The following is a 40910-nucleotide window of genomic DNA, read 5'->3' on the forward strand; positions in this document are numbered from 1 at the left end:
CCCCCCCCCCCCCCCCCCCCCGGCCCGCCTCCCCCCTTTCTCTTCTCCCCGTGGAGCAGGGGGGAGGCGGCAGCCCTTGCCTGATCACCCACCCGGGCCGTGGCCCGGAGATCTGACTCCCCGTTCTGCTGCCGGCCACGAGCCTGGCAGAGCGGGAAGGCCCGGCCGTGCCATGGGGATGGCGCCGCCCCACCAGGTGGCGACGGCGGTCCGGGCAGCCGTGTCCCGCCGACGGCGGTCGGCGGGACACGGCACCCACACGCACACGAATTGGAGACACCGATCCGATGGACCACCAGGCGTTCAGCCTTTTACGCACCCCCCGCGGAGTGCTACTCGTCTGCGATCCCGCCAACGGGGGGCTATGGCGGCTACCCGGCGGGAGCGTCCTCCCGGGTGAGGCGCCGCACGTGGCCCAGCGGCGCACGCTGGTGGAACAGACCGGATTGACGAACGCCCACGCCGTTGACGTGCTGGTGTGCGACTACACCCCGCCGGTGGCGGACTTCCTGCCCGCAACGCTGGCGATGGTGTGGGACGTCGGCATGATCCCCGACGTACCGCCCGTGCTGGTGGCGCGGCTGGACGTACAGGTCATCCATCCCGACCAGCTCGCCGAGTACGCGCACCAGCAGGAGACCCGGCGCATCCGGTCCGCTCTCGCGGTCCTCCGTGCCCCCTACACCGCACCCCGATACCGCTACCGCGGCGCAGACCCGGAGCCCGAGTCATGATCGTCTACACGGTCACCCTCAGGGTGACAGCGCCTAAGCAGGCCCGTACCGAGCAGATCGTGACCGCAGCCGCGGACGCTGAGGAGGCCCGCCGCCGTGCCGTCCGCGCTATCACCGATCGGTACCCCGAAACGCGAGTTCAGGTCCAGACCGTACGCCAGCGCCCCTACGAACCCCCCACAGAGGCGCGCGACTCCGCCGCGCCACAGCTCGTAGTGCGCCGTCCCCTGTCTGCGCTCCAGCGCGGGCAGTGGGTACAGGTGCACGGCCGTCCGCTGCGGATCGCGGACATGCGCAGGGGCGGCGAGGGGTGGGGCGAGCGGATCATCCATCTCGCCGGGCACGGCCCCGACGAGGCCCCGCCCCCACCGCTCCGTCTCAAACCCAATGAACTCCTGCTCGTCTACATTGCCAGGCCGCCCCACGCCGCCCGCGGCTGACCTCCCTTGAACTCCGCCCGGCCGACGGCCGGGCGGTCACACCCGACCGGAAGGCCCCGCACGACATGACCGTGATACTCGACCGCCCCGCCGAAACCGCTGCCGACGCCGGAGCCGACCCGTTGCAGCGCCTCGCGCTGGATATCACCCGTTCCTGCCAAGCCGCGTGCACCCACTGCTACAACGGCAGCAGCCCGCAGGGCACGCACGGCGAGATGACCCGGGAGACCTGGCTGTCCCTCCTGGACCAGGCCGCCGCCGCCGGAGTCCATCAAGTGCAGCTCATTGGCGGTGAACCCACCCTCCACCCCGACATCGCGGACCTGATCAACCGCGCCGTCGACCACGGGATGCAGGTCGAGGTGTTCTCCAATCTGATCCACATCCGCGCGGTGCTGTGGCCGGTGCTGCGGCAACGCGGCGTCACGCTGGCCACCTCGTACTACTCGGACACCGCCGAGGAACACGAGCAGATCACCAAGCACCGCGCCAGCTACGCGAAGACGAAGGCGAACATCACCAAGGCCCTCGCGTACCGCATCCCGCTGCGAGCCGGCATCGTGCACGTGCGCCCCGGTCAGCGTGTCGCCGAGGCCATGGCCGAGCTGCGCGCGCTCGGCGTGCAGCACATCCGCACCGACCGGCTGCGGGAGATCGGCCGCGGCGCCGGCGGTGAGGAGGACACCCACCAGATCACCGAGCTGTGCGGACACTGCGCCAACGGCCGCGCCGCCGTCCTGCCCGACGGGTCGGTGGCCGGCTGCGTGATGTCCGGCGGCATGATGACCGTCGGCAACGTCCTCACCACCCCGCTCGCGGAGCTCGTCTCCAGCCCGGCATGGGCCACCCTCGCCGCCGCGATCCCGCGGCCGCGCCGCGCTGCCGCCCACCGGGGCGACGAGTGCCACCCGGTGGGTGAGTGCAACCCGGGGGACGACTGCTCGCCGATGCACGAGTGCACGCCCGATCTTGACGGGTGCGGACCCCACATGGTTGGAGAGGCGTGCGTGCCCGACTCCTGTACCCCGCGCGAGGACTCGTGCCAGCCCTCGCCCGGGGTCGGGGCCATCCGTCCGCCCCTCCAACTCGCCTACACGGCGATCGCCTGCAACCCGGGGTCCGACTGTGCGCCGGCCGAGTCCGAGGCATGCGCCCCGGCCTACGACGACTGAGAGGCTGACCTTATGACCTGGAAATTCCACGCGGCCGCGTTGTCCGGGCGCGTCGTCCACCCGTCCTCACGCTGGTCCCGACCGATCGCGACCACCCCGCGGCACCTGCTCGTGCCCCACTGGTGGCGCTACCTGCCCGCGTTCGGCTGGACGCTCCGGGACGGCGGCAGTGACCCGGCGCGCTGGATGAGCGCCGCGTACACGGACCGTACGCTGGTGACCCGCGCCGGCCCGCTGCACGCCGACCGGGCCACCGCCGGCGACCACCCCGAGGGCCTGCCCACCTCCAGCAGCACTCTGCCCACGCTCGTGGTGTCCATGTACCAGCACGCCATGATCACGGACACGTCCGACGTGCTGTGCGTCACCGGCACCGGATACGGAACCGCCCTACTCGCCGCTCGACTCGGCGACGAGCGGGTGACGTCCGTCGACGTCGACCCGTACCTGGTCGACACGGCCCGCACGCGGCTGGACGCGATCGGCCACCGCCCCACCCTGGCCGTGTGCGACATCACCGGGCCCCTGCCCGGCACGTACGACCGCATCGTCTCCACCGTCGGCCTCCCCGGCATCCCCGCGTCGTGGCTGTCTGCGCTTCGCCCCGGCGGCCGGCTAGTCACCAACCTCGCTGGCACCGGTCTGGTGGTCGCCGCCGACGTACAGCCGGACGGCGGCGCCCGCGGGCAGGTCACCCCGGAGCGTGCCGGGTTCATGCGGACCCGGCACGCCGAGGACTACCCGCCCCCGCCCAGCACCCGGCACGCCTGGACCGCCGAGGGCGAGACGGTCACCACCGGCCGCTACCCCGTGGTGCAGGTGAAAGAGGCATGGGAGCTGATGACCGCCTACGCCCTCGCCGTGCCGGGCGTCCACCAGGGCTATGACGAAGACGAAAAAGGCATTCGAACCGCCGTCATGGTGCACGCAGATGGATCGTGGGCCCGCGCCACCGGCCGACGAGGCGAACCCCCGACCGTGCACCAGACCGGTCCCCGCCAGCTCTGGGACCAGCTCGACGCCATCCGGCACGACTGGCTCTCCGACGGCCAACTTCCAGCCCACAGCGCCAGCGTAGAAATCGACCCGGGCGGCACACTCCACCTGCGCCGCGGGACCTGGAGCACCACTATCCCTGCCCCCTGAGCGGTCTCCACACCAGGTGAGGGCCCTGGACCCGTCAAAGGGCCCTCACCGCTCCGGGCAACAGGATGCCCCCGGCGTCAACGCCGGGGGCATCCTGCGGTCGAGGCCCTGCCGGAGCTACGGCGCGACCCACTTCCAGGGGCGTTCGCCGTGTTCGCCCATCAGGCAGGCCAACCGGTAGTCCGCCTGTGATCGGGCGTGCTCGCTGGCGTCCGCATGCCGCAGCGCGAACAGCGCGAGTCCCAGGCTACGTATGTCCCTGATCAGGGCGTACCCGTCCCAAGCCGTCACGTCCGTGCCGTAGGCGTCGCGGAACTCCTCCCAATAGGACGGCGGTTCGGCCAAGGTGTCGCTCTGGAATGCGATGGTCGCTTGATCCCACTGCCGCGGCCCGACCGCGACCCCTTCCAGGTCCACCAGGTAGGTGCCCTCAGCGGTGCGCATCGTGTTGTGCGGACTCGGGTCCGCGTGGATCACGCACCACTCATCCGGCCACTGCACCGCCTCCCAGCGGCTGACGAGCTGTTCGGCATGCCGGGTGAGCCAGCGCCGCGCGCTGTCGGAGGTCTGCGCCTCCCGAATGCGCTTGGGGTAGTCCGGCAGAGTGAAGCGGGGCAGGTCGAGGTGTCCCGGGACGCGGGCGGAGTGCAGCCGCAGCAGCGCACGGGCGGTGTGCGCCGACTCGGCCGGCACCTGCTCGCCCAGGTCCTCCCAGAAGGTCACCGGCCGGCCACCGGCCATCACCGGATCGGGCACCAGGGGTTCGGCCGTGGGGATGCGGTGCGAGCGCATCCAGTCCGCCGCCCGCAGCTCGCGCACGGCAACCCCGTACGTGCCGGGCGGGTGAACGCGGATCACGGTCCCGCCGGCGGCGCGCAACATCAGGTTGTCACGCAGCCGGATCGGCTCGATACCGGCGGCCGGTAACCGGGCCTGCCGGCACGCCTGTTCGGCCAGGGCGACGACTTCCGAAGTCTCCACGGCGTCACTCCCGGGTGGCGAGGGTCGAGGCGATCTCGTCCAGGGCGAGGGAGTGCGCGCCCTTTACCAGGACCACGGCCTTGGGGGGCAAAGGGCCGTCGAGGAGCGGCAGCACGTCCGCCCGGTCGGCGACGTTGTCCACCGCGCTCACGCCCGCCTCGCCAGCCGCGGCCGCCATGGCCGCCGCGTTCGGGCCGCCCACGGTGATCAGCCGGCCGACGCTGCGGGCCGCGGCGAGCGCGCCCACCTCCCGGTGAATCTCCTCGGCCCGGTCGCCCAGCTCCATCATCTCGCCCAGGACCGCGACGACGGGCCGCCCGCCGGCGAGGTGCGCGAGGCTGTCGAGCGCGGCCCGCGTCGCCTCCGGGGAGGCGTTGAACGCGTCGTTGACGACGGTCACCCCGTCGGGTCGGTCGGTGACCTCCATCCGGGCGCCGGAGACGATCCGGGCCCCGTCCAGACCCCGGGCCACCGTCTCGAAGGGCACGCCGGCCGCCAGGGCGAGCGCGGCGGCCGCCAACGCGTTGGTGACGTGGTGGTGGCCGAATACGTCGGGACTGACCGGCGCGGCGTGCCCGTCGGCGTGCAGGGTGAAGGAGAGCCGCCCGGCGCCGCTCAGGGTGATGTCCTCGGCGCGTACGTCGCAGTCCGGCCCGGTGCCGAAGAACACCACCTTGGCCGCCGTCTTGTCGGCCATGGCCCGCACCAACTCGTCATCACCGTTGAGGACCGCCACACCGCCCTCACTGGCCGGCGGGAGCGCGGCCACGATCTCCGCTTTCGCCTCGGCGATGCCCTCGCGGCTGCCGAACTCGCCCAGGTGGGCCGTGCCCACGTTCAGTACCGCGCTGATCTTGGGCCGGGCGATGCCGGTCAGGTAGGTGATGTGCCCCTTTCCACGCGCGCCCATTTCGAGGACCAGGTACCGCGTGCTCTCCTCGGTGCGCAGCACGGTCGAGGGGAACCCGATCTCGTTGTTGAAGCTGCGGACGTTGGCGACCGTGGGCCCGGCGAGTTGGAGGACCGACAGCAGCAGGTCTTTCGTGCTGGTCTTCCCGGCCGAGCCGGTCAGCGCCAGCACGAGGCCGCGGTACCGGTCGGCGACTGCGCGGGCGATGTCGCCGAGCGCGGCGGTCACGTCCTGGACGTAGACGGCCGGCACCGTCACCGGCGAGGACGCGAGCACGGCAACCGCGCCGTCCGACACGGCGGCCGCGGCGAAGTCGTGCCCGTCCGTACGGGTGCCGGGCAGGCAGGCGAACAGGCCGCCCGGGTGGACGTTCCGGGAGTCGAAGGACAGCGGGCCGGATACGAGCGCGCCAGGGTCTACGCCGGCCACACGGCCGCCGGTCGCGTCGGCGATCTCCTGCAAGGTCAGGGGAATCAACGGATCTCCTCAGAGGGTGAAAGGGGCGGACGAGGCGGGAGAGGGCAAGGGGGTGCCGTACGGCCAGGCCGCAGGAGGCCCGGCCGTTCAGCGGGGGCGGATCACGGGTGCAGGGCGGGGAAGGTGATGGCCCGGCCGGTGTAGGAGGCCGTCAGCCGGTCCAGGGGCACGCGATCGTGTTCCTGGCCCCACGCGGACGGGTCACGGATGAAGACCGCCGGCCCGGCCGGGCCGGCGCCCGGGTCGGTGAAGCCGCGGAGGACGACGAGGTGACCACCGCGGCGCCCGTCCTGCGGGAACTTCTCGGTCACGGAGACGATCAGCGGCGCCACGGTCAGCCGGTCGAGGAGTTCGCCGGCCGGCACCGGCTCCGCGCGGCCGGGCACGCCGAGCTGTTCGGCGACCTCCGCCAGGCCGGCATGCAGCCAGCCCCGTTCGGTGAGCGCTCCGCGGTCGACGCCGAGCCGCACCAGCTCCGTCACAGTCGGCGCCGGCTTGCCGTAGGCCAGCAGGATCATCCGCAGGTCCGCCATGCCGCACGCCCGGTTGGACCACTCGATCCGGTCGCCGAGTTCGGCGCCCCCGTCGCGCTCCCACTCCTGCGGGGCGATGAGCTGACGGCACATCGGGACGGGGTGCAGACACGGCACGAGGCAGACTCCTAGCGCTCGCTCACCGCGGCGGTGAGCAGCGGATCGGGGCTCAGAGGCACATCGTATGTGCGCCGGGTGACCGCCTCGCGCAGGACGGCGCGGACCGCGTCGGCGTGGCTGACCCCGACTAGTTCGGCGCCGGCGGCGAAGTTCGAGCCCACCGACATGCCCGGCGTCGGGTTGACCTCCAGCGCGAACGCGTTCCCGTCCGGCTCCACCATGAAGTCAACCCGCGCCATACCGCGGCAGTCCAGCCGCTCCCACATCGTGCGCGCGTGCTCGGTCAGCGTGCTGACCGTCTGCGCCGGTAGCTCCGCCGCGGACACGGACACGGTGCCCTCGCCGGCCGCGTCGAGCTTGGATTCCGCGTCGTACCACGTCCCGGCGTGAACCTCGGTCGCCAGCGGCGGGAAGACGACCACCCCGCCGGGCAGCTCCAGCATGCCGACCGTCACCGGCGTGCCCGTGACGATCTGTTCCACCAGGACCCGGGGGGAGGGGGACGGGTCGGTTCCCGCAGCTTCCGCGAGCGCGCGGGCGAAGTCGCCGGGGCTGTCCACCAGGCTCATGCCGACGCTGGACCCGCCGAGCGGCGGCTTGACCATCACCGGGCCGTCCCAGGCGAGGGGCGGCCCGCCCGTCCACTCCCGCCATGCCGGGGTGGGCACCCCGAGCCCGCGCATGTACTCCTTGCACAGGATCTTGTCCGCGGCCAGCGAGCACGCCGCCACGCTGCTGCCGCAGTACGGCACCCGCAGGAAGTCGAGGAGCCCTTGAAGCCGGCCGTCCTCGCCGAACGGGCCGTGCAGGTTGGACAGCACCACCCCGGCCCCCGCCAGACGCTTGATGAACCCGGGCGCGCACGGGTCCACCACCTCCACCTCAGCGCCCAGGCCGGCCAGGGACTCGCGCAGCGCCGTCACGGACAACTGCTCTACGGGGCTCTTGTCGAGGTACAACCGGTCCTCGGCCGACAGGCCGCCGTACGCCACCACCACCCGCAGGCCCCGGGTGTCCCACTTGCGCAGGGTCGTGATCTGCCGGTTGACCGTCTCGCGGTCGCCGGCGTCGATGAACGTCGTGGTCACAGCAACTCCAGTTCTCCGCGGAACGACGGGGCGACCGGGCCAGCCACCCAGTACGACCCGGGCCGCTCGCCGTTGGGGGTGACGGTCAGAGGCGTGCCGGCCCGGTTGTGCACGGTCACCGGGCCCGGGGCGACCACTCCGCGGCGGGACGCGATCACCGCCGCAGCCACCGCCCCCGAGCCGCACGACAGCGTCTCGGCCTCCACCCCGCGCTCATAGGTGCGGATGCGCAACGCGTGCGCGTCCACCGGGTGAACGAAGTTCACGTTCGTCCCCACCGGGGCGAGCGCGTCGTGATGGCGCACCAGCGGGCCGAGCCGGTCGACGTCGACGGCGTCCACGTCGTCCACCAGGGCGACCACGTGTTCGGTGCCGGTGTTCACGGCGTCGAAGCGCAGCCGCGTTTCCTGCCACCAGGTCTCGACCCGTTCCGGCTCGACCTCGCCGGCCTCCGCGGTGACCGAGACGTGGTTCCCGCTCACGGTCGCCTCATGGGAGACGCCGGCCATCATCAGCGTCATGGCGGTGAACCCGTGGTCGGCCGCCGCCGCCCAGGCGACGCAGCGCAGCGCGTTGCCGCACATGGACGCCAACGAGCCGTCCGCGTTGATGCAGATCACTTCCAGCACGGGGGCCGGGTCCTTGTCGACCAGCGTGCTCAACACCAGGCCGTCAGCGCCGACGCCGGTACGCCGCTCGCACAGCCGCGGCGCCTCCGTCCGCCAGGCGTGGGACAGTCCGGCGTCGGTGAGTAACACGAAGTCGTTGCCGGCTCCGTGGAGTTTTCGGAACTGCACGTCAGGGCCTCACTTCCGGGGGCGGGTGCAGGGTCAGGGCACGCCGAGCCGTACGGACGGACAGCCCGTGAAGGGTGCCGGGCGCGGCGGCCGGGGGATCAACGTTGGACGCCCGCCGCACGCTGCCGTAAGTGATGGCGGCGTTGCTCTCTGTTTCTACGAGGAGAAACAAAGAGCAACACCGAAGCCGCTACCGCCCCGGCTGCCACCCGCCGTAGAGTGCGGCCACCGCCCGTGTCCAGGCGTGCGCAAAGCGGAGGTGCCAATGGCGTCACGACACCGCCCCCCGGCCGGGAATCACCTCGGCCACCTGCTGACACGCGCCCGGAAGGTACGCGGCTGGACCCTCGAAGAGGCGGCCGACCGCCTACGTGTCCGCAGCCGCGAATGTGGCCACCCGCTCCAGACCCGCCGCGAAGGGGTCTGGCACTGGGAACACGGCCGCGAGCCGGACCGGCCCACTCAACGGGTGATCGCCGATCTGCTTGGTATTCCGCCTACGGCGGTCGATGAGCGACCATGGCCAGAGTGGTTGTCCGAGGACCCTGCCCAGAGGCCAACTCCCCGGCCCTGGACGCTTCTCGGCGCCTCCCAGTCCCTCACCGAACTCACAAGGGGTGCCATGGGCGTCACGCGACGGGAACTCGTACTGATCTCCGGCGGCACCCTGACCGCCGCCCTGTTGAACTGGCTCACGGCCGATCCGGTGGCCGCCGGGCAGCTCACCACCGGTCAGCGCATCGGAGAGACCGGCGTTGCCAAGCTGGAGGCCCGCGCCCAGGAGCTCCGGGAGCGGGACGACGAAGACGGGGGCGGTACCGTCCTCGCGGAGGCGTCCAGCGCCCTTGCCCTGGTCAATGGGATCATCAACCAGCGCACCTACACCGACGCGCACGGCGCCCGCCTGTACGCGGCGGCCGCCGACCTCGCCCGCCAGCGTGCCGCCGCCCTGTTCGACACCCGGGGCGACTGCGCCGACGGCACGTTTCTGACCGCGTTGCGCGCGGCCCGCGTCGCCGGAGACGACGCCCTCGGCGCCAATGTCCTGGCGTTCTGGTGCGTCTCCGCCTACAACACTGGCAGGTTGCACGACGCCGACGACATGGCCACCGCAGCACTCGCCGCCGTCCGCGGCCGCACCAGTCCCCGCGTCGAAGCGATGATGCACAGTCGGCGCGGCCGCGCCCGCGCCCACCTCGGCGACGCCCGGTGCTGGGACGATTTCGACGCCGCGGAAACCCTCCTCGCCCGCGCCGACGAGCAGGGCGACGAAGCGCCCCAGTGGGCGTACTGGTTCGACCGCGCCGAAATCCTCGGCGCCCGCGCGTCCAGCCACCGCGACATGGGCCAGCACGACCGCGCCGAAACCGCGTTCACGGCCGCTGACGAACTGTTCGGCCCGACCACCGTCCGCACCCACGCCGTCTACCTGTCCCGTATGGCAGACGCCCAGTACGCACAGGGCGAGCTAGAGCGCGCGTGCGCCACCGCCGGCACCGCGCTGGACCTCACCGAGGTGATCAGCTCGCACCGCACCACCGCGCCCCTGCTCTCCCTCGCCGAACGCCTCAGTAAGCACCGCACCACCCCGGCCGCCCGGGACTTCATCGACCGCGTACATACCGTGCTCGCCGCTTGAACCTCCGCTGCCACACAGGAGCACCCCCCCGTGCACACCAGCCGATATTTGTGCGTTCTGACAGCGTGTGGCGCTGCCGCGGCCGCGGTCGCCCTGACGGTGGCCGGCCTGCTATCCACGCTCGTGGATGGCCACACGGCACGCTGCACGGTATGGCTCATCACCATGGCCGCCATGACCGCCGCCGAGGCCCTGGCGGCAGCCATCGGACACGAGCTGTACGACCGGCACAGGAACCCCGCGCGCCGCCCACTACCGCGGAGGTAGCGCCCGCCTCCCCCCGGGCCCATCCCGACCCGCCGGCGAACTGCCCACACCATCCTCCCGATCGACCCGCACCGCATACGCCGTAGTGTCCGGCTGGACGTCGAGGACCAGGCGGAGCCCGCCGCCGCGGTGGCGGAGCCGGGTAGGCTCGCCGACGCGCAACGCGGTGCACGACCGCAGCAACGGCAACAGCACCTCCACCACCTCCTCGCCGCGTTCCCGGTCATCGGTCATGACCCTGATCTGCACCACAGTGGTCGCCCCTTCCGTCAGCTGACCGGCGCGGCGACGTCCGCACCCATCTCAGCAAGCCGTCGAAGTACCGCCCGGCAGTCGCCGAGCGCGCGATGGTCTCCGTCGAGCGGCTGCCACCGGTTGGTGCCCCAGTAGTCGTCCCACTTCCCCGCCCAGTCGCTGTACGGGACCATCACGTCGTCCACGTCGAGCCCGGCGAGCCAGGCCGCTGCGGACTCCGCCGGCGCCGGGTCGCCGAGCGCTTCGTAATGCCGGGTCAGCTCCCAGCGCAGCACGCCCTTGTCATACGGGGCGTTGTAGATCAGCACCCGCCGCCCGGCCAGCGCCGCCGTCAACGCGGGCAGCACCTCAGCGAAACGCGGCGCATCGCGCACCATCGCATCGGTGATGCCGTGCACGTCGGTCGCCGCCGCCGGGACGGACACGCCGGGATTCACCAGGGTGTCCAGCACCACTTCGCCCGCAGCCGTCAGTACGGCCAGCTCGACCACGCACGCGGTGTCGTGCAGTCCCGTCGTCTCGGTGTCGAGCACCACCACCGCAGGGTCTGCCAGCGCATCCGCCGCCCACTGCACCCGAGCACGGGCCGCCTCCCTCTCCGCCGCCCGGCGCTCTTCCCGCTCGCGCTCGCGCTGGGCCTGGTTCTCCGCGCGCCGCCGTTCGCTCTCGCGCTCGTGCGCCTCGGCGTGCGGCGGGCACCGCCGCGGACTCGGCGCCCACAAGCCCGCGTCCGGCAGGTCCGGACGCTCCGGCCGCAGCAGGAAGGCGCGCTCCGCCAGGTAGGCCCGCGCCGCTTTCAGCGTCACCACCCGCACCACACAGCCGTCCTCACGACACACCGTCACCTCGTCCAGCCACGCCGCGACCCGTTCCCGCTTGGTCTGCACCTGCGCGCTACGGCAGTCCCGGCACCGCCTGTGCTCCGCCGGGTACGGCCGCTCACGCACCGCACCGCAGCCCGCACAAGTCCGCGCCGTCAACCGCTCCCGCTCCCGCCTCGCCCGGTCCAGGCACACCTGGCAGGGCCGCCCATGCAGGATCACCGCCCGCACCTGACCACACTCCGTGCAGGTCCGCCGCCGCTCCATCTTCGCCTTGGCCGATGCCGGCAGCGCGCGCATCTTCACCGCCGCGGCAGGGTCATAGAGGGGCACTTCGCCGAGCTTGCGCGTCCACAGGTACGCCAACGGCGCCTGCCCGTCCGCCAGTTTCAGCCGCTGCTGCCCCAGCTGCGTCTTGGTCCGCAAGTACGCCGGCGCCCCGCCCCAGCCATACACCGGCACCCCGCCCGTGTACCCCTGCGGCCTACCCCGCTCCACCCGATCAGAGTCCGTCTCCGTACCCACAACCGGCCTCCCGTCCCTATCGATCGAACAAAACCAACGCTAGCATTCTTAGCCCGCGCCAACGACGGAATTCAAGCCACATCATCAATTCGTGTCAAAGCGGTGCACCATTGCAGCTGAAAAACCTTCTCTAAAAGGAGATCCTTTTTATTTCTGCGCCTGCGGCCCGTAGGCTTCCAGCGCCTCGCGGACGATCCGGGCCGGCGAAAACAACTGGAGGGCCAGGTCGTCCCGCTGTCGTACCTGGTCAGGGCTCAACCGCAGGCTCGCGCCCACCAGGCCGCGTGACTCCAGCTCACGCAAGGGCCGCTCCGAAACCCGCCATGAGGCGGTGCGCAGCGCGCTCGCCAAATCGTCCGGAAACATGTAGTTCCGCTGCTGCAATCGGACTTCGCTCCGGGGTCCAGGCCACCGGCCGGCCAGCGTCATGCGCCCTGCTTCTTCCTCCGTCAACGGCGCCCAAGGCCCTACCAGATCGGGGTCCGCCAGCCGTCGGCGCACCGCAGCGCAGACCACCACCGACAGGCTCGGCCAGGTCCCCGGCCGCATCCGTGCCACCTCCAACCTCGCCGTACGCCGGTCCATCCCCCGGTTGACAAGATCGTGGATAGTCGCAGCCTCCTCAATTCGCCGCTTCCGGTCCAACAATGACAATCGACCCGCCTGAGAAGCGGTAATCCAGACCGTGATCTTCTCCATGGTGAAGATACTAGCCTTAAAAGGAGATCCTTTATCTCCCAGCGCGGCGGGCGGCCGCGAGGCGGCAAGTACACCACACGTATCGTATGGGCCATACAGTATGGTTCATACGGAAGGGCGGCGATGTGCCGCCCCCGATAGGGAGGTCACCATGCCCGAGGTTCCCGACCGCGCCCAGCCCGGAGTAGCGATGAAATTGCTGCTGGAACAGGCGCTCCGTGAGCGCACGCGGGGCCCGGAGGACGCCACGGCCCTGACGCGGTTGGAGTACGTAGCGGCGGACATCCGCGCTGTCCGCGACGCGGAACGCCAGCTCCAAACTGAACTCGCGGCGGTGCTCGCAGACGCCGACCAAGAGGGGCGCGGCGAGGACGCCGCGGCGCCGCGCGGACACCGTGAATCCCTCGTCCGCGCTTGCGAGGGCGCCGCGTCCCGCGCCCGTGTGTTCGCCCTGCTCAACCTCCGGGATGTGGAGAGCACGGCCCGAGCAGCTCTCACGCCCGTGTGGCAGGGCAGCCGGGGTGACTGGTCGCTCGCGTTCCTGAGCGGCGGGCGGGTGGCCCTACGCGCGTACGGAGACAGCCTCGATGTGCAGAACGAGGCCCCCGCCCTACTCGACTCGCTCCGGTCCGCGGGGCTGAGTCTGAGGTCGGCGGGCGGTTCCGGCGTGCGGATGGCTGAGGACCTGGCGGCCGGCCACGACGTCGAGATCAGCTTTCCCGCCACCGACTGACCCCCTGACGGCGGCGCTCCACCGTGCCTCACCGTCTGAGGCCCCGGGCGGCGGACGGTCGGGAGCACACCCTCTACGGGCCGGGCGCTCGAGGAACGCCGGCCCCAGGAAGGCGCTCGGCACCCGCGCCGCGCCCAGGCCGGCGTACCTCGAGCACCGCTCCCCCCGGACTCACGGGTACAGGCCGAGGTCCCCCGGGCCACCGAGATCAGGGCATGACGCTGCGGCAGGCCCCGGCCAAGCTCGCGGGGATCTGCCCGCCGGCAACTCCCGCCCGACACAGCGCCGCCCCGTCGACCGACGCGCCGACTCGGCGACCCGCTTTCGCCCGGCTCCGTCGATCAGCCGGCGTCCCCGGCCGCAGGCCGCCGGTAGCCGGAGCATGCTGCGGCCGGGCGAGCGGCGACCGCCGCGGCCGCAGCACGGACTCCGCTCCACCACGGCCCACGACCGCCAACTGCACGACGACCCGAGGCGGACTCAACGTCACCGCCGGCACCGCAGCCCGACCAGGAACCGCAGGCCCCTCACCACCAGGCACACGAGACCGGCCGTGCACCACCGCACACCCGGACAGCACGACCAGCGACACCAGACCCAGCAACAACAAGCGGCGCATACCCCTGTCTACCGCCTCAACCACCATCCGACCGCCACCAACCACCACCCGCTCCCCTGGACAGACCCACCCATTCACTTCCCCCGGCCGCCTGCCATGCGTTAACGTCTTCTCAACTAGGCCCAGCCTTCGCGGGGATGAGCCCTACTGCAAGGCGCCGAACTAGCCCAAGCAACCCTGCTCCCCGCGCCCGCGGGATGGACCCTACGAATCCGCCTACCATGGCGTGGTTACTGCCTGCTCCCCCGCGGCTGTGGGGATGAACCAAATCCAGGGTTGTGGTTCCAACCAACCCCGGGTTGCTCCCCGCAACTGCGGGGATGTACCGGATCTGTGCCGCATAGACCCTCTCCGCGGACGCGGAAGCCCCTGCACCGCTCCGGACCGTGCTCCCCGCCACTGCGGGGCTATCCCCAACCAGGCCAGGAAGCCTGTGCACGCGGGCAATCTCCACCCCTCCCCATTCCGCCGGACTCAGAGCCTGCTCCTGGACCCGCGGGTGGGCGTCCGCCCGCAGTTGGGCGCTCTCGGCATGCACACCAGTCGCGCCACCAGTGCTACAGATTCCGCGTGATCGCGTAGCGCGGGATGCTACAGTTTTCCTGAAACCTGTAGCGGCTGGAGGCGTGATGTACCCCAATTCCGCGGCCGAGATGGGCTTTCCGCCGCATTCACAGGCCGACGGCATCCACACCGTCACCACGCCGTTCACGGTGATCGAAACGAGGATCACTCCCCGCGAATGGTCCCGTGACCCCGGCGGGCATGTGTGGCTGTTCGACGGCCCGCAACTGGTAGCCCGCAGCACCCTGGTGTGCGACCGCGACGAGCTGCCGGGCCGACAGGAAGCGGCGCGCGTGGAAATCGCACCGTGGGCCGAGGCACTGTCCAAGCTGAGCCGTACGGCGTGGTGGGAACCGGGCTACCCCTGGGGACCGGCAGAGGAAGACGCGCTGCGGCACTTCCCGCAGTTCACCGCGCCGCAGCCGCCTACGCTGAGCGCCGAATGGACGTACGACCTTCCATGGCGCACGCAGGCCGGATGGTCCGAGCGGATCGCGGAGATCGTGTTCGCCCGGTTTCAGGCGGAAGACGCCGCATTCCCCCGGGATTCTGTAGTGCGCTGGGCCGTCGCCAGCGGCATGCACAAGGTGTACGTCCACCGGATGACGGGAGTGGCCCGTACGACGATCGACCGCATCATCCAGGCCGCTGCCTGAGTGCTTGCACTTCCCGGTCCCCTACCTCGGCTTGGGGGCCCTCAAGCCCGTCACCGTGATCACTGGCGGCTTCGTAGCGGACGACACCATGTACGTCACCGCCATCGCCCCGCACAGCGCCGTACGGTCATCCTCCGCCCCCGCCGTACGCGCCAGGGTCAAACCCCCGTACGGGTCGCCGGCCAGGGCCTCCAGGTCCTCCAGCAGCGTTCCCAACGTAGTACCCGCCAGCAGCGCCCGCTGTGACTCGCGGGACAACGCACCGGGCCCGATGCCCCGCAGCCGCTCCGCGCCGTCCAGCTCGCGCAACGCCGCCCGGGCCGCGTCGGTGAACGCCACCCGATACCGCTCAGAGCTCACCTCGGGTCCGCCAGGGCCGGAAAGACCTCGCCCAGCTCGAACACCGGCTCCACGCCGGCGCGCACCGCGGCGGCCGCCGTGTCCAGCTCCGGGTCACCAGCGGTCTGCGCGACCGCGGCCCACGTCGCGACCAGCGTGAACAGGTCCGCCGGGTCGGCCGCGTCGATCGCCGCCTGAAACTGCTTCGCCAGCGTGTCCGGGAGCGCCGCCTTGATAGCGCCGACCGTCCGCGGACGGTCTATCGGCCCCCGCGGGTGCTCATACGGCTGTGCGGTCATCGCCCCTCCGGTGCTCCTGGCCTAGGCCCCCAGACTACGCGCACCCTCCACCACCGTCAGCCGCCTCACCCACCCCCGCACCCCCCGAGCGCACTCCTCAGATCATCGGGTGGGCGGGTTCTCGCCGGGGTTTACATGGCCGGCCGCACACCGGCCGGCCCTCTCGCTGTTGTGCTCGTAGACCAGGCAGCGGGGAGGGGAGGGGAGCCGCGCACCGCAGCGCCGCCGACCGGCACCACACACGGGGCGGGCCACCGTACCCCCGCCGTCACGGATGCACGCGCGACAGGCGACCCCGAGCCCCGTCCCGGGCGGGCGGGGAGCACCTGCTGCCGCGCGCTCCGACCGCCGGTGAGGTCGCTCCGCGTCGGCGCGGGCATCACCCCGCCACACCAGCATGACGAAAACCCCCACCCCCAAACACCGCCCCGACCAGCAGGTTTCACCCGTTCGGACCACGCAAAACGACCTCCACGCCCCCCAAAACATGGTTAAATAGAGACTGTTCGGGAGGGGTTGGCACCGCCTCCCGAACACCGCCCGGCCGCCCGGCCGGGCGGCACCTCCCTACACGAGGAACACCACCATGACCGCTGTTCAGACCGCGCGCGCCGCATGGCCGACGCTGCCCGTCGACCAGCTCACCGCCCACCCGGGCAACACCCTGCCGTACCCGGACGCCCCGCTGGTCGCCGACATCGCCGACAACGGGGTCAGTGACCCCCTGCTCGTCGTCATCACCTCGGCCGGAACTCTGGTCGCCGACGGGCTGCGCCGACTGGCCGCCGCCCAGGCCGCAGGGCTCGCCGAGGTCCCCGTGACCCACCGGCCTGTGATCCGGCTCAGCCTGCTGACCCCGCACCCCGACAACCCCCGCGACGAACTCGACATCAACCCCGGATTCGTCGCGAGCTTCGCCACCCCCGACGGGTGCCGGGTGCCGATCAAGGTCCGGGTACTGGAGGACGGCACGCGGCAGATCGTCGACGGGCACCGCCGCTACTTCGGCGCCGAGGCCGCCGGGCTCACCCACGTTCCCTACGAGGAGGACGAGCGCGACGACGCCGGAACCTACCTGGACATGGTGACCACGGCCAAGCACCGGGCCGGACTCAGCGAGCGGGAGGAAGCGGCCGCCCTGTTCTCCGCCGCCGAGGCCGGAGCAGGCATCAAGCGCCTCGCGGCCGCCGCCGGGACCACGCAGAAACGCGTCAAGGCCACCCTGCGCGCGATGGGATCGCAGGCCGTCCGCGCGGTCGAGGACACCGCCGGGGCCCTCACCCTCGAAACCGCGACCGCGCTCGCGGACCTGGAGGCCCGCGACGCCGAGGCCGCCGCGCAGGTCGCCGCCGAACTGGCCGACCGCCCCCGGCAGAGCGTGAGTTGGCTGGTCCGCCGGACCATGACCGAGCTGGACCAGCGCGAGGAACTGGACGCCCAGCGCGAGGAACTGCGGGCCGCCGGAGCCCGGATGCTGGCAGAGGCCGAGCTTGGCCCTAAGGCCGCGCCCCTTTACCAGATCGCGGGCGACACCTCCCAGCACGCGACGCAGTGCCAGGGCGCGGTGTGGGTCCTGCGGCAGGGGGCCACGGCCTACGCCGAGTTCTGCGCGAACGCCCCCTTCTTCGGGCACACCGTGCTGGACCCCAACGGGGGCACCATCAAGCGGGAATCCGCCGCCGCACGGCGCCGCCGGATCGCCGGAAACCTGGACTGGGACACCGCCCAGCAGCTCCGCCGCGAATGGCTCGCCGAACTGATCACACGCCGCAGCCTGCCCCGGGCGATGGCCGACCTCATGGCGCAGGTCGTCGCGCGGGCGATGGCATCCGGCATCGGCGCGAAACTGTTCGACTCCCGCGCCGACGACCTGTCGTCCGTGATCGGCGCCACCACCTACACCACCCGCGCGGACCTGGAAAAGCGCTGGACCCAGCCCAAGGACGCCGTGCGCATCACGTTCGCGATCGTCGCCGCCGCGTACGAGACGTACGCCAACCGGACCGTATGGCGGACCGGCGAGGACTCCCAGGACCAGGCCCGGCGCGCCGCCGCCACCCAATGGCTCACCTGGATCACGGCCCCCGGACTCGACTACCAGCCGAGCCCCATTGAGACCGCCGTCCGCGATGACGAGGACTACGAGCCCGACAGCGCCGAGTGACCCCACGGCGGGCCCCGAACGGGCCCGCCACCCGGGGGCGGCCACCGCGCCGCCCCCGGCCCCCACGGCCGGGACGGCACCCCCCGGCCCCGAGACCCCTACACACCAGGAGACCCGCACCATGCACACCACCAGCCGCCGGGCCCAGCCCGAAGCCGCCGCCGCCGTCGAACTGTTCGAGCTCGTCGTCACCGGGCCTCTCCGCCGGGTCGAGTCCAACGCCGATGGCTCATGGACCGTCACCCCCGAGGTAGGCCGCCCGCTGATCCTCACCGGCCCCGCCGACGTCGCCGCCTACATCGAGCAGACCAAGGGCACCGGCCCCCAGGCACTCGCCCCCGCCCGCCCGCAACACCCCGCCCAGCCCGCCGGATGCGGATGCGTGCCCGCCACCCGGGCCGCCACCGGCCGCCAGGCCGACATCATGCAGGCCCGCGCGATCTACCACCACCTCGCGGACTGGCTCGCCGCCGACCGCCGCGCCTACGGCTGGAACGCCGCCGCCGACGCCGCATCCGTGCGCGTCGCCACCCCCCACGGCCTCTACGAACTGTTCGTGCCGCCGGTCGGCAAGCCGTTCCCCGTCTGCGCCCACGGCCGCCGTGACGGGGCCCTTGACGCCCGCCGCGTCCCCGGCACCCGTGACTCCCTCGTCGCCACCCTCTACGCCGCCTACCTCCGGGACCGAGGCGAACTCTGACCCCCCCGCCACCAGCAGGTTTCACCCGTTCGGACCACGCAAAACGACCTCCACGCCCCCCAAAACATGGTTAAATAGAGACTGTTCGGGAGGGGTTGGCACCGCCTCCCGGACACCGCCCGGCCGCCCGGCCGGGCGGCCCCCTCCCTACACGAGGAGCCCCCCATGGCGCACATCGCCCGGACCCCGATCCGGCCCCGGCGCATCCCGCTCTTTGCCCCCCTCCCGGCCGACGAGCCCTCCGGCCAGTGCAGCCGGTGTCAGCAGCGGTTCCCCGGCTGGAACGGCGGCATCTGCGACGCCTGCAAGGCCGTCGGCCGCTGACCGACCCAAGCCCCGGGAGGGGTTGGCACCGCCTCCCGGACGCCGCCCGGCCGCCCGGCCGGGCGGCCCCCTCCCTACACGAGGAGCGCACCATGTCCGAGAAGGTCACCCCCACCCCCACCGCCGCCCGGTTGCTCGCCGAGGCACGGGCGGACTACGGCACGCGGGACGAGCGCACGGACCGCCAAGCCAACCTGAGCGGGCACCAGGTCAACGCCCGGATGAGCGCGATTGACGCCGCCCACCTGCGGAACTGGATCACGAGCCGGACCGCCTGAGCCCCGCCCCGCCGGGCCGGTCGCAAAACCGGCCCGGCCCCCGGCGGGCCACCCGTTCGGCGTACGCGCCGAATTGGACCCCCACCCCAAAACATGGTTAAATAGAGACTGTTCGGGAGGGGTTGGCACCGCCTCCCGAACACCACCCCCTGGCCCCAGGCCGGCCGGGGTGGCGCCCCCGCACGCCCTACACGAGGAGCACCACCATGGACACCACGCCCGATCTCACCGCGCCGCATGTGGCGGAACACCTGGTACGGCTCGCGTTCATCAACGAGCAGTCACGCACCCCTACCTCCCTCTCCGCGCAGTGGGCCCGGACCGTGCTCACCAGCGGTGACGAGGTTGCGTGGATGCTGGCCTACGTCGAGGGCGGAAAGACCGGCATCCAGGTAGCGGAACGCGTGATCGCGTTCATGCGGGCGGTCCGCACCGAGCGGTTCCGGTACTGGACGGTTTCGTACAGCGTGTTCGGCAAGGACCGCACCGGTTCCGTGATGGCGGAGGCGCGCACCGCACGCGCACAACACGAATGGGCGGCCCGGCGGCCCGGTGCCGATGACGTGCGGATCACCGAGTACACCGACACGTTGGTCAGCGTGCCCGTCGACCCGGACCGCCTGCCGCGCGACGAGGACCACCGGCCCCCCGCCATCCCCGGAGCGCGTGAGGTCCACCGCTTCTACCGGTACGACGGCGAAGGCCCCGCCGTACTGCCGAGCGCGGCCGCCGTCGCCCGGGCCCGTCGGCACCTCTTGGCCGTCCGGCCCCGTCGCTACGCGCTCCCGCCGGTTCTCCTGGACACCGTGCGCGTAGTGGCCGCGCGCACGGTCGCCCCCGACGAGATCACGCCCCTGCCGTAGCCCCGCCCGGCGGGGCGCCTAGAGGGCGCCCCGCCTGTCGGCACCGCACCAACCCCCTACACAGCACAGGAGTTCACCACCATGACCGCGCCCACCACCGCCGCACTGACCCCGACCGAGGTACTGCGCGCAGCCGCCGCCGTCATCCGCGCACGCGGGTACTTCCAGCCGCTCACGCGCCAGTGGGAGCCGGAGGTACCGACCGCGATGGACGTAGAGCGCTACCTCTACGGGCGCGCGCCGGTCGAGCGCGGCGACCGCCGCCGCTTCGACGCCCAGGCCGAGGCCGCCGCCCAACTCGCGCCCGCCGTCCTGGAGTGGTGCGCGCGCGGCGAGGAGGGCAGCGACTACCGGACCGCGCTGGCCCGCCTCGCCCGCGCCGACCACGTGGGAGAGCGGGACATCCCGCTACTGTGCTCCGCCGTACACGCCTACCAGCGCGAGCAGCGCCGCGCCGCCGCCACCGCCGAGCGAGCCGCCGACGCCGCGCACTCCCGCCACCAGGGCGCCACGGGCGAGCGCATCGCGATCACGGCCACCGTCGCGGTGGTGGTCGCGCTCACGCCCCGGCGGTTCGGCTACCACGAGCAGCCCCGCCACCTGGTCAAGCTCCGGGACGCCGACCACAACGTGTACGTGTGGGAGGCCACTACCACCAACCTCCCCACCCGAGGCGCCCGCGTGCACGTCACTGGCACCGTGGCCAGCCACGGCCGCTACCACGGCACCCCGCAAACCAACCTCACCCGGTGCCGCTGGAAGATCGCGCAGGACTAACCCCCCAGTCCCACCAGCGCGTTTCACCCGTTCGGCCCGCATCGGGGATTGGACCCCCACCCCAAAACATGGTTAAATAGAGACTGTTCGGAAGGGGTTGGCACCGCCTCCCGGACACCGCCCGGCCACCCGGCCGGGCGGCCCCTCCCTACACGAGGAGTACACCCCATGGCACACATCACCCGGACCCCGATCCGGCCCAAGCTCTGCGCCGACTCCTACGCCCCCGGGACGCTGGTAGCCACTGACCCGCTCCCGCAGTACCCCCGCATCCCCGCCCGCTCCGGCGTCGTCGTCAGCCCGTGGGGAAGCACCGTTCTGGTCTGGTTCTGGGGACTCGGCCAGCCCATGGCCGGGCGGTCCGTCCACGCGATCTTCCCCCAGGAGCTCATGCCCCTTGGAACGACCCTGGCGACCATGCCCGAGGGCGCATTCCAGGCGATCGAGCGGGGCGTCACTCCGGTGCGGGTCGGCGGCGTCCTCCCCGACACCATGGCCCCGCTGACCACGGCGGTTGAGGCCGCCCGCGCCGAGCGCGACCGCCGCCAGTAACCCCGACGGGCCGCCGGACTCCCCGGCGGCCCCACACTCCCCCACGCGCCAACCCCGCCGGGCAAGCCCCCGCCGGCAGCGCGCCCGCGGCGCGGAAAAAGGGCGCCCCTTCGGGGCGGCAGCCCCGCAGCCCGGCGCGTTCACCGTCGCCACCCGGCCCGGCCGTAGCCGGCCGTTCCGTGCGCCGCCGGGCGCCGGGCCCCCGCCGCGCGCCGCCCGCCGGCCACCCGCACAACCCCCCTACACAGCACAGGAGTTCCACCGTGACGAACCTGCCCAACTCCGAACGCGCCATCCCCAAAATCCCCGCCCAACGCGCTCCGTCCGAGCCCATGCCCAGCCCCCGCCTGCCCCAGCAGCGCGACCCGCGCCAGGACTAGCCCACCGGCCCGGGGCGGCCCGGCAGACGGCCGCCCCGGGCACCACCCGACAGGAGGCATGATGTACGACTTCACCCTTCCCGACGTCGCGGCCCTCGCTGCGGAACTCCTCGGCCCGGGCTGGGCCGCAGACGGCCCCCGGATCGTCCACCGCCACGGCGCCGTGATGACCCTGACCCCCGCATGCGGCGGCGCCCCGATCGAGCTCTACGGGAGCCTCGGGCGCAACTGCATGATTCCCCGCGACGACATCCCCCCCGCCGGCCTGCCCGCCACCGCGGCCCGAGTCGCGGCCGCCGCCGTCACCCTCAGCCGCCGCCTGTACGTGGAACGCGACGCCCTGAGCGAGCCCGGCGGCCCCGTGCTGCTGACGGACGACTGCACCCAGCTCGCCCAACTCGCCGCCACCCTCGGCACACTCCTCGGCCCCGACTGGACCCCGTTCGACTACTACGACCACAAGGCCCTACGCCACCCCGGCGGGGCCTGCCTCATCCTCACCCCCGCCCCCGCACAACCCGGATGGATCTGCGTCGACGCCGACCTGGGCATCTGCGAGAACCACATGACGGAAACCCACTGCCTGTACGAACGCGCCGGAATCCCCCTGTTCGCCGCCGCGATGACCATCGCCGACGAAATCCCCCACCGCCTCGCCCAAGCCCTCAACACCACCTGCGATTGCGTCGAGACGAAGCTCCTGACCGACACCCGCTGACCCCCCAGGGGCGGGACATCCACCCCCCGCCCCCCGGGACCCAGCAACCCCCATCCGAAACCACGACGGCCGACGCCACTGGTAGCAGGCGTCGGCCGTCTCCCCGGCGAGAATTGGTTGGCACCGCCGCCGGGGACTCCCTACACAGGAGAATCCACATGCTAGAGGACATCACCCCCGAACCCGAAAACTCCCGGCCCCTCCCGTTCGACACCATCACCCTTCACCCGCACAACGCCGCGACTCGGTGCCACGCCGGCCCGTTCGTCGTCGCCGACATCCCCCCGGACACCGACGACACCTACGAACTCAACCTTCCCGACCACCACCCCGGCTACTGGGATTGGGCCGCTACCGTCGTCATCGGAGACATTGCCAGCATCACCCGGTGCACCCCCGCCGGCCCCCGCACGTGGACCCCGGCGCGATGACCACCGCGACCAGCGGCGCACCGCCGCACAGGAGAACCACCGTGCCCCGACAGCGCCAGCCACAGCCGCCTGACACCGACCCCCGGCGCCTCATCCCGCCGGTGGAATTCGCGCGGATGCTCGGCCACCAGGACACCACCACCCTCTCCCACTGGGTCAAGAATCCCCCGGCGGGATTTCCCGAGCCGGACAGCTGGGAGCAGCTCCCCACCCGGCGCCGGCCATTGTGGCGCCACGACCGTGCCCAGGCATACGCCACGGCGAACCCACAGGTCAACGTCCGCCGCTCGCACCGCGGCGGCCGGCCGGCCGGCAGCTCCAACTCAGTTCCCCGCCCGGACCGTGATCCCCGCGCTGACGAGGTCGCCCGCCTGCTCGACCTCGCCGACGCCGGCGAGCGCCCGGCGGTCACCCGTGCCGAGATCGAACAGCACTACGACGTGCCCGACTACACCGCCCGCCGCATCCTCGCCCGCGCCCGCGCCCGCCGGGAACAACCATGACCCGCTGCCCCCGATGCACCCGCCCCGGCCCGCTCCCCGCACGCTCCCGCACCACCACCGCCCGCACCATCCCCATCTGCGACCCCTGCGGCCACGCCGAAGCGCGCCGCAACGCCACCGGCCGCGCCCCTATCCCACCCGGCGAATGGCCGACCGGCCGGCCCTCCTGACCACACCCAAGCGGCCCCCGCCAGTAGGCGGGGGCCGCTTGCTGTCCCCTTTCGGGGGAATCACCCCCACATGGTCACCGAGCTCCCCGGCCCAGCGGGAGACTGCCGCCATACGGTACGCCCGGAATCTGCCCGAGGAGCCGATATGGCCGTACATGTGAGCTGCCCCGCTGTGGCCCTGCCCGAACACCGGGTCCCCACATCCGCCGTGATCGCGGACCTGGAGCGGTACGGGGCGAGCGGCGCCGTACTCCGCATCGTGCGGAACCTCGGCGTCGAGCACCGATACATGAGCCGTACCCTCGCCGAACTCGCCGAACCCGAGGGCGCCGAGGCCCGGAACGCCGCGACGGTGGCCGCCGTCAACCACCTCGGCGCGCACGCCGCGGCCGACGCACTCCACGCCGCGCGCCTGGACGCCGACGAGATCGACGCCGTGATCGCCGTCCACTCCAGCGGCGTCACCATGCCCGGCCTCGGGGTGCACCTCGCCGCCACCCTGGGCCTGCGGCCGGACGCGCTGCACATCCCCGTCACGCAGGTGGGATGCACCGGCGGCGCGTGGAGCCTGGCCCTGGCCGCGGACCTCGTCGCCGCGCAGCCCGACCGGCGCGTCCTGGTAGTCGTCGCCGAGTCCCTCACCAGCTCGTACCGGCCCGCCGAACCCGGCATGGTCCCGGCGATGTACCGCGCGCTGTTCGGCGACAGCGCGGCCGCGGCCGTCGTCACCGCAGAATGGCGCGGCCCAGGGCTCCGCGTAGAGCGGACCTGGTCGCACCTGCTTCCCGACAGCGCACGGTACTACTGGATGACGCTCCACGACGGCAAAGGACAGCACTTCGACTCGACGTCGGCGGCCGTGTCCGCCGTCGCGGAGTGCATGCCGCCGCTGGTCGACTGGCTCAAGGACGCCGGCCTGCCGCAGTGGGTCGCGGCCCACCCCGGAGGGCCCAAGATCATCAATTCCGTGGCCGACGGCCTGCCGGTCCCGGTCGACCTACGGCACTCCTGGAACAGCCTGCGCGAACACGGCAACACCGGCGGGCCGGCCGTCCTGGACGTCCTGCGCCGCATCCACCAGGCGCCGCCCCCGCACGGCGCCCGCGGTCTGGTGGCCGCGTTCGGTCCGGGCTTCTTCGCCTCGGCGGTCACCGGTACCTGGCAGGAACACGCGACGCTCTGACACAACGATGCCGCCCCACCTGCACGGCGGGGCGGCATCAAGGGGGCAGTCAGACTTCCGGGAGCAGTTCGAGCGCCTCCGCAGACGCCGACGATCCCTCAGCCGCGAGCACTGCACGCACGTGCCGCATCACCCCTGCGGGCAACTCGGCTTTGTGGACCGTCTCCACCGGCGCGGTGCGTCGCCACCCGGTACGGTCCAGCAGCGTGGCCATGGTGATGGACCCCGAATCCCACTCGCAGACGTCATCAAAATACGTCGCGACCTGCGACACGGTTTCCATCACGCCCTCGCCGTGGAGCCGCTGAAGCATGGCTTGGGCCTTGCGCTTCTGCGCGCTGGACAGATCGGGGTATTTCACGGTGCGTTCCTCGTCATCGTCGTCAGGAAGCGTCAAGGGCGTTTGCCGGGCGCTATCCCCCCTGGGGGCGATGAATGGCGCGCAGTGCGCGCGGCCCCCTGAAAAAAGGGGGGAGCCCGTAGCGGGACGATGAGGCTGGTACGTTACCACAACTTCCCCGGATGTCGGGTCAGTTCGACCGAGAGAGCGGGCCGGAGGTACGAGGCCGGGTTCTACCGGCGCCGCGCGGGAGGCGAGGTGACCGCCGCTGGCCGACGGACTACGTACCTGAGGTCCAGCATGCCGGCGCCCTTGCTGCGGCCCCGTCCTAGTCCCTCCTCCAGCGCGGCCCGTACCGACTCCGGGTGCTCTACCTTCAGCACTCCCCGAATCCGGGTCAGCCCGGCCAGGCTCGGCGGCCCCTTACGTGCCACGGACTGCTCGTCGGCGAGGTGCAGCAGGCTGAAACCGGAGCTGTAGGCCCGTGATACCAGTGGGGTGCCCTCAGTCCCGGTCTCTACGGACTCGTCCGTCAGCCACTCCCTCGCGCTCACGCGGTACTCAATCGGCAACCCCTCTTCTGCGCGGGCCTTCCTCGACGGCCGCCGCACGGTGTTTGCCAGCACCTCGAAACCCCAGACCTGACCTGCGGCCAGGCCGTCCGCCATCACCCCCATGTCCACGACCTGCGGGAAGTCCACCGTCCCCGTCAGCAGCCACGCCGGCTCTGGGCGCCGCGGGTACTGCACCGTCACGGTGGATGCGTCGTCGCGGCGCCACAGGACCCGCGCCCCGTTCTCTGCCTGTGCGATCTCCGGCGGCAGCGGGGCCGTGATCAGCCGCCACGTCTCGGAGTGCTGCGGCACAGGCCGGGGGAACCGGTAGGTAACGCGATACATGGGACTGACTCCAACTCGGCCCAGCGCGGGCCCGGGTGAAAGACAACTCGTAGGCCCTCGGCATCACGCCGAGGACCGCCCGACTATCGCCCCGCATGCGGCGGGGATACACGGTGTGCAGATCACCATGACGGTTCAGTACCTGGAACCACCCCCGCTTACGCGGGGAACGCGCCGCTTTGATCGGCTCCAGTCCACACAGGGACGGGCAGGGCACGACCCGGTTTCCCGGGCACGCGATGATCCTGCCACAGGGCACGGACCTCCGTCCTGGGTTCAGATCAGTTCGATTCCGGGGGTGGTCGGCACCATGATGATCCACCGTAGGTACTGGTCCCCGAACGGGTTGAGGGCCAACATGTGCACGTGCACCGGGTCCGGCGAGAGCAGCGGGAAGAACATGGGCCGCTCGCCTAGGTACGGTTCGGTCCGGGCAGTCCGCTCCCACAGCGCATTCACCCCCGGGCGGGCGCGTACCTCCGCCACCACCTCCGCCAACCGCGCATTGTCGGGGCAGCGCTGCCAGGTCGCGCGCACCTCGGCGAGGATCGGCAGCGCCCAACACCTCTCGAACTCCCGCAGCTGAAAACTGGCGTCCGGGCTAAAAGCCCAGGTCACGATGTTGGCGTTGGGTTTGGTCAGCCACGGCGCATGCAGACCGCCCAGCGGATTGCAGGCCAGCACGTCCCACGCCTCATCGGACAGGTAGCTGATACATCCGGTCTGCCGTTCGACCATGTCGACCAGCAGCGGGTCCGGGCGCGTTGCCGGCCGCCGCGGGATCGGGTGGCCAGCGTGGATATACAGCGCCTCAGCCTCCACCGGCGTCAAGTTCAGGATGCGCGCCACCCCGTCGATCATCGTGCGCGGGTACGGGCGCACGACCCCGTTTTCCAGTGACCAGTACAGGCGCTCCGACACGCCCAGCAGCAGCGCCATGTCCAGCTGCGTGAGGTACCTCCTCCTCGGCAGCGCAGCTTCCAGGCCGGGGATCTCACTGCGCGGCCGCCGGTGTCGCCAGCCTTGCAGCATGCTCCCGACGTCCACATTCCGCTCGTTGCCGTTGGCTCTCCTACGCCCGTCTCCCATGTAAAGCCCCCGTAAAATCGCATTTTTTGCGGGCGTTCCGCTCTCGGCGCGGTGCTGTGACCCCGCACACGTCTCACCTGCGAAGGTGATGCTACGTATCCATCATAATCACACAGGGTTACCAGAACTCCGGGTGCGGGAACTGGGGGTTCGGGTCTGCCGGGGACTTCGGGGCGCAGGGTGGGAATCACCGCAGATCACCGCCGATCACGCCCTGACCTTGGGAGTCAGCATGAGGACCCGGACCGCACCCGTTCCCGGCACCGCCGCTCACACCACCCTCAGCCGCCACCCTGCCGCCGCCCGCCGAGCCCGGATCTGGGCCCGGACCACGCTGGGCGGCTGGAGCGTCACCGGGCCGACCGCCGACGACGCTGAACTGATCGTGTCCGAACTGGTCACCAACGCGATCGTGCATTCCCTCGGGCGCATCCGGGCGCATCTCGCCATCGGCCCCGAGGGCCTGCGGATAGAGGTCCACGACGCCGGCCCCGCACCCCTGCGGCCCACCGTGGACACCGCAGCCAGCGGCCGCGGCCTGGCCATCACCCGCAGCCTGTCCACCGGATGCGGATGGGACAGCGCGCCCGGCCGCTCGACCGCGTGGGCCACCCTGCCGGCCGCCGCCTGACACCCCATCAGAACCCCGCCTCCCCCTGCCAGCTCCATGTCCCCCCAGGGGGAGGCGGCCTCATCCTCCGGCCATCCCCCCGGCCGGAGACCGCGGGCCGGGACATCCCTCTCCCGGCCCGCGGAGCCCCCAGCCCCCTCACGACACGGAGCCCGCCCGCGATGCCGTACTTTCTGCCGGAGACCGAGACCGACCCGGTGCTGACCGCCTGCCGCGGCCTGGCCCTGGCCCACCCCGACCGCCTCGCGCTGTCCGAGAAACCGCTCTACCTCACCGCGACCTCCCCCGACCCTGGCCGCCGGGTCGCGCTGGTCAGCGGCGGTGGCTCCGGCCACGACCCGCTACACACCGGCCTGCTCGGCCGCGGCGGCCTGGACGCCGCGGCGCCCGGCGGGGTCTTCGCCTCCCCACACAACGGCCAGATCTTCGCCGCGAGCCTCGATGTGCACCACGGGGGCGGTGTGCTGCACATCGTGAAGAACTACACCGGCGACAAGATCAATTTCGGGATCGCTGCCGAACGGCTCCACGCCCGCGGGGTCGAGGTCGCCACTGTAGAGATCGCCGACGACATCGCGAGCGCGGACGCCGGCGCCGGCCGACGCGGCACCGCCGCGACCGTCGTGGTGGAGAAGATCCTCGGCGCGGCCGCCGACACCGGCATGGGCCTGTACGAACTGGCCGACCTCGGCCGCGCTGTCGCCGCCGCCTCCCGCAGCCTCGCAGTCTGCGCCCGCCCCCACACCAACCCCGCCAGCCTCCGGCCCGCCGCGATGCTGCCGCCCGACATGCTCGACTACGGGGTAGGCATCCACGGCGAGCGCGGCGCCAGCAGCATCGCCCGCCCGCGCGTCCAGGACCTCATCCGCCGCATGCTCTCCGACCTCACCGCCGACACCCCCACCAGTCCCGACGGCGTGATCCTCGTCGTCAACGGCCTCGGCGGCACCTCACACCTGGAGCTCCAAGCCGTCGCGGCGATCGCCGCCGAGCAGCTGCACGAGCGCGGCGAACGGGTCGCCGCGGTGCTCACCGGCACCCACACCGCCGCCCTGGATATGGCCGGGATCTCCCTCACCCTCACCGCCCTTGCCCCCGGGTGGCTCGACTGGTGGCAGGCCCCCGCCGACACACCCCTGACCGCCTGGCCAGGCGCCGCCGCACCACCCCAGCCGGCGGCCCCGGCCGCCTCACCCCGGACGCCGCTCCCCCGCCGGCTCCCTGGCAGCCGCGCCGCCCTGGACCGCTACGCGGAGATCATCAGCCACGTGCGCGACGCGCTCGGCGACCTGGACCAGGCCGCCGGCGACGGCGACTTCGGCGACAACCTCACCGGCGGCCTGCGCGGCGCCCTCGCGCGCGTCGACGCCACCGGGGAGGACGGACTCACCGCGGCCGCCCACGTGTTCCTCGACGAGGTCGGCGGGACCAGCGGCCCCCTGTTCGGGCTGCTCTTCCAGCACCTGGGCGCGGTCACGGCCGGCTGCCCCGACGGACAGCGGCCCGCGCTGTCCGCGCTCGCCAAGGCCCTCGCGGACGGCACCACGGCGATTCAGCGCGTCGGCGGCGCCCGCATGGGAGACCGCACCCTGGTCGACGCGCTCGCCCCTGCCGCGCAACTGCTGTCCGTCAAACGCGAGGACGACCCGGCCGCGATCACCACGGCCGCGCTGGCCGCGATCAACGGCGCACGGGGCACCGCCGACATGCTCGGCGGCCGCGGCCGCTCCAGCTACGTCGGGAAGCGCGCCCTGGGCACCCCCGACCCCGGCGCCATCGGCGCCGCCCTGCTGCTGATCGCGCTCGCCGACACCTACGAGCCGGAGATGGCAACCCGGCTCCCCCTGCCCGGCTACGTCGTCCAGCCCGCCACCCGCCCGTAACCGGAGCCCATCACCAGCACCGGACGGGTGACATCCCCTCACCACCCCGCACCCCCGCCGGCCCCCAGAGCCGTTGACACCACGCACACCACCCACGGAGGCACCATGCCCACCCGCACCACGCTCGCAGTCGTCGCCGGCGTCACCCTCGCCGCCGCCGCGATCCTCCCCACCACCACCGCCCAGGCCGCGCAAGCCAGCTCCAGCTGCACCAGCGTGACGGTCCGCCAGCGCGTCGCAGTCCACTACGACCCCAACTTCACCAGCCGCGTAGTGCGCACCGCGCCCAAGGGCGAGCACGACACCGTGTGCCTGGTCGCCATCGGCCGCGGCGAGCAGTACACCGCATGCGGGCACCGCGGGTGGGATTGGGACCTGGTCCGCGGCGGATACATCCCGGACGTGTGCGCTACCCCGATCCCCTGACCGACTATCAGCACACCGTATATGCATACGATTCGCCCAATGCGGTGCAGTCCAGGAACCGGATACGGAAATCAGCCCGGCGCGTCGGTCCGATGTGAATCACACTGAGGCTAAATCAGGTTAGGATCTTGCCCATGGCAGCACGAGGGCGCGCACAGACCGGTAGGACGGGTGAGTCCGACCCCGCTAAGGCCGTGCGCGCACAAGCCATCCTGCCGCCCGGTGACCCTGTTCGCATCGCGTATGACGAGCTGGTGGAGCACTTGGGCGTCAGCGGCGCCGAGGTCGTGCGGAGGGCGATCCTCGCCCTCCGGAAGGCCGAGCCCGGCACCGGGGCAGCCCTCCGGGAGGCCGGATGAATTAAAGGGGGACAGCGGTCCCCGTCCGGCTTCCTACCGTGACGTACCGCCCAGCCCCAGGCTCATCGGGTCCCCGGCTCCCTTTGGTTGCGAGCCACTTGCCGAGGCACCCGATCCCGTCAGATGAGCAGATGAAGCGCCGTTCGCCGGTTTCCTAGGCCGACGGCGGGGGCCTTTCTGCGCCCTGATTAGCACCGAGGCGGACTCCATCGTACCAAGCCGCCGCGGTGGCGGTACCCCCATGCCGCGATCCGGTGTGTCCTCACCGGATCGCCATGTCGACATCGCCTCCGCGCCCGAAACCGCTAGCGCATCGGCCGTAGCCACGCCGGCCGGAGGGACACCTCCGGCACCGCTGGCGGTGCTCAGGCTGCCCGCCATCCGGCTCAATACGCTGTACCGGGTGGCCCAGATCTCGCATGCCCGCGGACTCCTCGCGGACACCAAGTTCCGGCTGCTTCAGTTCCTCAGCCGTCAGCGCTTGGACCCCATGACCGGCCGAGTAGAGGGCCGGTGGGGTACCGACGAGATCGACGGCGGGCTGACGCTCGCCGAGCGATACGCCTGTGTGCATGCCGTCGGCGAGGACCGGTTTTGGGACGACCTGCGCGGCGTGTACGCCGCCGGCTTCGCTGAACAGGTCGTACGCCCGGCGCCCGGCCGCCGGGCGGTGTACGCGCTGTGCCTGCGCGAGGACGCGATCCCTCACGACCTGCCCGAAGACCTCACCCGCGAGCTGCGCGTGTGGGACCTCCCGGCAGCCGTCGACCCGGACGAGGACGCGGCTTACGGCCGCCTGACGTCTCGCCAGGCTCCCCCCGTCGAACCTCTCGTGATGGTCTGCGAGAACGCGGCCACGCGCCAGCTCGCCGCCGAGCTGGCCGCCGCTCCGCGGTGGGAGCACCCGGCAGGGTCCAAGGCGGCGCAGGTGGCAGGGACAATCCGGGAGAGCGCCAAGCGTCTCCCGGTGCCCCCGGATCTCCGATGCACCGCTATCGCCGACTACGACAAGGCCGCGGAGATGACGGCCAGGGTCGAGCAACTGTTGGCGAGGAGCACCTATGGCAAAGCGTCTCCTCTATACGCGAGGGGGTTCTCACAACTAGTTGGTTTTTCATCTACAGGTAGTAGGGGGCTCGGCCCGGCATTTCGAATGGAACAGACAAAAACGACGCCTTCGGCGGCGCCTGGACCAAGCACCCGGCCGGGGCTGTTCGGCGAAGACCTTGCCGTCGTCGCTACACGGGTCCAGAGGCGCGTGTGGCACCTCTGGAGGGCCCAACTCGGCTACTCCGAGGTGTTTTTGCCATCATGCGGACCGGAGGACCGTGGTCGGTCTGTGACGGGTGACGCGTGGTCTGACCTGCACCGCACAATCATGATCGCGCTCCGGCGCGGAGGCACGGAATCGCAACTCGTCGAGCTGCTGAGCAGCAACGTGGTCCGCTACGACCAATGGGGCGCGCTCACGTTCAAGGCCACCAACGTTGGGCGCCTCGCAGGGTGGAGGCTCTGGCGGTTCATCAACGCGCAGGGCAACGCCCCCGGCTACCGCAAGATCCCGACCGTCCGGCAGGCCGATCACGTGACCTGGCGGGACAACGCAACCACCGAGGAGCGCGAGGCCGCGCGGCTCCGCACCCTGGAGGAAGGACGCCGGCGTGACGCCGCGATCCGGGCCGACCTGAATGCCCGGTGGCGCCTGGACCAGGTCGAGGAGACACCGGATCAGCTTCCCCCCGCCGACGAGCTGTCGCCGGCCGCCGAGGCCCGCCGGAATATCCGGGCCCGGCGGCCGCAGATCGAGCCCGACGGAGAGCGTACGAGGTCATGGGCCTACACCCCGCAGTCGAGCACCGCCCGCCGAGATGCCGCCCTGGCGAAAGCCCGAGCGGAGAAGCGGGCCCGCCGCCGCGGAGGCCAGCAGTGAGGCGGCCCGCCTGCACACGGCAAGGCCGCTGGCGCCGGTTTCCGGTCCGTTGTTTCCCCGACTCCCGAGAAGTTGGCCCCCCACCCCAAAACATGGTTAAATAGAAGATGTTCGGAAGGGGTTGGCGTCGCCTCCCGGTGGGGAGAACAGGGCCGACGGGACGGTCGGCGCACCCTGTTGGCGAACGCTCTCTATCCGTCATCAAGCAAGCCATGAAGGTAGGTAGGAACGATGACCGATCCCACGCCGGCGGAGGCCGCCGCGCAGTTGCTCGATGCCCGGTATCCTGGCATCCGCCAGACGCAGCCGGGCCGTATCACCGAGCGGCCGCCTCTCTCCGATGTGCAGGTGTCGCCCGAACGCGGGCACGGATACGCTGAGTTCATGTGGGCGGGTAGTCCGGCCGGCGCTGCCCATTACAAGGTGCATGTGAACGTCGGGGAACCCGAGCCCCTGGACCCCGAATCCGATGCCCTGTACCGCCGGGTGCGGAGCTGGGCCACGGTCCACTCACCCGACAACCTCAGTTTCGGCGATAGCGGGCACGTAGCGTGGTTCCGCACCAACATCCAGTCGGAACTTGCCTTTCCGTGGGTCGAAGTGGTCGCCGTAGAGGACTCGACCCACCCGCGGTACGCAAGCGCGATCCTGACCGCAGTGGGCCGCGCGTTGGAGGCCGCCGCTCTGGCCACCGTCGCGGCCGTGGCGACCAAGGCATCCGGTGATGCCGCGGTGGCGTCGGAAGAAGAGCGCGTGCGCGCTGGCCTCACGCGTCTGGAGTGGCGTAAGGAATTGCGGAGGCGACAGCGGGAGGCCCGGGAAGGTGGCGCCCAGTAACGGCCGGGTTTGAGACGCAGCAGTCCCGCAGGGGTTACCGCCCGCCGCCCCCGGTTACGCGGGACTGCTCACGATCGGCCCAGGTCGCATACGCCAGAGCTGACGCCGGTGGGCCTCAACCGCTGAACTGCGATGTTGTAAAGCACTTTACGTTTGGTGTATAGTGCTTTACATGACAGTCTTTGCGTTCGATAGTCGTTATGTGACGCAGATCGAGTTGGCTCGCGCTTATAAGGCCCTGGGGCACATCCCCGCAGTGTCTACCCGGGATTCCTGGAGCGCGATTCTGCTGGTTCACGACAGCCTATCCATGAGTTGGGCATGCCGGGTGCTGGAACCTCCGGAGTTCCGGGAGGAGCGTCCGGCGGCTTACGCCTGGCACATCATCGCCCAGGCCGGCGAACTGGGGTGGCCGCCGCTGCGGCCGGAAGCGGAGATCTGGCCCGCCCTCCTGGCCAAGGAGCCCGTGCCCACCGGCGAGAAGGCCGAACGGGAGGCCCGCATGTGGGGCCAGAGCATCGAGGAACTGCACCGCACTCGCCTGCGGCGTCACTACCTGGGAGATGCCTACATTGGCAATATGAAGCGGAATCAAGGGGACATTAATTTCGATCCTCTTGTCAGGGACTGGGATGCAACTGCCCGTGAATTCGCCGATTTCCTTGACACCCACCGCCCGCCCAATCTCACCCCTGACCAACGGGTCATGGAACAGGGAGTCCGCTTGGTCGAGCTGGAGACTGAGGCAGTAAACGCGAGGGCGAGCCTGGCCTCCCTCATGCGCAACGCCGAGCGCGAAAGCCGCCGCACGCATGGCACCGTCCGCCGCGGTTTCAAGACCGACCTGTCCCGCTGGGGCGGCGTCAGCCGCCCCACGGTGGACGCCTGGCTATACGACAGCATGGGTGTCGAGACCGACGACGCCCCCGGGGAGAGCTGACCGGTTGCCGCCAGCGAGCGTCCTCAGCCCCCGGCGGATACGCTGCGTGCAATGAGTACCGACAGGGCATTTCTCGCTATCGACCTGATTCAGCGGGCTGAGCAGGCTGTGGACTCCGTGGTCCGGATCATGGAGGACACCGGGGTGACGTTCACGATCGGCGACGTCGTCCAGAAGATCGAGCGGGAATTGCCTGACGGCTACGCCGCCTCGGTAGTGGACGCTGTGACGCTGCGTGAGTTGATCACGGATATGGTCGATTCCATGGTGAGTGGCGAGGCGTACGACAACAACTGACGCTGTTGGACGTTCCCCGGCCAAGGGCCGCCCGCCATGGCGCCTCCGCTTCGGCGACACGGAATTGGGCCGGCCCAGGTCACTCCCGCAGCGCGCCCCGCATGTGCACCGTCGGGTTGTCTGCCCAGGGCAGCAGGTCGATCCCGTACCGCGCCAAGGCCTTGGAGCCGGGCACGAACCGGCAGGACCGTTCGATGACGTGCCGGGGCATCCCCATGCGCTCCAGGTGCCGGATCAGGCCGCGGCGCATCGAGTGCCCGGTATAGCGCGGCAGCCGGCGCCGCAGCGCCCGCCGGCGAACGCGCCGGGACGTGCGGATCTCGGCGCGCTGGTCGTCGCTCTCGGCGGCCGCCAGCTCCGCGCACTCCGCCGCGGTGCTCAGCAACTCCGTTTCCGAGGTGGTGAGTTCCCGCACCAGGCCAGCCGCCCGCGCGCACGTGCGGATCAGGTTGCGGATCGTGCGGGCGCCGATGCCGGCCGCCTGCCGCGCGTCGACCGGCTGTCGGCCGGCGCACGTCCCGGTGCCGCCGATCCGGCCCCACCGGTCAATGCGCCGCAGCAGGGGCCCGGTGTGCGCGAGGCCGTGCGCGTCCAGGACGCCCATCCACTCGCGCCAGGCCCGCACCGGGCACAGGTCCGCGTCCGCTTCGCTCTGCGCGACCAGCCGCACGAAGTCCCTGCGCCTGCCGTGCACGTTGGTCTTGCTGCGGCGTACCACGATCTCCAGCGCGGGCAGCTCGACCGCCGGGCCGCCGTCCGGATCGGGCACCGCGGCGACGTCCTCGCGGACGTCGAGGACGCCGACCGCGCCCGGCTCGCAGGAGCGGCCGGCCATGTACCAATCGAGCAGCAGCGCGCACGCGTCGCGCTTGCCGCGGTCGGTCGTCCGGTCGAGGGTGCGGAGCATCTTCCGCAGGTCGGCGCGGGTGCATTCGGTCGACTGCAAGGCGTCGCCCGGGTCGTGCGGGTCGGTGGCGACTTCCAGCGCGCGGGAGTCCAGGACTCCTTGAATCAGGTACCGATCCTGGTCACCGAGGGGACGGCCGTTGATCGCCAGCAGGTTGGTCAAGGTCGAGGCGTAGGCCGCGATCGTCTCGACCGGGTGACGCAACCGCGCGAGGTGCGCGCAGTAGTCCGGCACGGTGCCCGGGTCGTACGGCGCGCGGCCGCGCTCGCGGCACCAGTCGAGGAACAACCGCGACCTGGACTCGCGGCCGCGGCGGGTGTTCTCCGGCGTGGCCAGCTCGACCCGCCGCGCGGTGTCCGCGTCGATCTCGTACCCGGCCGGGGTCAGCACCCGGCCCGCGTCGGCGGCCGCGACGAACTGCACCGGCAGCAGCAGCGAGCCGCCCGGGTCCGCGGGGGTGAGCGCCGTCATGCCCGGCCGCCCGAGCGCCCGGCCCACTCGTCCGGCCAGCCGGCCCGCTCCAGGGTGAACACCCCGGGCGGCACCTGCATGTTGGCCAGCAGGCCGGCCGACTTGCTGCCGGCGACGAGCGTGCGCAGGTACTCCACGTCCGTGGTCAGCCTCGTGACGTGCCGCCCGAAAACGTCGGTCGCCATGATGAGGCCGTACCCGCCGTCCACCGCGGGGAGGCCGGCGGCCGCGCACCAGGCGGTGTACAGGTCGGGCCCGCCGAGGTCCGCCGCCGTGGCGAAGGCGAATTCCCGCGCGGTGCTCTCGTTCCCGGGCATGACGCCCCTTTCGCCGGTTGTCTTCCGGTCCGTCCGAATCCGCTCCGGTCCGTAACAGACCCTCACGGAGGGTTCGCGCAGCAGACTATCAGTGATTTCCGACTCTGTGAGGGAATCGGAAATCATCGGCCGGCGGCGCCCGAAAACTGCATGACATGCCCGCGACAAGGCGAGATGAGTTCGGTTTGGTTTGGTTAAATTGGTTCAGTTCAGTTTGGTTTGGTACTTGAGTTTGGTTCGGTTACACGGTACGATTCAAACGAAACGTTGGAACGACCGAGAGGGCAGACCGTGCACCGACCCGAGGGCATGACCGATCAGCAGTGGGCCGAGTTCCTGGCGTGCGAGGCCGACCACCAGGAGGACATGCGGGACGCCGCTCACCGCGAATTCCTGATCGAGACCGGCCAGTTCGCCGAGGAGGACCAGGAGGAAGACCGGGCCGAGCCGGCGCCCCTGCGCATCAACCCGGACCCCTGGCCGGGCGGCGCCCCCTTCTGACTCCCCCGCCGACACCCCAACCCGAACTGAGCGAGAGGAACAGCAATGCGGCACATCGAGGGACTGCCGGCGAACGTGTCGATCGAATCGCTGACGCTGCGGGACGACGCGTACGCGGTGCTCTGCCTCATCTGCGGGGGCGGGGGCGCCCCGGCGACCGTCGAGACGTGCCGCGGCGAGATGGCGAAGGCCGCCGCGTGGGCGGCCGCGCTCCGCCACGACGACGAGCACGCCCGGCGCCGTGACGAGCTGGAGAACGGCGAGCGCCGCCGCCAGCAGGCCGCCGCGCTCAACTGGAGCCAGGCCCAGGCCGACGCGATGCTGTGGGCGGACCGCGATTGGCTGCACTTCGACGGCCGGGTGTTCTACCGCAAGGACATGAGCGACCCCCGCGCCGGCCGCGGCCGCACCGTCGCCCGGGCCCGCGTCGAGGCCCTGGTGAACGCCGGATTCCTGCGGGTCACCGGGCAGTCCGTCCAGCTCACCCGCGACGGGCACGACGCCCGCCACGCGTGGATCGCCGCCGGCGAGCCGGCCGCCCAGGAATCGCGCCACCTCCGCCCGCTGATGGGGGGCGAGGAGGAAACCCGCCAGGACGCCGAGCGTGCCGCCGCCCGCGAGCAGCAGGCCGAACGCGACGCCCTCGCCCGCCAGTTCACCCCGGAGCCGGCCCCGGCCGCCGCCGTCGACCCCGCCGCGTGCGACCACGAGCGGTACGTGTGGCTCTACCTCACCGCCGACCGCATCACCGGCCGACTCGGCTACCACCTCGCGTGTGCGTGCGGGCAGGAGACCAAGGCGTACCCCGGCAACTCCCCCGCGATGAACACCGGCACCGCGACCCGCCCGCTCGGGATCGCGGACGCCGACACCGGGACAGCCGTGTTCCACGCCGACCGGTGCGGGTACGGCGTCACCGGCCGGTGGGAGGTGCTGGACGAGCACACCAAGCGCGCCGCCGTCGAGCCCGCCGACGAGCCGCTGTGGCCGGCCGTCACCGACCCCAACCGCGGCCCCGCGGCCGCGCCGGTCGCCGCCGTCGACCAGGACGCCGCCGACCAGCCGGCCCCGGCCGATTCCGTCACGCACGCCCCGGTGACGGAAGCCCACGAGGACGAGGATCAGACCGCCCAGCGCCACCGCTCCGCCATCCTGAACGCGGAACTGGGGCTCCAGCCCGGCGAAGCCGACGCACTGACGTGGGCCGCCGCGGGACACCTGCACCGCAACGGCAACAGCTACCACCACCGCGACCCCGCCAAGGCCCGCAACCGATCCGGCCCCACCGTCGCCCGGGGCCGCGTCGAAGCGCTGATTCGAGCCGGCTACCTCCACCACGACAACGACCACGGCCCCGTCACCCTCACCCCCGCCGGAGACGCCGCGCACCACGCGTACACCGCCCTGTGCGCCGGAGCCAGTGACGACGACCTCGCCGGCTACCGCGCCCAACTCGCCGCCCACCACGACGAGCGCGAGACCCAAACCACCGCGGCGGCGAGGGATTCCGCCACGGACGAGCCCGTGACGAAAACGGCCGGCCCGGCGGCCACGGACGACGCGGCCGAGGCGTACGCCGCGTGGATCGACCGGCAGGCCGAACGTTCCGGCCGGCTCGCCGTCGACGGCCCCGGCATCGTCGGCCCCGGGACACAGATCACCTACCGGGACGGCCGCGGCCCCGGCATGCGCTCGAAGCACTCGACTTCCGGCACCGTCGTACGGATCGGCCGTACGGCCGTCGCGTGGCGCCCGTACGGCGCCCACCGGGTGCTGCGGACCCCGCTGGACCACATGCGGGTGACCGTGCCCCGCACCGGCGCCGTGGTCGAGGGCAGCGGCCGCACCGCCGGATGGCGCCGGTGGAGCCTCGCCGAACACCTCGCATACGCCCGCCGGTCGACCACCCCAGCCCCCGAGACCGTCGAGGCCGCCAGCGCCCCGCAGAGCGCCCCGCAGGACCCGGCCCGGCCGGACGCCCGCCCGGAGGACACCGAGCCCGTACAACTGCCGCTGTGGCCCGCGCCGGTGGCCTCTCATGCCGCGGCCGCCGACGGTTCGACGGCCGCCGTCGAGTCCCGAGCCGTCACCACGGCGGCCGTGACGGAATCCCCCGCCGTCGCGGTGGCCGCCGGCCCGGTGGTGGTCATCCCGTGCAGCGGCGCGAAATTGGACCGCCCGGCGCCCGCCTGTGAGCTCTACCGCGGATCGCTGCACACCATGTGCCGTCGGGCCGCCGACGCGCTCACCGCCGACGGGGGCACCGTCGTGGTGCTCTCCGCCCGGTGGGGACTGGTGCCCCTCGCCCAGGTGATCGCCCCGTACGAGCTCCGCATGGGAGACCCCGGAGCCGTCACCGCCGCCGAACTCCGCGCGCAGGCCACGCGGCTGGGAATCGACCGTGCCGAGGACGTGACCGTACTCGCCGGCGCCGCGTACACCACCGCGGCCCGTAGCGTGTGGTCCCACGCCGCCACCCCGCTCGCCGGAAGCCGCGGAATCGGCGAGATGCGCCAGCGCCTCGCCCAGCTCGCCCGCACCGGCCGCCGCCAGACCGCATGACCTCCGACCCGCCCCGCCACCCCCGAGGAGACACCGCCGTGACCGATCAGCCCGCCACCGCCACGCACGACCAGGACGACGAGTACACCCGCGTGCGGCGCGTCATGACAGACGCTGAGTACGACACCGCCTATGACCGTGCAGACACAGCGGCGCGGGCCGCCGGCGTCACGGTGCCTCACCCCGCACTGTCCGACATGGTCCGCGGGGTTCTCGCCGCCGCCGGTCTGCTCACCCCGCCGCCGGAGCCGGACACCGAGGCCGGGACGTGCACCGCGCTGTTCCCCGACCCCGAGGGCGAGTGGTGGCAGTGCGAGCAGGAGCCCCACGACCCCGACGAGGGGCACGACGGGGGCGATTGGGGTTGGAGCGACAAGAGCCCGAACGCCATCCCCGCCACCCGCCCGTAGGACCGCGAGACACCCTCGACCGGCTGCGCGAAACCGTCCGCCGGTCAAGTCGCCGAGCTCTACGCTTGGCGAGTGCTCCCCACCTTTGTGGGGTTTGTCCGAGCCCACCCACAAACCCGAAAGAGGGAGCATGAGCACCGTCACTCTGCACACGGCCGACGTTTGGCGAGTCCAGTACACCAGGGCCGGGATCACACACGGCGACAAGCCCGCAGACCTGTGCCACGCCGTCCTGTGGTCCGTCAGCACCGCCCAGGATGGCGCCGCGGAAGTAGTGGGCGGTATCTGCTTCGGCAGCGAGTACACCTACGAGGGCCCCGGGATCGCGTTCCGAGGACGCCAGGAGGGCGACACCATCGCGGTGAGCGCCCACGGGATCAGCGCGGAACCCGAATCCGGCCACATGACCGCCCAGCCAATCACGCACGTGCGTCTGATCGGCACGGACCCGATCAGCACGTACGTTCCACGCGATCCCGCCTACAACAGTTGCGAGATTATGGCCGCCGGGGCTCGCAAGAGGACTGACCCGCAGGACCCGACGTACCACGGCTGGATCTGGACCGCGGAAGGCGCGTCCCCCAGCGTGTAGCCGCATCCTGCGCCCACGACACGCGGCCCCCGCTACTCAGCATCTTGGCCGGCGCCGCCTGTAACCGGGGGGCGCCGGCCAACGCGTTGACCAACCAACGACCACACGAGAGACGAGAGAGCGTGAGCGAGACCGAGGGCACCCAGCCGACCGGCACCACGACGGCCGACACGAAGACGTGCCGATACCCCGGGTGCACCCGGGAGCCGGAACCCGCGAAGGGGCCGGGCCGCCCGCCGCAGTTCTGCAACGACCCCGGACACAACAAGACCACCGCGTTCCACGAGCGCCGCCGACGAGCCAAGGAGACCGCAGCCGCCGCCGGCCAGGTCACCACCGACGACCCAAACCGGCCAGTCGACTACTCGGCGACCCGCACCCGCGAGTTGCTGCCGATCGTCAAACGCCTCGCCGTCGAGCTACGCGGCAGCTTCGCCGAGCTGGTCGCGCAGTTGGACACGATGACGGACCCCGGCGCGGCCGCCGTCGAGATGGAGACCGCACAGGCCACGGCTGACGAGGCCGTGGCCAAGGCAGAGGCAGCACAACGCACCGCGATGAGGGAGCGCAACGAGGCCATCGCGCAGCGCGAGGAAGCCGACGAACTCGCGGAGGAGGCCCAGGCCGAGGCGGAGCGGGTGAAGGCCGAGGCGGCGCAGCAG

The 40910-nt window shown here is 71.8% G+C and carries 43 protein-coding genes and 1 pseudogene; 30 read left to right on the forward strand and 14 right to left on the reverse strand.

The genetic code is table 11. The annotated features are described in order from the left end of the window. Positions 1 to 287 precede the first annotated feature (287 nt). The 4 genes from AC3EVP_RS34935 to AC3EVP_RS34950 all read left to right on the forward strand — a co-directional run bounded on the left by AC3EVP_RS34935 (position 288) and on the right by AC3EVP_RS34950 (position 3492). Entirely contained in the window at positions 288 to 734 is a 447-nt protein-coding gene (locus AC3EVP_RS34935; protein ID WP_435137290.1) for an NUDIX domain-containing protein, read from the forward strand. Next, positions 731 to 1174: a hypothetical protein gene (locus AC3EVP_RS34940; RefSeq protein ID WP_435137293.1), complete on the forward strand. Its 444-nt coding sequence runs from the start codon at positions 731 to 733 to the stop codon at positions 1172 to 1174. The genes AC3EVP_RS34935 and AC3EVP_RS34940 overlap by 4 nt, the downstream gene beginning before the upstream one ends. Before the next feature lie 65 nt (positions 1175 to 1239). Beyond that, positions 1240 to 2346: a radical SAM/SPASM domain-containing protein gene (locus AC3EVP_RS34945; protein WP_435137296.1), complete on the forward strand. Its 1107-nt coding sequence runs from the start codon at positions 1240 to 1242 to the stop codon at positions 2344 to 2346. A 12-nt stretch (positions 2347 to 2358) separates the two neighbouring features. After that, on the forward strand, positions 2359 to 3492 hold the full coding sequence (locus AC3EVP_RS34950; RefSeq protein WP_435137299.1) for a methyltransferase domain-containing protein: 1134 nt from the start codon (positions 2359 to 2361) through the stop codon (positions 3490 to 3492). Positions 3493 to 3609: 117 nt separating this feature from the next. Here AC3EVP_RS34950 and AC3EVP_RS34955 read toward each other — a convergent pair whose 3' ends face one another. The 5 genes from AC3EVP_RS34955 to dapF form a co-directional block, all read right to left on the reverse strand. Continuing rightward, positions 3610 to 4473, reverse strand: coding sequence for a phosphotransferase family protein (locus AC3EVP_RS34955; protein ID WP_435137302.1), 864 nt, complete (start codon positions 4471 to 4473; stop codon positions 3610 to 3612). A 4-nt stretch (positions 4474 to 4477) separates the two neighbouring features. Beyond that, positions 4478 to 5860, reverse strand: coding sequence for a UDP-N-acetylmuramoyl-tripeptide--D-alanyl-D-alanine ligase (locus AC3EVP_RS34960; RefSeq protein WP_335983134.1), 1383 nt, complete (start codon positions 5858 to 5860; stop codon positions 4478 to 4480). 101 nt (positions 5861 to 5961) lie between these two features. Next, a complete protein-coding gene (locus tag AC3EVP_RS34965) occupies positions 5962 to 6486 on the reverse strand; it encodes a cysteine peptidase family C39 domain-containing protein (RefSeq protein ID WP_335983131.1) in 525 nt (174 codons plus the stop codon). A gap of 35 nt (positions 6487 to 6521) precedes the next feature. Next, positions 6522 to 7601 carry a D-alanine--D-alanine ligase family protein gene (locus tag AC3EVP_RS34970; protein WP_335983128.1) on the reverse strand — a complete coding sequence of 360 codons (1080 nt, stop codon included), beginning with the start codon at positions 7599 to 7601 and terminating at the stop codon, positions 6522 to 6524. Continuing rightward, entirely contained in the window at positions 7598 to 8398 is an 801-nt protein-coding gene (gene dapF, locus AC3EVP_RS34975; protein WP_435137307.1) for a diaminopimelate epimerase, read from the reverse strand. Before dapF ends, AC3EVP_RS34970 begins: the two co-directional genes overlap by 4 nt. Positions 8399 to 8663: 265 nt before the next feature. Here dapF and AC3EVP_RS34980 point away from each other — a divergent pair, with 265 nt between their 5' ends. Beyond that, positions 8664 to 10037: a helix-turn-helix domain-containing protein gene (locus tag AC3EVP_RS34980; protein ID WP_488179847.1), complete on the forward strand. Its 1374-nt coding sequence runs from the start codon at positions 8664 to 8666 to the stop codon at positions 10035 to 10037. A 536-nt stretch (positions 10038 to 10573) separates the two neighbouring features. On the opposite strand, the gene AC3EVP_RS34985 is transcribed toward AC3EVP_RS34980, so the two are convergent. Continuing rightward, positions 10574 to 11806, reverse strand: a complete 1233-nt coding sequence (locus AC3EVP_RS34985; protein ID WP_435137311.1) for a 3'-5' exonuclease — start codon at positions 11804 to 11806, stop codon at positions 10574 to 10576. Positions 11807 to 12052: 246 nt separating this feature from the next. Next, positions 12053 to 12604 carry a hypothetical protein gene (locus tag AC3EVP_RS34990; RefSeq protein ID WP_435137314.1) on the reverse strand — a complete coding sequence of 184 codons (552 nt, stop codon included), beginning with the start codon at positions 12602 to 12604 and terminating at the stop codon, positions 12053 to 12055. Between the two features lie 151 nt (positions 12605 to 12755). Between AC3EVP_RS34990 and AC3EVP_RS34995 the strand changes: the two genes are divergently transcribed. Beyond that, the gene (locus tag AC3EVP_RS34995) at positions 12756 to 13337 is read left to right on the forward strand and encodes a hypothetical protein (protein ID WP_435137317.1); all 582 of its coding nucleotides are present in this window, start codon (positions 12756 to 12758) and stop codon (positions 13335 to 13337) included. Positions 13338 to 14585: 1248 nt separating this feature from the next. Continuing rightward, the gene (locus tag AC3EVP_RS35000) at positions 14586 to 15176 is read left to right on the forward strand and encodes a hypothetical protein (RefSeq protein ID WP_335983116.1); all 591 of its coding nucleotides are present in this window, start codon (positions 14586 to 14588) and stop codon (positions 15174 to 15176) included. A gap of 21 nt (positions 15177 to 15197) precedes the next feature. Here the strand turns inward: AC3EVP_RS35000 and AC3EVP_RS35005 are convergent, their stop codons facing one another. Beyond that, on the reverse strand, positions 15198 to 15536 hold the full coding sequence (locus AC3EVP_RS35005; protein WP_335983114.1) for a hypothetical protein: 339 nt from the start codon (positions 15534 to 15536) through the stop codon (positions 15198 to 15200). Continuing rightward, entirely contained in the window at positions 15533 to 15814 is a 282-nt protein-coding gene (locus AC3EVP_RS35010) for a hypothetical protein (protein WP_435137320.1), read from the reverse strand. Before AC3EVP_RS35010 ends, AC3EVP_RS35005 begins: the two co-directional genes overlap by 4 nt. Positions 15815 to 16400: 586 nt before the next feature. Between AC3EVP_RS35010 and AC3EVP_RS35015 the strand changes: the two genes are divergently transcribed. From AC3EVP_RS35015 to AC3EVP_RS35065, 11 genes are all read left to right on the forward strand, one after another. After that, entirely contained in the window at positions 16401 to 17978 is a 1578-nt protein-coding gene (locus AC3EVP_RS35015) for a ParB/RepB/Spo0J family partition protein (RefSeq protein WP_335983110.1), read from the forward strand. Positions 17979 to 18099: 121 nt separating this feature from the next. Further along, entirely contained in the window at positions 18100 to 18678 is a 579-nt protein-coding gene (locus tag AC3EVP_RS35020) for a hypothetical protein (RefSeq protein WP_435137323.1), read from the forward strand. A 165-nt stretch (positions 18679 to 18843) separates the two neighbouring features. Then, positions 18844 to 19002: a hypothetical protein gene (locus AC3EVP_RS35025; protein WP_335983106.1), complete on the forward strand. Its 159-nt coding sequence runs from the start codon at positions 18844 to 18846 to the stop codon at positions 19000 to 19002. Between the two features lie 92 nt (positions 19003 to 19094). Further along, complete coding sequence (locus tag AC3EVP_RS35030) at positions 19095 to 19280, forward strand: hypothetical protein (protein ID WP_335983104.1); 186 nt, start codon at positions 19095 to 19097, stop codon at positions 19278 to 19280. Between the two features lie 206 nt (positions 19281 to 19486). Beyond that, complete coding sequence (locus AC3EVP_RS35035; protein ID WP_435137326.1) at positions 19487 to 20143, forward strand: hypothetical protein; 657 nt, start codon at positions 19487 to 19489, stop codon at positions 20141 to 20143. 81 nt (positions 20144 to 20224) lie between these two features. Further along, the gene (locus AC3EVP_RS35040) at positions 20225 to 20920 is read left to right on the forward strand and encodes a hypothetical protein (RefSeq protein WP_335983098.1); all 696 of its coding nucleotides are present in this window, start codon (positions 20225 to 20227) and stop codon (positions 20918 to 20920) included. Positions 20921 to 21088: 168 nt separating this feature from the next. Next, positions 21089 to 21472: a DUF6409 family protein gene (locus tag AC3EVP_RS35045; protein WP_335983097.1), complete on the forward strand. Its 384-nt coding sequence runs from the start codon at positions 21089 to 21091 to the stop codon at positions 21470 to 21472. Positions 21473 to 21910: 438 nt separating this feature from the next. Next, positions 21911 to 22570, forward strand: coding sequence for a hypothetical protein (locus AC3EVP_RS35050; protein WP_335983095.1), 660 nt, complete (start codon positions 21911 to 21913; stop codon positions 22568 to 22570). Between the two features lie 158 nt (positions 22571 to 22728). Continuing rightward, positions 22729 to 23001 (forward strand): DUF6211 family protein, encoded by a 273-nt coding sequence (locus tag AC3EVP_RS35055; RefSeq protein ID WP_335983094.1) that lies wholly within the window; start codon positions 22729 to 22731, stop codon positions 22999 to 23001. Positions 23002 to 23102: 101 nt separating this feature from the next. Then, positions 23103 to 23504: a hypothetical protein gene (locus AC3EVP_RS35060; protein ID WP_335983092.1), complete on the forward strand. Its 402-nt coding sequence runs from the start codon at positions 23103 to 23105 to the stop codon at positions 23502 to 23504. Between the two features lie 315 nt (positions 23505 to 23819). Next, complete coding sequence (locus AC3EVP_RS35065; RefSeq protein WP_435137331.1) at positions 23820 to 24857, forward strand: PhlD; 1038 nt, start codon at positions 23820 to 23822, stop codon at positions 24855 to 24857. 49 nt (positions 24858 to 24906) lie between these two features. On the opposite strand, the gene AC3EVP_RS35070 is transcribed toward AC3EVP_RS35065, so the two are convergent. From AC3EVP_RS35070 to AC3EVP_RS35080, 3 genes are all read right to left on the reverse strand, one after another. After that, the gene (locus AC3EVP_RS35070) at positions 24907 to 25218 is read right to left on the reverse strand and encodes a hypothetical protein (protein WP_435137334.1); all 312 of its coding nucleotides are present in this window, start codon (positions 25216 to 25218) and stop codon (positions 24907 to 24909) included. Between the two features lie 212 nt (positions 25219 to 25430). Continuing rightward, positions 25431 to 26063 (reverse strand): type I-E CRISPR-associated protein Cas6/Cse3/CasE, encoded by a 633-nt coding sequence (locus AC3EVP_RS35075; protein ID WP_435137337.1) that lies wholly within the window; start codon positions 26061 to 26063, stop codon positions 25431 to 25433. 309 nt (positions 26064 to 26372) lie between these two features. Then, complete coding sequence (locus AC3EVP_RS35080; RefSeq protein ID WP_435137340.1) at positions 26373 to 27035, reverse strand: MmyB family transcriptional regulator; 663 nt, start codon at positions 27033 to 27035, stop codon at positions 26373 to 26375. A 382-nt stretch (positions 27036 to 27417) separates the two neighbouring features. Between AC3EVP_RS35080 and AC3EVP_RS35085 the strand changes: the two genes are divergently transcribed. From AC3EVP_RS35085 to AC3EVP_RS35115, 7 genes are all read left to right on the forward strand, one after another. After that, on the forward strand, positions 27418 to 27816 hold the full coding sequence (locus tag AC3EVP_RS35085) for an ATP-binding protein (RefSeq protein ID WP_435137343.1): 399 nt from the start codon (positions 27418 to 27420) through the stop codon (positions 27814 to 27816). Between the two features lie 161 nt (positions 27817 to 27977). Continuing rightward, entirely contained in the window at positions 27978 to 29699 is a 1722-nt protein-coding gene (locus tag AC3EVP_RS35090) for a dihydroxyacetone kinase subunit DhaK (RefSeq protein WP_435137346.1), read from the forward strand. A 105-nt stretch (positions 29700 to 29804) separates the two neighbouring features. After that, positions 29805 to 30125 (forward strand): hypothetical protein, encoded by a 321-nt coding sequence (locus AC3EVP_RS35095; RefSeq protein ID WP_435137349.1) that lies wholly within the window; start codon positions 29805 to 29807, stop codon positions 30123 to 30125. Positions 30126 to 30887: 762 nt separating this feature from the next. Continuing rightward, positions 30888 to 32414 (forward strand): hypothetical protein, encoded by a 1527-nt coding sequence (locus tag AC3EVP_RS35100; protein ID WP_435137352.1) that lies wholly within the window; start codon positions 30888 to 30890, stop codon positions 32412 to 32414. A gap of 231 nt (positions 32415 to 32645) precedes the next feature. After that, positions 32646 to 33251: a hypothetical protein gene (locus AC3EVP_RS35105; RefSeq protein ID WP_435137355.1), complete on the forward strand. Its 606-nt coding sequence runs from the start codon at positions 32646 to 32648 to the stop codon at positions 33249 to 33251. A gap of 172 nt (positions 33252 to 33423) precedes the next feature. Continuing rightward, entirely contained in the window at positions 33424 to 34191 is a 768-nt protein-coding gene (locus AC3EVP_RS35110) for a hypothetical protein (protein ID WP_435137358.1), read from the forward strand. A gap of 51 nt (positions 34192 to 34242) precedes the next feature. After that, positions 34243 to 34488, forward strand: a complete 246-nt coding sequence (locus AC3EVP_RS35115) for a hypothetical protein (protein WP_435137361.1) — start codon at positions 34243 to 34245, stop codon at positions 34486 to 34488. A 79-nt stretch (positions 34489 to 34567) separates the two neighbouring features. Here AC3EVP_RS35115 and AC3EVP_RS35120 read toward each other — a convergent pair whose 3' ends face one another. Both AC3EVP_RS35120 and AC3EVP_RS35125 read right to left on the reverse strand, forming a co-directional pair. After that, positions 34568 to 35866, reverse strand: coding sequence for a site-specific integrase (locus tag AC3EVP_RS35120; RefSeq protein WP_435137364.1), 1299 nt, complete (start codon positions 35864 to 35866; stop codon positions 34568 to 34570). Then, positions 35863 to 36183, reverse strand: a complete 321-nt coding sequence (locus AC3EVP_RS35125; protein ID WP_435137367.1) for a hypothetical protein — start codon at positions 36181 to 36183, stop codon at positions 35863 to 35865. The genes AC3EVP_RS35120 and AC3EVP_RS35125 overlap by 4 nt, the downstream gene beginning before the upstream one ends. 309 nt (positions 36184 to 36492) lie before the next feature. On the opposite strand from AC3EVP_RS35125, the gene AC3EVP_RS35130 reads away from it, so the two are divergent. From AC3EVP_RS35130 to AC3EVP_RS35150, 5 genes and pseudogenes are all read left to right on the forward strand, one after another. Then, the gene (locus tag AC3EVP_RS35130; protein WP_335983060.1) at positions 36493 to 36684 is read left to right on the forward strand and encodes a hypothetical protein; all 192 of its coding nucleotides are present in this window, start codon (positions 36493 to 36495) and stop codon (positions 36682 to 36684) included. A gap of 45 nt (positions 36685 to 36729) precedes the next feature. Then, positions 36730 to 39246 carry a DUF6884 domain-containing protein gene (locus AC3EVP_RS35135; protein ID WP_435137370.1) on the forward strand — a complete coding sequence of 839 codons (2517 nt, stop codon included), beginning with the start codon at positions 36730 to 36732 and terminating at the stop codon, positions 39244 to 39246. A 38-nt stretch (positions 39247 to 39284) separates the two neighbouring features. Next, positions 39285 to 39656: a hypothetical protein gene (locus AC3EVP_RS35140; RefSeq protein WP_335983056.1), complete on the forward strand. Its 372-nt coding sequence runs from the start codon at positions 39285 to 39287 to the stop codon at positions 39654 to 39656. A 130-nt stretch (positions 39657 to 39786) separates the two neighbouring features. Next, the gene (locus AC3EVP_RS35145; protein ID WP_335983054.1) at positions 39787 to 40248 is read left to right on the forward strand and encodes a hypothetical protein; all 462 of its coding nucleotides are present in this window, start codon (positions 39787 to 39789) and stop codon (positions 40246 to 40248) included. Positions 40249 to 40370: 122 nt separating this feature from the next. Continuing rightward, a pseudogene (locus AC3EVP_RS35150) lies at positions 40371 to 40910 on the forward strand (hypothetical protein); the annotation flags it as partial.

This window comes from Actinacidiphila sp. bgisy144, assembly GCF_057708105.1.

Excerpts from the sequence above, each read along its gene's own strand:
- AC3EVP_RS34945 (WP_435137296.1), top strand. The coding sequence starts at position 1,240 with ATGACCGTGATACTCGACCGCCCCGCCGAAACCGCTGCCGACGCCGGA.
- AC3EVP_RS34965 (WP_335983131.1), bottom strand. The coding sequence starts at position 6,486 with ATGTGCCGTCAGCTCATCGCCCCGCAGGAGTGGGAGCGCGACGGGGGC.
- AC3EVP_RS34990 (WP_435137314.1), bottom strand. The coding sequence starts at position 12,604 with ATGGAGAAGATCACGGTCTGGATTACCGCTTCTCAGGCGGGTCGATTG.
- AC3EVP_RS35035 (WP_435137326.1), top strand. The coding sequence starts at position 19,487 with ATGGACACCACGCCCGATCTCACCGCGCCGCATGTGGCGGAACACCTG.
- AC3EVP_RS35000 (WP_335983116.1), top strand. The coding sequence starts at position 14,586 with ATGTACCCCAATTCCGCGGCCGAGATGGGCTTTCCGCCGCATTCACAG.
- AC3EVP_RS34950 (WP_435137299.1), top strand. The coding sequence starts at position 2,359 with ATGACCTGGAAATTCCACGCGGCCGCGTTGTCCGGGCGCGTCGTCCAC.
- AC3EVP_RS35105 (WP_435137355.1), top strand. The coding sequence starts at position 32,646 with ATGACCGATCCCACGCCGGCGGAGGCCGCCGCGCAGTTGCTCGATGCC.
- AC3EVP_RS35025 (WP_335983106.1), top strand. The coding sequence starts at position 18,844 with ATGGCGCACATCGCCCGGACCCCGATCCGGCCCCGGCGCATCCCGCTC.
- AC3EVP_RS35090 (WP_435137346.1), top strand. The coding sequence starts at position 27,978 with ATGCCGTACTTTCTGCCGGAGACCGAGACCGACCCGGTGCTGACCGCC.
- AC3EVP_RS35120 (WP_435137364.1), bottom strand. The coding sequence starts at position 35,866 with ATGACGGCGCTCACCCCCGCGGACCCGGGCGGCTCGCTGCTGCTGCCG.
- AC3EVP_RS35145 (WP_335983054.1), top strand. The coding sequence starts at position 39,787 with ATGAGCACCGTCACTCTGCACACGGCCGACGTTTGGCGAGTCCAGTAC.
- AC3EVP_RS35085 (WP_435137343.1), top strand. The coding sequence starts at position 27,418 with ATGAGGACCCGGACCGCACCCGTTCCCGGCACCGCCGCTCACACCACC.
- AC3EVP_RS35050 (WP_335983095.1), top strand. The coding sequence starts at position 21,911 with ATGATGTACGACTTCACCCTTCCCGACGTCGCGGCCCTCGCTGCGGAA.
- AC3EVP_RS34980 (WP_488179847.1), top strand. The coding sequence starts at position 8,664 with ATGGCGTCACGACACCGCCCCCCGGCCGGGAATCACCTCGGCCACCTG.
- AC3EVP_RS35015 (WP_335983110.1), top strand. The coding sequence starts at position 16,401 with ATGACCGCTGTTCAGACCGCGCGCGCCGCATGGCCGACGCTGCCCGTC.
- AC3EVP_RS35020 (WP_435137323.1), top strand. The coding sequence starts at position 18,100 with ATGCACACCACCAGCCGCCGGGCCCAGCCCGAAGCCGCCGCCGCCGTC.
- AC3EVP_RS34995 (WP_435137317.1), top strand. The coding sequence starts at position 12,756 with ATGCCCGAGGTTCCCGACCGCGCCCAGCCCGGAGTAGCGATGAAATTG.
- AC3EVP_RS35115 (WP_435137361.1), top strand. The coding sequence starts at position 34,243 with ATGAGTACCGACAGGGCATTTCTCGCTATCGACCTGATTCAGCGGGCT.
- AC3EVP_RS35055 (WP_335983094.1), top strand. The coding sequence starts at position 22,729 with ATGCTAGAGGACATCACCCCCGAACCCGAAAACTCCCGGCCCCTCCCG.
- AC3EVP_RS35080 (WP_435137340.1), bottom strand. The coding sequence starts at position 27,035 with ATGGCGCTGCTGCTGGGCGTGTCGGAGCGCCTGTACTGGTCACTGGAA.
- AC3EVP_RS35135 (WP_435137370.1), top strand. The coding sequence starts at position 36,730 with ATGCGGCACATCGAGGGACTGCCGGCGAACGTGTCGATCGAATCGCTG.
- AC3EVP_RS35095 (WP_435137349.1), top strand. The coding sequence starts at position 29,805 with ATGCCCACCCGCACCACGCTCGCAGTCGTCGCCGGCGTCACCCTCGCC.
- AC3EVP_RS35125 (WP_435137367.1), bottom strand. The coding sequence starts at position 36,183 with ATGCCCGGGAACGAGAGCACCGCGCGGGAATTCGCCTTCGCCACGGCG.
- AC3EVP_RS35010 (WP_435137320.1), bottom strand. The coding sequence starts at position 15,814 with ATGACCGCACAGCCGTATGAGCACCCGCGGGGGCCGATAGACCGTCCG.
- AC3EVP_RS34940 (WP_435137293.1), top strand. The coding sequence starts at position 731 with ATGATCGTCTACACGGTCACCCTCAGGGTGACAGCGCCTAAGCAGGCC.
- AC3EVP_RS35110 (WP_435137358.1), top strand. The coding sequence starts at position 33,424 with ATGACAGTCTTTGCGTTCGATAGTCGTTATGTGACGCAGATCGAGTTG.
- AC3EVP_RS34935 (WP_435137290.1), top strand. The coding sequence starts at position 288 with ATGGACCACCAGGCGTTCAGCCTTTTACGCACCCCCCGCGGAGTGCTA.
- AC3EVP_RS35045 (WP_335983097.1), top strand. The coding sequence starts at position 21,089 with ATGGCACACATCACCCGGACCCCGATCCGGCCCAAGCTCTGCGCCGAC.
- AC3EVP_RS35030 (WP_335983104.1), top strand. The coding sequence starts at position 19,095 with ATGTCCGAGAAGGTCACCCCCACCCCCACCGCCGCCCGGTTGCTCGCC.
- AC3EVP_RS35130 (WP_335983060.1), top strand. The coding sequence starts at position 36,493 with ATGACCGATCAGCAGTGGGCCGAGTTCCTGGCGTGCGAGGCCGACCAC.
- AC3EVP_RS35040 (WP_335983098.1), top strand. The coding sequence starts at position 20,225 with ATGACCGCGCCCACCACCGCCGCACTGACCCCGACCGAGGTACTGCGC.
- AC3EVP_RS35065 (WP_435137331.1), top strand. The coding sequence starts at position 23,820 with ATGGCCGTACATGTGAGCTGCCCCGCTGTGGCCCTGCCCGAACACCGG.